At 68.6% G+C, this 55414-nt stretch carries 54 protein-coding genes and 1 pseudogene (1 of these 55 cut by a window edge); 21 read left to right on the top strand and 34 right to left on the bottom strand.

Annotated features, from left to right (window positions below; genetic code table 11):
• From OZ671_RS05250 to OZ671_RS05230, 5 genes are all read right to left on the bottom strand, one after another.
• Positions 1 to 76: the 5' portion of a 5-carboxymethyl-2-hydroxymuconate Delta-isomerase gene (locus tag OZ671_RS05250; RefSeq protein WP_268859751.1), read on the bottom strand. 314 nt of this gene lie to the left of the window's left edge; the window shows 76 of its 390 coding nt (coding positions 1-76); its start codon is at positions 74 to 76; its stop codon lies beyond the left edge, outside the window.
• 125 nt (positions 77 to 201) lie between these two features.
• On the bottom strand, positions 202 to 1131 hold the full coding sequence (gene hemF / locus OZ671_RS05245) for an oxygen-dependent coproporphyrinogen oxidase (protein ID WP_268859750.1): 930 nt from the start codon (positions 1129 to 1131) through the stop codon (positions 202 to 204).
• A 70-nt stretch (positions 1132 to 1201) separates the two neighbouring features.
• Positions 1202 to 2206, bottom strand: coding sequence for a DUF1775 domain-containing protein (locus tag OZ671_RS05240; protein WP_268859749.1), 1005 nt, complete (start codon positions 2204 to 2206; stop codon positions 1202 to 1204).
• A gap of 43 nt (positions 2207 to 2249) precedes the next feature.
• On the bottom strand, positions 2250 to 4334 hold the full coding sequence (locus OZ671_RS05235; protein ID WP_268859748.1) for a TonB-dependent receptor family protein: 2085 nt from the start codon (positions 4332 to 4334) through the stop codon (positions 2250 to 2252).
• 80 nt (positions 4335 to 4414) lie between these two features.
• Positions 4415 to 4822, bottom strand: coding sequence for a DUF2946 family protein (locus tag OZ671_RS05230; protein ID WP_268859747.1), 408 nt, complete (start codon positions 4820 to 4822; stop codon positions 4415 to 4417).
• 129 nt (positions 4823 to 4951) lie between these two features.
• On the opposite strand from OZ671_RS05230, the gene OZ671_RS05225 reads away from it, so the two are divergent.
• Positions 4952 to 5362, top strand: coding sequence for a winged helix-turn-helix domain-containing protein (locus OZ671_RS05225; protein WP_268859746.1), 411 nt, complete (start codon positions 4952 to 4954; stop codon positions 5360 to 5362).
• Here the strand turns inward: OZ671_RS05225 and OZ671_RS05220 are convergent, their stop codons facing one another.
• The 3 genes from OZ671_RS05220 to modA all read right to left on the bottom strand — a co-directional run bounded on the left by OZ671_RS05220 (position 5363) and on the right by modA (position 8335).
• Positions 5363 to 6250 (bottom strand): hypothetical protein, encoded by an 888-nt coding sequence (locus tag OZ671_RS05220; RefSeq protein ID WP_268859745.1) that lies wholly within the window; start codon positions 6248 to 6250, stop codon positions 5363 to 5365.
• Between the two features lie 138 nt (positions 6251 to 6388).
• Complete coding sequence (gene modC, locus OZ671_RS05215) at positions 6389 to 7504, bottom strand: molybdenum ABC transporter ATP-binding protein (protein WP_268859744.1); 1116 nt, start codon at positions 7502 to 7504, stop codon at positions 6389 to 6391.
• Between the two features lie 42 nt (positions 7505 to 7546).
• Positions 7547 to 8335 (bottom strand): molybdate ABC transporter substrate-binding protein, encoded by a 789-nt coding sequence (gene modA / locus OZ671_RS05210; protein ID WP_268859743.1) that lies wholly within the window; start codon positions 8333 to 8335, stop codon positions 7547 to 7549.
• A 271-nt stretch (positions 8336 to 8606) separates the two neighbouring features.
• Between modA and OZ671_RS05205 the strand changes: the two genes are divergently transcribed.
• Positions 8607 to 9440, top strand: coding sequence for an AraC family transcriptional regulator (locus tag OZ671_RS05205; RefSeq protein WP_268859742.1), 834 nt, complete (start codon positions 8607 to 8609; stop codon positions 9438 to 9440).
• Between the two features lie 26 nt (positions 9441 to 9466).
• Here OZ671_RS05205 and OZ671_RS05200 read toward each other — a convergent pair whose 3' ends face one another.
• Together OZ671_RS05200 and OZ671_RS05195 are read right to left on the bottom strand one after the other, a co-directional pair.
• Positions 9467 to 9871 (bottom strand): response regulator, encoded by a 405-nt coding sequence (locus OZ671_RS05200; RefSeq protein ID WP_268859741.1) that lies wholly within the window; start codon positions 9869 to 9871, stop codon positions 9467 to 9469.
• Positions 9872 to 9907: 36 nt separating this feature from the next.
• Positions 9908 to 12082 carry a sensor histidine kinase gene (locus tag OZ671_RS05195; protein ID WP_268859740.1) on the bottom strand — a complete coding sequence of 725 codons (2175 nt, stop codon included), beginning with the start codon at positions 12080 to 12082 and terminating at the stop codon, positions 9908 to 9910.
• Between the two features lie 216 nt (positions 12083 to 12298).
• On the opposite strand from OZ671_RS05195, the gene OZ671_RS05190 reads away from it, so the two are divergent.
• The gene (locus OZ671_RS05190; RefSeq protein ID WP_103167740.1) at positions 12299 to 12739 is read left to right on the top strand and encodes a response regulator; all 441 of its coding nucleotides are present in this window, start codon (positions 12299 to 12301) and stop codon (positions 12737 to 12739) included.
• Positions 12740 to 12838: 99 nt separating this feature from the next.
• Here the strand turns inward: OZ671_RS05190 and OZ671_RS05185 are convergent, their stop codons facing one another.
• The 4 genes from OZ671_RS05185 to OZ671_RS05170 all read right to left on the bottom strand — a co-directional run bounded on the left by OZ671_RS05185 (position 12839) and on the right by OZ671_RS05170 (position 16264).
• Positions 12839 to 14077 (bottom strand): aminotransferase class I/II-fold pyridoxal phosphate-dependent enzyme, encoded by a 1239-nt coding sequence (locus tag OZ671_RS05185; protein WP_268859739.1) that lies wholly within the window; start codon positions 14075 to 14077, stop codon positions 12839 to 12841.
• A gap of 117 nt (positions 14078 to 14194) precedes the next feature.
• Complete coding sequence (locus OZ671_RS05180; protein WP_268859738.1) at positions 14195 to 15013, bottom strand: SDR family oxidoreductase; 819 nt, start codon at positions 15011 to 15013, stop codon at positions 14195 to 14197.
• 89 nt (positions 15014 to 15102) lie between these two features.
• On the bottom strand, positions 15103 to 15546 hold the full coding sequence (locus OZ671_RS05175; RefSeq protein ID WP_103167742.1) for a cupin domain-containing protein: 444 nt from the start codon (positions 15544 to 15546) through the stop codon (positions 15103 to 15105).
• Positions 15547 to 15610: 64 nt separating this feature from the next.
• Positions 15611 to 16264 (bottom strand): helix-turn-helix domain-containing protein, encoded by a 654-nt coding sequence (locus tag OZ671_RS05170; protein ID WP_268859737.1) that lies wholly within the window; start codon positions 16262 to 16264, stop codon positions 15611 to 15613.
• Positions 16265 to 16449: 185 nt separating this feature from the next.
• On the opposite strand from OZ671_RS05170, the gene OZ671_RS05165 reads away from it, so the two are divergent.
• On the top strand, positions 16450 to 17382 hold the full coding sequence (locus tag OZ671_RS05165) for an amidohydrolase family protein (RefSeq protein ID WP_328286341.1): 933 nt from the start codon (positions 16450 to 16452) through the stop codon (positions 17380 to 17382).
• Between the two features lie 4 nt (positions 17383 to 17386).
• On the opposite strand, the gene OZ671_RS05160 is transcribed toward OZ671_RS05165, so the two are convergent.
• Both OZ671_RS05160 and OZ671_RS05155 read right to left on the bottom strand, forming a co-directional pair.
• On the bottom strand, positions 17387 to 18982 hold the full coding sequence (locus OZ671_RS05160) for an ABC transporter substrate-binding protein (RefSeq protein ID WP_268859736.1): 1596 nt from the start codon (positions 18980 to 18982) through the stop codon (positions 17387 to 17389).
• A gap of 9 nt (positions 18983 to 18991) precedes the next feature.
• Entirely contained in the window at positions 18992 to 20458 is a 1467-nt protein-coding gene (locus OZ671_RS05155; RefSeq protein ID WP_268859735.1) for a M81 family metallopeptidase, read from the bottom strand.
• A 175-nt stretch (positions 20459 to 20633) separates the two neighbouring features.
• Here OZ671_RS05155 and OZ671_RS05150 point away from each other — a divergent pair, with 175 nt between their 5' ends.
• On the top strand, positions 20634 to 21296 hold the full coding sequence (locus OZ671_RS05150; protein ID WP_268859734.1) for a helix-turn-helix domain-containing protein: 663 nt from the start codon (positions 20634 to 20636) through the stop codon (positions 21294 to 21296).
• A 34-nt stretch (positions 21297 to 21330) separates the two neighbouring features.
• Here the strand turns inward: OZ671_RS05150 and aliA are convergent, their stop codons facing one another.
• From aliA to OZ671_RS05130, 4 genes are all read right to left on the bottom strand, one after another.
• Positions 21331 to 22989: a cyclohexanecarboxylate-CoA ligase gene (gene aliA / locus OZ671_RS05145; RefSeq protein WP_268859733.1), complete on the bottom strand. Its 1659-nt coding sequence runs from the start codon at positions 22987 to 22989 to the stop codon at positions 21331 to 21333.
• A gap of 41 nt (positions 22990 to 23030) precedes the next feature.
• The gene (gene aliB, locus OZ671_RS05140; RefSeq protein WP_268859732.1) at positions 23031 to 24191 is read right to left on the bottom strand and encodes a cyclohexanecarboxyl-CoA dehydrogenase; all 1161 of its coding nucleotides are present in this window, start codon (positions 24189 to 24191) and stop codon (positions 23031 to 23033) included.
• A gap of 86 nt (positions 24192 to 24277) precedes the next feature.
• Complete coding sequence (badI, locus tag OZ671_RS05135) at positions 24278 to 25060, bottom strand: 2-ketocyclohexanecarboxyl-CoA hydrolase (RefSeq protein WP_268859731.1); 783 nt, start codon at positions 25058 to 25060, stop codon at positions 24278 to 24280.
• Positions 25061 to 25071: 11 nt separating this feature from the next.
• Entirely contained in the window at positions 25072 to 25842 is a 771-nt protein-coding gene (locus OZ671_RS05130; RefSeq protein ID WP_268859730.1) for an SDR family NAD(P)-dependent oxidoreductase, read from the bottom strand.
• Positions 25843 to 26047: 205 nt separating this feature from the next.
• Here OZ671_RS05130 and OZ671_RS05125 point away from each other — a divergent pair, with 205 nt between their 5' ends.
• Both OZ671_RS05125 and OZ671_RS32040 read left to right on the top strand, forming a co-directional pair.
• Complete coding sequence (locus OZ671_RS05125; protein WP_328286340.1) at positions 26048 to 26563, top strand: MarR family winged helix-turn-helix transcriptional regulator; 516 nt, start codon at positions 26048 to 26050, stop codon at positions 26561 to 26563.
• Positions 26564 to 26704: 141 nt separating this feature from the next.
• Positions 26705 to 26962 (top strand): annotated as a pseudogene (locus tag OZ671_RS32040) (IS5/IS1182 family transposase); the annotation flags it as partial.
• Positions 26963 to 26981: 19 nt separating this feature from the next.
• Here the strand turns inward: OZ671_RS32040 and OZ671_RS05120 are convergent.
• Entirely contained in the window at positions 26982 to 27866 is an 885-nt protein-coding gene (locus OZ671_RS05120) for a dihydrodipicolinate synthase family protein (RefSeq protein ID WP_268859728.1), read from the bottom strand.
• Positions 27856 to 28764 (bottom strand): IclR family transcriptional regulator, encoded by a 909-nt coding sequence (locus tag OZ671_RS05115; RefSeq protein ID WP_268859727.1) that lies wholly within the window; start codon positions 28762 to 28764, stop codon positions 27856 to 27858. Before OZ671_RS05115 ends, OZ671_RS05120 begins: the two co-directional genes overlap by 11 nt.
• Positions 28765 to 29009: 245 nt before the next feature.
• On the opposite strand from OZ671_RS05115, the gene OZ671_RS05110 reads away from it, so the two are divergent.
• From OZ671_RS05110 to OZ671_RS05080, 7 genes are all read left to right on the top strand, one after another.
• Positions 29010 to 29942: a PfkB family carbohydrate kinase gene (locus OZ671_RS05110; RefSeq protein WP_268859726.1), complete on the top strand. Its 933-nt coding sequence runs from the start codon at positions 29010 to 29012 to the stop codon at positions 29940 to 29942.
• Entirely contained in the window at positions 29939 to 30994 is a 1056-nt protein-coding gene (locus OZ671_RS05105; protein WP_268859725.1) for a tagatose 1,6-diphosphate aldolase, read from the top strand. Before OZ671_RS05110 ends, OZ671_RS05105 begins: the two co-directional genes overlap by 4 nt.
• Before the next feature lie 22 nt (positions 30995 to 31016).
• Entirely contained in the window at positions 31017 to 31781 is a 765-nt protein-coding gene (locus tag OZ671_RS05100) for an SDR family NAD(P)-dependent oxidoreductase (protein WP_268859724.1), read from the top strand.
• Between the two features lie 50 nt (positions 31782 to 31831).
• Complete coding sequence (locus OZ671_RS05095; RefSeq protein WP_038309299.1) at positions 31832 to 32515, top strand: amino acid ABC transporter permease; 684 nt, start codon at positions 31832 to 31834, stop codon at positions 32513 to 32515.
• Positions 32515 to 33174, top strand: coding sequence for an amino acid ABC transporter permease (locus OZ671_RS05090; RefSeq protein ID WP_038309296.1), 660 nt, complete (start codon positions 32515 to 32517; stop codon positions 33172 to 33174). The genes OZ671_RS05095 and OZ671_RS05090 overlap by 1 nt, the downstream gene beginning before the upstream one ends.
• Positions 33158 to 33886: an amino acid ABC transporter ATP-binding protein gene (locus OZ671_RS05085; protein ID WP_038309293.1), complete on the top strand. Its 729-nt coding sequence runs from the start codon at positions 33158 to 33160 to the stop codon at positions 33884 to 33886. Before OZ671_RS05090 ends, OZ671_RS05085 begins: the two co-directional genes overlap by 17 nt.
• Before the next feature lie 79 nt (positions 33887 to 33965).
• Complete coding sequence (locus OZ671_RS05080; RefSeq protein ID WP_268859723.1) at positions 33966 to 34784, top strand: transporter substrate-binding domain-containing protein; 819 nt, start codon at positions 33966 to 33968, stop codon at positions 34782 to 34784.
• 114 nt (positions 34785 to 34898) lie between these two features.
• Here OZ671_RS05080 and dapA read toward each other — a convergent pair whose 3' ends face one another.
• From dapA to OZ671_RS05065, 3 genes are all read right to left on the bottom strand, one after another.
• Complete coding sequence (dapA, locus tag OZ671_RS05075) at positions 34899 to 35819, bottom strand: 4-hydroxy-tetrahydrodipicolinate synthase (RefSeq protein WP_268859722.1); 921 nt, start codon at positions 35817 to 35819, stop codon at positions 34899 to 34901.
• Between the two features lie 195 nt (positions 35820 to 36014).
• Positions 36015 to 37004 carry a TRAP transporter substrate-binding protein gene (locus tag OZ671_RS05070; RefSeq protein WP_268859721.1) on the bottom strand — a complete coding sequence of 330 codons (990 nt, stop codon included), beginning with the start codon at positions 37002 to 37004 and terminating at the stop codon, positions 36015 to 36017.
• Between the two features lie 45 nt (positions 37005 to 37049).
• On the bottom strand, positions 37050 to 38408 hold the full coding sequence (locus OZ671_RS05065) for an NAD(P)H-dependent oxidoreductase (protein WP_268859720.1): 1359 nt from the start codon (positions 38406 to 38408) through the stop codon (positions 37050 to 37052).
• 97 nt (positions 38409 to 38505) lie between these two features.
• On the opposite strand from OZ671_RS05065, the gene OZ671_RS05060 reads away from it, so the two are divergent.
• Positions 38506 to 39420 (top strand): LysR substrate-binding domain-containing protein, encoded by a 915-nt coding sequence (locus OZ671_RS05060; RefSeq protein ID WP_268859719.1) that lies wholly within the window; start codon positions 38506 to 38508, stop codon positions 39418 to 39420.
• Here OZ671_RS05060 and OZ671_RS05055 read toward each other — a convergent pair.
• Positions 39368 to 39937 (bottom strand): MarR family winged helix-turn-helix transcriptional regulator, encoded by a 570-nt coding sequence (locus tag OZ671_RS05055; protein ID WP_268859718.1) that lies wholly within the window; start codon positions 39935 to 39937, stop codon positions 39368 to 39370. The genes OZ671_RS05060 and OZ671_RS05055 overlap by 53 nt on opposite strands.
• A 132-nt stretch (positions 39938 to 40069) precedes the next feature.
• Here OZ671_RS05055 and OZ671_RS05050 point away from each other — a divergent pair, with 132 nt between their 5' ends.
• The 5 genes from OZ671_RS05050 to OZ671_RS05030 all read left to right on the top strand — a co-directional run bounded on the left by OZ671_RS05050 (position 40070) and on the right by OZ671_RS05030 (position 44787).
• Complete coding sequence (locus OZ671_RS05050; RefSeq protein ID WP_268859717.1) at positions 40070 to 40444, top strand: cupin domain-containing protein; 375 nt, start codon at positions 40070 to 40072, stop codon at positions 40442 to 40444.
• 114 nt (positions 40445 to 40558) lie between these two features.
• Positions 40559 to 41719, top strand: a complete 1161-nt coding sequence (locus tag OZ671_RS05045) for an acyl-CoA dehydrogenase family protein (RefSeq protein ID WP_268859716.1) — start codon at positions 40559 to 40561, stop codon at positions 41717 to 41719.
• A gap of 5 nt (positions 41720 to 41724) precedes the next feature.
• Entirely contained in the window at positions 41725 to 42780 is a 1056-nt protein-coding gene (locus OZ671_RS05040) for an acyl-CoA dehydrogenase family protein (protein ID WP_268859715.1), read from the top strand.
• Positions 42777 to 43580 carry a crotonase/enoyl-CoA hydratase family protein gene (locus OZ671_RS05035; RefSeq protein ID WP_268859714.1) on the top strand — a complete coding sequence of 268 codons (804 nt, stop codon included), beginning with the start codon at positions 42777 to 42779 and terminating at the stop codon, positions 43578 to 43580. The genes OZ671_RS05040 and OZ671_RS05035 overlap by 4 nt, the downstream gene beginning before the upstream one ends.
• A gap of 124 nt (positions 43581 to 43704) precedes the next feature.
• Positions 43705 to 44787: a pyridoxal phosphate-dependent aminotransferase gene (locus OZ671_RS05030; protein WP_268859713.1), complete on the top strand. Its 1083-nt coding sequence runs from the start codon at positions 43705 to 43707 to the stop codon at positions 44785 to 44787.
• Here OZ671_RS05030 and OZ671_RS05025 read toward each other — a convergent pair.
• From OZ671_RS05025 to OZ671_RS05000, 6 genes are all read right to left on the bottom strand, one after another.
• A complete protein-coding gene (locus OZ671_RS05025) occupies positions 44771 to 45139 on the bottom strand; it encodes an antibiotic biosynthesis monooxygenase family protein (RefSeq protein ID WP_268859712.1) in 369 nt (122 codons plus the stop codon). The two genes, OZ671_RS05030 and OZ671_RS05025, sit on opposite strands and share 17 nt — an antisense overlap.
• Positions 45140 to 45541: 402 nt before the next feature.
• Positions 45542 to 47113: an ABC transporter substrate-binding protein gene (locus OZ671_RS05020; RefSeq protein ID WP_268859711.1), complete on the bottom strand. Its 1572-nt coding sequence runs from the start codon at positions 47111 to 47113 to the stop codon at positions 45542 to 45544.
• A 103-nt stretch (positions 47114 to 47216) separates the two neighbouring features.
• Positions 47217 to 48104, bottom strand: a complete 888-nt coding sequence (gene bla, locus OZ671_RS05015) for a class A beta-lactamase (protein ID WP_268859710.1) — start codon at positions 48102 to 48104, stop codon at positions 47217 to 47219.
• Between the two features lie 40 nt (positions 48105 to 48144).
• A complete protein-coding gene (gene bla / locus OZ671_RS05010) occupies positions 48145 to 49023 on the bottom strand; it encodes a class A beta-lactamase (protein WP_268859709.1) in 879 nt (292 codons plus the stop codon).
• Positions 49024 to 49229: 206 nt separating this feature from the next.
• Entirely contained in the window at positions 49230 to 50108 is an 879-nt protein-coding gene (gene bla / locus OZ671_RS05005; RefSeq protein ID WP_268859708.1) for a class A beta-lactamase, read from the bottom strand.
• 169 nt (positions 50109 to 50277) lie between these two features.
• A complete protein-coding gene (locus OZ671_RS05000) occupies positions 50278 to 51777 on the bottom strand; it encodes an amidase (protein WP_268859881.1) in 1500 nt (499 codons plus the stop codon).
• 188 nt (positions 51778 to 51965) lie between these two features.
• Between OZ671_RS05000 and OZ671_RS04995 the strand changes: the two genes are divergently transcribed.
• On the top strand, positions 51966 to 52739 hold the full coding sequence (locus OZ671_RS04995) for an SDR family NAD(P)-dependent oxidoreductase (RefSeq protein WP_268859707.1): 774 nt from the start codon (positions 51966 to 51968) through the stop codon (positions 52737 to 52739).
• Here the strand turns inward: OZ671_RS04995 and OZ671_RS04990 are convergent.
• Together OZ671_RS04990 and OZ671_RS04985 are read right to left on the bottom strand one after the other, a co-directional pair.
• A complete protein-coding gene (locus OZ671_RS04990; protein WP_268859706.1) occupies positions 52668 to 53819 on the bottom strand; it encodes an HlyD family secretion protein in 1152 nt (383 codons plus the stop codon). The genes OZ671_RS04995 and OZ671_RS04990 overlap by 72 nt on opposite strands.
• A gap of 27 nt (positions 53820 to 53846) precedes the next feature.
• Positions 53847 to 55414, bottom strand: a 1568-nt coding sequence (locus OZ671_RS04985; RefSeq protein ID WP_268859705.1) for an MFS transporter, incomplete at its 5' end; no start/stop codon positions are given.

Raw genomic sequence — 55414 nt, 5'->3', positions numbered from 1 at the left:
GCACCGCCTCGACGAGCGCGTCGAAATCGACCACAGTCTCGAGATTGGCCGAATATTCGATCACGACATGCGGCATGGCCCGGCTCCGTTGGCTGACCTCGCTGCAGTGATTAACATGTTAAATTGTTGCTCGCAAGAGCTGGGCCGAGGCCGACCGTCGGCCCGCTGGCCGGCCCCGTGACGGCGGGGCCGGTCATCCGGTCATGGCCAGCGAACGAGCGGCGGCATCGAGGAGAGGATGCTCTCGACATTGCCGCCGGTCTTCAGGCCGAAAATGGTGCCGCGGTCGTAGAGCAGGTTGAATTCGACATAGCGGCCGCGCCGCACGAGCTGCTCGTCGCGGTCGGCTTCCGTCCAGGGCGTCGCGACATTGGCCCGGACCAGCTTCGGATAGATGTCGAGGAAGGCGCGGCCGACATCCTGCGTGAAGGCGAAATCGGCGTCGCGGTCGCCGGAATCGAGATAGTCGAAGAAGATGCCGCCGATGCCGCGCGGCTCGTTGCGGTGCTTCAGGAAGAAATAGTCGTCGCACCAGTCCTTGTAGCGCTGATAGTCGGCCACCGGATGGGCGGCGCAGGCGGCAGCCATGGCGCCATGGAAGGCGAGGCTGTCGGGATCGTCCTGGCGGCGCCGGCGATCGAGCACCGGCGTGAGGTCGGCGCCGCCGCCGAACCAGGCGCGCGTGGTCACCACCATGCGCGTGTTCATGTGCACGGCCGGCACATGCGGATTGCGCAGATGGGCGATGAGCGAAATGCCCGACGCCCAGAAGCGCGGATCCTCGGACGCGCCCGGGATCTGGCCGCGGAATTCCGGCGCGAACGCGCCATGGACGGTCGAGACGTGCACGCCGACCTTCTCGAAGACGCGGCCCGCCATCATGGCCATGATGCCGCCGCCGCCCGAAGCGCCCGAGTGATCGGTGCGCTGCCAGGGCTTGCGGACGAACCGGCCGGGCGCCGCGCCGGCTTCATGCAGGCCGGCCGGCGCCTCGTCCTCGATGCGCTCGAAGGCCGCGATCAGATCGTCGCGCAGCGCCTCGAACCAGGCGCGCGCACGGCTCTTGCGGTCTTCGAGATCGGCGGGCAGCGGCGAGGGCGATGCAGCGGGGTGTTGGCGAGCCTGGGTCATGGCCGGGATCTAGCCCGAATTTCTCCCGGTGGCTACGACCCCTCGCCCGCACCGCCTCCCGCGCGCCACCTCAGTGATGGTGATGCTCGCCAGCGGCTCCGCCGCCGGCGCTCGATGCGCCGAGCCCGCCGACGCGGAACTCGACCTCGATCGTGCCGGCCCGCTCGAAGGTCAGCGTTGCCTTGAAGGTTTCGCCTTCCGCGAGCGCCCGGCGCAGGCCGATGAACATCATGTGATAGCCGCCGGGCCGAAGCTCCACCGTCTTGCCCGGCTCGATCGCAAGGCCGTCGGGCAGCTTGCGCATCGTCATCACGCCATTGGCCGTGCTCATCTCGTGCACCTCCAGGCGCTCGGCGATGCTGGTGCTGCCGCCGATCAGCCGGTCCGGCGTCGAGCCGGTATTGGTGAGCCGGAGATAGCCCGCCCCGACGCGCACCGCGCCGGGCGTCGCCCGTGACCACGGCGCCTCGATGCGCAGCCCGGCCTGCTCGAAGACCGGCGCCGCAGCCGCAGCGTGGGCGTGACCACCGGCCGGTCGCTCGCCCGAGGCCGCGAGGATGCGCAGGGCCGGCGCGGGCGCGCGCAGGCCGGCCGCGGACTGACCTGCCGCCGGCGTCTCGACCCAGCGCTCCTCGCCGCTGGCGCAGGTCTGGACGACCGGGAAATAGAGCGTCGCACCGGCCTCGGCCGCGGGATCGATCTGGCTGACGAAGGTGAATTCGTCGAAGAAGTCGTTCGGCAGATTGCCGCCGGACCAGACGATCTCGGCGACGCCCTCGCGCAGCTCGCGGCCGTGCGACTGATAGGGCTTGGCATAGGGCCTGACGGTCGTCGCCACCGTCCAGCCGGGCTTCGGCATCGGCTTGACACCGTAGACCCCCTCGGGGATCTGGACGCGGATGGCGGTCGTCGCCTCGCGGCCGCAGCCGTGCGGCACGGAGAGCGTGCCGCGGTAGGCGGCGCCGGCGGTCGCTTCGCGGCGCTGCAGGGTGACATGGGCCTCGGCGACACCGGCGAGGCCGATGAGGCCGAGCCCGGCCAGAGCGAGGGTCCTGAAAGGCACTGATTTCGTCATGGGGTGATCCTTCCGATCGAAACGCATGTGAAGGGGCGAGGTTCTAGAACTGGTAGCGCAGGCCGCCGTAGATGCTGCGGCCGGTGCCCGGATAGAAGGTTGCGGTGCTGGCGGCATTGTACTGCACGACCGGGCCGAAATCGCTGATGTAGCGCCTGTCGGTCAGGTTGCGCAGGTCGAGGAACAGGTTCGCGCCATTGGGCAGCCGGGCGGTCGCCTGCAGGCCGAGCAGCGCATAGCCGCCAACACGGAACGTGTTGCGGTAGTCGACGAAGGCACCTTCCGGCACGATGTCCAGGGTCGGCGTCACGCTGAAGCCGGCCGGATGGCTGTAGGTCAGCGAGGTGCGCAGAACATGCTGCGGCACGCCGGGGATGACATTGTTGCCGTAGACCGCGTCGTTGACGAACCGGAAGTCCGAATAGTTCCACACCTGGCGGAGCGTCAGGCTGTCGTCATGGCCGGTGAGGTTGCGGGCAAGGTCGATGCTGGCACCGAGCTCGATGCCCTGCAGCCGCGTCTGCGCCGCGTTGAAGGTGGAGGCGGGAATGCCCGGTCCGGTATTGTATTGCAGCATCTGGTTGCGCAGTTCCGAGCGGAACAGCGTGACGTCCCAGGCGAACCGGTCGTAGCGGCCCCGGGTTCCGGCCTCGTAGGTCCAGGCATTCTGCGCCTTCAGCGGCACGAAGGCGCCGGGCCGGCTCGTCTGCTGCGTCAGGTCGGTGAAGTCGGGCACATCGGCGCTGCGGGTGACATTGGCGAAGACCTGGATGTCGCGGAGCGGCTCGTAGATCAGGCCGACACGCGGATTGAAACCGGAATAGGTCACGGCCGCGTCGTAGCGCACCGGCGCCGGCGTATTGAGGTTGGTCATCGCCTCGTAGCGCCGCTCGGCCGTGAAGGCCTTGGCGCCAAAGGTCAGCGCCACCTCGGGCAGCACGAAGAAGCGGTTCTCGAACCAGGCCTCGTAGTTCGACGCGACCTGCCGGCCGTTGACCGTCATCGCGCCGCGCGCGCCGCCGAGATTGAGGAACTGCTGCACCGCATTGTTGCCCGCGAAGATGCGCGCGCCGACGATCAAGTCGTTGCGGAAGCCGCCGAGATTGAACGAGCCGGTGAAGCGCGGCGAGAAGCCGTAGGTCCAGCCGTCCTGGTCCAGCACCTGGAAGATCGGGTGATGCAGTTGCTTGTGGATGGCCCAGCTGGTGAGGTCGAGCTGGCCGACGTCGAGCCTGATCGTGGTGACGTTGGCAAGGCGCTGGACATAGGTGTTGCGCGCCTGGTCGCCGCTCACCGCGCCGGCATTGGCGAGGCGCGGATTGTTCATCGCCTGGCCATAGGTGACCGAGCCCGGCAGCTTCACGTCGGTATAGTAGGCGCCGAAATAGAAGCGCGTCTCCAGCCGGTCGGAGAAGCGGTAGCCGACATTGCCGTTGATCTGGCCGAGATCCTGCCGCTCGTGCTGGCGCCAGCCGTCCGAATGGGTATAGGTGCCGCTGATGGCGAAGTCCCAGGGGCCGAGCACGCGCGACACCGCGCCCTGCGCGCGCACCGTGCCGAAGCTGCCGCCGTCGATCCGGACCATGTTCGGAGCGGTCGCGGTATGCGCCGTCGGCGTCACCGCATTGATCGCGCCGCCGAGTGTCGAGCCGCCGAACGGCAGAGCGTTGCCGCCACGGAAGACCTCGATCGCCCTGAGACTGAGCGGATCGATCTGGTAGAAGTCGCCCGAGCCGTCGGCGAGATTGGTCGGCACGCCGTCCTGCAGGATCTCGATGCCGCGCGTGTGGAACGAGCGCGCGATGCCGGAGCCGCGGATGGAGAGGCGGATCTCCTGGCTGTAGCGGTTCTGGACGAAGACGCCGGGCGTTTCGGCGAGCGTGTCCCTCAGGGTCGCGGCATAGGTGTTCTGATAGGTCTCGGCATCGACGAAGCTGACGGAGCCGGGCGTCTGGTCGAGCTGCCGGCGCTGGTCGGCAATGCCGGGCGCGGTCAGCGAGCCGGCCGCTCGGGCCGCTTCGACATTGATCACAGGCAGTTCGATATTGGCGCCCGCGCTCTGGGCGAAGACTTCGGACGAATGGAGAAGGGCCACGGCCGCGATGGCCGCCCTCGAGGTGCTGGACATGGGATTTCAGCTGTTCGACGCGTCGGGATGATCACGAAACGCCCACGCGGACGAGCCGGCAGGCGCGACGAAGGCAGTGATCAGACGGCGACAGGCGGAGCGCGCGGCGGGCGTGTGCCGTCCCAGCCGATGAAGGCATAGGCGGGCAGGACCGGCGCATAAAAGACCACGGGCGCGCGCGGCGCCACGGGCTCGGCGACATCGGAGGCGATGACGTCGGCAAGCGCGACCGTCGCCGGCATGGCGACGCCGCAGAGCGCGCAGTGCTGGTGCAGATGGAGCGTCTTGGCGCCATCGGGATCGCCACCCGGCGCAATCGTCAGGCCATCGAGGCTGCAGATGATGACGGGGCCGGCCTGTGCCGCATCCAGCGCGGAGGCGCTGCGGTTGATGGCACCGATGAGGCCGGTCGCGGCGACGACATAGGCCAGCAGCGCAACGACGAGGCTGCGCCAGGTCCGACAGCGATCGCCCCGAAAGATGGCCATGAAGCGAGGACTAACGCCGCTCCGCGCGCGAAGTCAATCGCACATGTGGGCCTGCCGGGTCGATCTGGGCCGGCGCAATGTCGCAGTTGTGCTATCCTGGCCGCGAAGTCGCCGCGAGAAAGGCCAGCCATGCGCGCGAAAGAGGGAATGGTCGTGCCGATCAAGCCGAAACCAGATGCCAGGGCATCGGGTCTCGCCCGGCTGTCGCCGCGCCTGCGCATCGTCTTCGGCAACGCCGCCCGCCTCGGCCCCGGCAAGATCGACCTGCTGGAAGCGATCGGCCGCACCGGCTCGATTTCGGCGGCGGGCCGCGAGCTCGGCATGTCCTATCGGCGCGCCTGGGTGCTGGTCGACGCCGTCAACAAGATGTTCACCCGGCCTCTGGTGACCGCGACCACCGGCGGCGTGCAGGGCGGCGGCGCCCAGCTCACCGACTTCGGCCGGGGCGTGGTCGCCGCCTACCGGCGCGTCGAGGCCCGCACCCTCGATGCGATCCGCGAGGAACTGGCGCCGTTCGGCGCCGACATTGCTGGGGAGTGATCAGGCGAGAATGTTCAGTGCCGGGACCGGCGCCACCGGGCCGGCCGAGCCGCCGGCCTGGAGCGCGATCGCCATCTGGCCCATCGTATCGCCGAGCCGATCGATCTGCGCGACCATGGCTCTGGCCGTCGCTTCCGCCTCGCGGGCATCGCCGTCGGCGGGCTTGCGTGCCTTGAGCCTGCGCGCAGCCTCTTCGATCAGCCGCTTCACCTCGTCGGCGGCCTGCCTGAACGTATCGAGCGCCTTCCGGTCGGCCTCGTTCGCCGCCGCCTTGGCGTCGCGCTTCGCGACGGCGTCCTGATAGGCCCGTGCGGCCTCTTCGCGTGCCGAGGGCTTGCCGGCTTCGGTCCTGCCGGCCGCATCCGGCGCGCCCGCCGGCGGTCCTGCCGTAGAGGGAGCAGCTTCCGTCCCGCCGTGCTCGGCGCCGACTTCACCGGCCTTGTCGACCGGCGGTGCGGCCGTATCGGCCGTGCCCTGCCCGGCAGCGGCGCCGGTGTCCGGCGCTCCGGAGGCGAGACTGCCGGATCCCGCGGCCGCGCCATATTCCCGTGCCGCCTCGCGGATGTCCTGGGCGATCTGCTTGGCTTGACGCGCCGTCGTCTTCGGGTCGCCGCTGAGCATGCGGAGCATCTGCAGCTTCTTGCGCGCCAACTCCAGTTTCTGCAGAGCCGCGGCCTTGCGCTGCTCGGTAGCGGCGGAGCGGACCTCGTCGAGCCGGGCGAGAACCGTGCGCGAGGCCTTCTGCGCTTCGCTCGTCGCCTTCGACAGGACCGTCTCGCCGGCCTTGCCGTCGCGCTCGCCGGACACGAGCAGCAGGAGCTGCGACGGGCGGCCTGCCGTCCCCTGCGCCGCGGCGCCCTGGCCGGAGGAAAGGGTGTTGATCCGCATTGCGCGCTCCATGCAGCCGGCCTGCCGCGGCGCGATTCCGCGCGGGCCTCGCCACCATCAAGGGTTGCATCGATAAACGAACCGTTAACCACGTCCGGCACCGGCGAGAGGCCGTCATGCACCGCAACGGCCGCGGCGTCAGCCGGCCGAGCCGCCGGCGGCCTTGAGGCCGGGCAGGCTGCGCTCGTCGATACCGACGGCCTTGACCAGCGCGGTGACGTCGTCGCCGACGTCGAGACCGAGATCCTCCATGGCGAGCCGGGTCGCGAAGGCGACGAGCCGTTCGCCGCCGGTCAGGGCGATGGTGGCCAGGGCGAAAGGGCCGTCGTCGACATCGATCGCGACGATGCGCCCGGCCAGCATGGTGCGCACGCTCATCTGGCCGGGCCGGCCGACGGCGAGCGTCACATTGGTCGCCCTGACGGCGACGCGGACCGGCGAGGCGGCCGGATCGATCAGCCCCGGCACGGTGATCTCGCCGGCGGGATGGCCGAGCACGGTCACGCCGAAATCGCTGATCTGGCGGATCACCGTGCCTGTGACGAAGGACACCGCGTCGAAGCGGGCGGTGGCCTCGGCGAGCGATGCCGGCGCCAGCACGGCGGCAGGCGGCCCGTCCGCGGCGACCCGCCCGCGGTCCAGCTTCACCACCTTGGCAGCCAGGCGAGCCACTTCCTCCACCGCGTGGCTGACATAGACGATGGGCATGGCGAACTCGTCGCGCAGCCGCTCGATGAAGGGCAGGATCTCGAGCTTGCGGGCGGAATCGAGCGCGGCCAGTGGCTCGTCCATCAGCAGCAGCCGGGGCGAGGTCAGCAGGGCACGGCCGATCGCGACCCGCTGGCGCTCGCCGCCCGAGAGCGTGCCCGGCCTGCGGTCGAGCAGATGGCCGATGCCGAGCACTTCGACGACCGGATCGAGAGCGATCCGGCGTGCCGCCCTGGGTGTGAACCAGCGGCCATAGGTCAGGTTGGAGCGCACCGAAAGATGCGGAAAGAGCAGCGCGTCCTGGAACACCAGGCCGATGCGGCGCGCATGGGGTGGCACGAAGATGCCCTCCGCCGTGTCGACCAGGACATGGCCGTCGACGGCGATGCGCCCCGATGTTGGCCGTTCCAGCCCGGCAATCAGGCGGATCGCCGTTGACTTGCCCGAACCCGACGGGCCGAACAGCGCGGTCACCCCGCCGTCGGCCTGGAAAGCCGCGGCGAAGTGGAAATCGGTCCGGTCGAGCCGGCAATCGAAAGCGATCATGCGCTGCTCCGCGCCCGATGGCCGCGCTTCAGGACCCAAGCCTCATCTGGCGACCATCGAGAAACCCTCTGCCTCGAAGATCCTGACTGCGGCGGGCGAGCGCAAGTAGGCGAGGAAGGCCGCCGCATCGGGATGGGTCGAGCCGGCCGTCAGCGCGAAGGGATAGAGCACCGGCGGATGGCTGTCGGCCGGGAAGGTGTCGACCACCTTCACGCGCGGCTCGGTCTTGGCATCCGTCGCATAGACGATGCCGTAGCGGGCCTCGCCGCGCGCCACCAGGGCCAGCGCGGCGCGCACATTGTCGGCGCCGGCGATGCGCGGCCGCACCTGGTCCCAGACGCCGAGATGGGTCAGCGCCGCCTGGGCATAGCGTCCGACCGGCACGGCGCGCGGATCACCCGTGGCAAGCCGGGACTCGCCGATCGCCTCGGCCAGCGCGAAGCCCGGCACGATCCTGAGGCTGGTCGCAAGCTCGGTCGGCGCGATCAGAACCAGGCGGTTGGCGAGCAGCGTTTCGCGAGTCGCCGGGCGGATCAGGTTGCGTTCGGCCACCCAGTTCATCCATTCGAGATCGGCGGAGGCGAACATGTCGGCGGGCGCGCCCTGCTCCATCTGCCGGGCCAGTGCCGAGGAGGCGGCATAAGAAAAGGCGACCCGCTTGCCGGTCTCCTTCTGCCACTCGGCCGCGATCGCGTTTAGCGCCGTCTGCAGGCTGGCCGCGGCAAAAACGAGGACCGGCCGGCCCTCCTGGGCGGCCGCGGGCCGGATGGCCGCGAAGGCGAGAACCGCGGCAAGGCCGAGCACGGCGCGGCGGACGAAGAGGCGGGACATGAAGGGCTCCATCGATGATGCGCTATAGCTAGCGGAATATAGCGCGGGGGTCGAGCCGGCATCGACCAGGCCCGGGATCACCTGGCATGCAATGGTGCCGACCACGCCCAGCGCCTTGGTCCGGGCGGCCGGATCAATCCTGCACGGCGGGACGGGCTTGCTTTGGCATGGTCCAGGCGGCAGCCTCCGATCGATATCAGTGCAAGAACGATCAAACGGTCCCCTGCCCGGCCCGCTACATCAGCCGCCATGCCTCAATGCGAGACCGACCATGACCCCTGTCGAGAAAGCCCTCTGGTTCATCGAAGGTCATTTCGCCGACAGCATCGAGCTCGACGACATCGCGGCGGCCGGCGGGGTCTCGCGCTTCTACCTGACCCGGGCCTTCGTCGCCGCCACCGGCCAGTCGGCCGTGCGCTACCTGCGTGGCCGGCGCCTCAGCGAGGCCGCCCGGGCGCTGGCTGCGGGCGCGCCCGACATTCTCGCCGTCGCGCTCGATGCCGGCTACGGCTCGCATGAAGCCTTCACGCGCGCCTTTCGCGATCTTTTCGGCACGACGCCGGAACAGGTACGCGCCCAGGGCCATCTCGACAACGTCACGCTGGTGGAGCCGATCATCATGAACCAGACCCTCCTGCCGCATCTCGAAGAGCCTCGTCTCGTCGACGGGCCGCCGATGGTGATCGTCGGGCTCGACATGCGCTACAGCTGCGAGAGCAGCAAGGCCGTGCCCAGCCAGTGGCAGCGTTTCGCGCCGCATATTGGCAACATTGCCGGCCAGCGCGACGCCGTCGCCTACGGCGTGTGCCACGACGCCGATGACGACGGCAATTTCAACTATCTCACCGGCGTCGAGGTCGACGATGCCGCGCGGGTGCCGAGCGATCTTGCAAAGGTCCAGCTCAAGCCTCAGCGCTACGCCGTCTTCGCTCATCGCGAGCACGTCTCGACCATCCGCCGCACAGTGCACACGATCTGGAGCCGATGGCTGCCGCAATCCGGGCACGAGGTCGCCGATGCGCCGAATTTCGAGCGCTACGGCCCCGAATTCGATGCGCGCACCGGCCTCGGCGGCCTCGAGATCTGGCTTCCGCTGAAGACCTGACGCCGACCCATCGCGACGCCGCCGACCTATAGCCGGGCGGTCTCGAACCAGAAGCGCGTGATGTTTTCGGCCAGTACGCGATAGCCCTCGGACGAGCGCGGCTTGACCACATAGGCATTGGCATTGTCGCGGTAGCAGGCGTCGATGTCGGCCCGCTGCTCGGAGGACGAGAAGATGACCGTGGCATAGCCGCAGGTCTCGTCATTGCTCTTGATGGCCCTCAGCACGTCGCGGCCGTCCATGCCGGGCATGTTGAGATCGAGCAGGATCAAGCCGGGATTGAACGACCTGATGGCGGCGAGCGCTGCCTCGCCGCTGTCGGCATGGCGGATTTCGATGGGAGTGGATGCTCCCTTGAACGCGTTCTCGACGAACAGCACTTCGTCGGCATCGTCATCCACGACGAGCAGACGCCTCGGGGAAGAATTCATCACTGCTCCCAGCCGCCGGACCGGCGGCCTTCGATGTCATCGGCGCGGCAATGTAAGCGTGAATCGGGCGCCGTGAGAATAGCCGGTATCGAGCCCGATCTCGCCATCGTGGCTTTCGACAATGCGCCGGCAAAGGGCCAGGCCAAGCCCCATGCCGGCATAGCGGCTTTCATCGCGGTGCAGCCGACGGAAAATCTCGAAGATCCGCTCGGCATATTGCGGGTCGATGCCGATTCCGTTGTCGGCAATCTGGATCCGCCAGAAGGCTCCCGCGCGCTCGGCGCTGACCTCGACGACCGGTGGATCGCCGCTGCGATATTTCAGCGCATTGGCGAGAAGGTTCTGGAACAGGGTGACCAGCAGTTCCGGATCGCCGGCAATGACCGGCGGATCCTCCGCATCGATCCCGCTGAGCGTGATGCGTGCGCCAGTGTCCTGAACCTCGGCATCGATCAGCGTCATCGCTTCGGCAATGACCCGCGCGAGCGGCACGGGCTCGGCGCGCACCTTCGCATAGGCGACCTGGCTGTAGACCAGCAACGCCCGGATCTGGCGCTGCATGCGCTCGGCGCTCGCCATGATGCGCCGGGCATAGCTGGCCGCCTCCCCGTCGCCTGCCCCGATCCGTGCCTGCAGCATGTCGGCGAACATGTTGACGTGGCGCAGCGGCGCCTGCAGGTCGTGGGACACGATGGCCGAGAACTGCTGCAGCGCCTCGTTGGAATGGCGCAGCTTCAGCTCGTGCGACTGCCGCTCGGTATCGTCGCGCACCATGGCCATGACGTTGGGGCGGTCCGGCCCGACCTTCGCCATGAAGCTGTAGGTGACCTGCACCCAGATCCAGTGGCCATCCTTGTGACGCTGGCGCAGGATGCGCGAGGCGGACGGACGATCCGGCCCGAGCGCTCGGCTGACCGCCTCGACCGCGCCCCGGTCCTCCGGATGGACCGTCTGCGCCGGCGTCATGGTCTGAAGCTCTTGCGCCGTGAACCCGGTCAGCCTGAAGCAGGAGGGCGACGCGAAGGCGATAGGCTCGGACCAGCGGTAGAGCAGGATGACGTCGGTCGAGTTCTCGGCGAGCAGGCGATAGCGCTCCTCGCTGGCCGCCAGCTCCGCGGTGCGCTCCACGACGCGCAGCTCCAGGTCCTGATTGGCCCGCTCCAGCGCTCCGGCCTGCTCGTGGAGCTGGACAGAAGCCCTGGCGAACGCCTCGCCGATCCGGTTGATCTCGGTGATCGGCGTGCGCGGCGCGGCGACCAGCCGGCCGGCGCCGACCGCCGCCGCCGTGTCGGCGAGCGCCGCGCCGGCCAGCGAGACGCGATGGGCCAGCAGCGCCGCCGTTCCGACCGACAGGGTGAGAAGACCGGCGGCGATCAGGAACAGCCGCCAGAGCAGCGCGCCCATCGGCGCCTCCAGCTCGCGCCGGTCGAGGCCGGTCGTGACCATCCAGCCGGCCAGTTCCGAGCGGGAATAATAGGCCAACACCGCAATGCCATCGGGATTGATGCCGCTCCAGGTCCCCTTGCTCTCCGTGGCGCTGGCATAGCCCGGCAGCAGCCGGCCGACCCACTCCGCATGGCCGCGCGACCGGCTGATGATCCGGCCCGTCCGGTCGACGATGGACACCGCATAGGGCGGAGCGACGCCGCGCTCGACCAGGAACTGCGCCAGCGCACCGGGCGTGAAGGTCGAGGACAGGACATAGGCCACCTCGCCATCGCGCAGGGCGGGCACGCTGACGCTCACCACGCTGCGGCCATCGGAAGCGCGCGTGAAGAGATCGGAGACATAGGGCCGCCGGGTGTCGAGCACGCGCTGGTGCCAGAGCGTCGGCAGGTCCTGCGGCAAGGGCGTGCCCAAGGCGAGGCCGGTATCGATGACCACGCGCCCGGAGCGGTCGCGCAGGCGCATCGTCAGGTCCTGTTCGACGAATCGGCGGGCCTGCTGGTCGAAGCGCAGGAAGTCGCCGCCGTCGATCGCCGGCGACGTCGCCAGCGCCTGCAGCACCGCGATGCGCGCGGTCAGCAGGCGGTCGAGATCGCCGATCAGGTCGTCGTTGCGTTCGTTGGCCGCGGCCTCCAGCCGCCGCCATTCGGCGCCGGCATAGCGATAGGTGAGATAGGCGGCGAGGATCAGCGGTGGCAGAGCCAGCGCCGCCGCGAAGGCCGCCAGATAACGTGTTAAGGATCTTGCCCCGACCGCCCCCTGCATGCGCTCCCCCAACGCCCGCCGCTTCCCCGGCATGGCCGCTTGACACGCAGGGTCAAGCATCCTCCTCTATCGTCGCGCGAGTCGGATTCGGCAACCTGCACGTTTGAAGTGTGACAGGATCGTCCCCTGCGGACCGGACCCAGCCGATCAGCGGAGAATGAACGGCGGCATCGTGATGCCGCACCGGGATCACGCATAGCCTTGCCGGAGACGGACATGCGGCAGCTCACCCGCCTGATGATCATCGATGACGAGGTCGACGATGTCGATTTCATGATCCGGTTCTTCGAGGAAGCGCTTGACGGCTGCAGTTTCGAAACCTTCGCCTCGGCCGAGCAGGCGCTGGCGAGGCTTCGTTTCGACGACGCGCGCGGCGACAATCCACCCCTTTCCGACGATCCGGACATCATCATCCTGGACCTCGAGCTCGGCGCCATGAACGGCTTCGATTTCCTCAAGGTCCTGCGCCGCGACGAGACGCTGCGGCAGATCCCGGTCGTGGTGATTTCCGGCAGCGACAGCCGCCAGGCCGTCGACAAGGCCTATGAGGCCGGCGCCAATGCCATGTTCCGCAAGCCCGGCTCGCTCGACGACTATCGCGCCATGATCAGCTCGATCGTCGACTATTGGTCGAAAACGGCCCGCCACGCCGCCTGAGCCGGGCTCAGGCGCCGATGATGGCAGGCTGCGCGTCGTGACGCCCGCGCGGCGCTCGGGCGCCCGTTGTGGCGTGGGGCGGCGCGCTGCCTTCAGGGTTCAGGCCGAGATCGCCCGGGGCGCCATGTCGCGCAGCACGTCCAGGAACCGGTCGATATCGGCGTCGTCGTGCGCGGCCGACACCGAGAAGCGCAGCAGCACCTCGCCGCCCGGCGTCGCCGGCGGGATCAGCAGATTGACATAGATGCCGCGCGCCAGGAGGTCGCGCCAGAAATCGAGGCCCTGGACGAGGCCGCGCATGCGGATCGAGCCGACGGGTCCCGGCGCGGCGCTGAGGCTGTAGCCGAGCGCCTCGACCCCCTCGCAGAAGCGCCTGGCCTTGCGCCACATCGAGGCGCGCAGATCCGGCTCGCTGCCGATGATGCCGATGGCCGTGCTCGCCGAGGCGACGACGGCCGGCGGCAGCGAGGCAGTATAGAGATAGGCGCGCGCCAGGAAGCGCAGTGCCTTCAGCGCCGGATGGTTGGTGACGCAATAGCCGCCGATGACGCCCACGCTCTTGGAGAAGGTGCCGACAATGGCATCGACGAGATGTTCGGCATCCTGCGCCTCGGTGACGCCGCGGCCGTTCTCGCCGTAGATGCCGAGGCCATGCGCCTCGTCGACGAAGACGAGGGCGCCATGCTCCTTGGCGACGGTGCCGAGCTTGCGGACTTCGCCGACATCGCCCCAGACCGAATAGAGGCCTTCCAGCACCACCAGGATGCGCGAAGCCGGCACTGTCGCTTCCTTGAGCAGCCGATCGAGATCGGCCGGATCATTGTGCTTGAACGGCTTGAAGGTGGCGCCGCTCGCCCGGCAGGCATCGATGATGCTGGCATGGCAGTGGCTGTCGTAGAGGATGAGGTCGCCATCGCTCGCCAGGCCGCAGATCGTGCCCATATTGGCCATGAAGCCGGTCGAGAAGACGATCGCGTCCGGCCGGTCGTAGAAGCGGGCGATGACCCGCTCCAATTGGACGTGGCCATCCTGGTTGCCGGAGGCGACCCGCGAGGCGGTGGAGCCGGTGCCCCATTGGCGCAGCGCCTGTTCGGCGGCGGCAATGCAGCGCGGATCGAAATTGAGCCCGAGATAGCTGTTCGTGCCGAACAGTGTCGTGTGCCGGCCGTCGATGACGGCATGGACCGGCCCCTCGAACCGCTCGATCTGGACCCGCAGGGGATGGTCGGCATTGCCGACCGACCGATCGAGCATGTCGCCGATCATGCCGACCCGGCGCAGGATTCCCTGGAGTTGCTGGGTACCGGCCGCGTGTTCGGACCGCGAGGTGGGCTGCACTGGGCTATCCGACATGGGCGCTGAGGCTACCTTCAACCGGCTGGGTGACCGCTGACTTTATGTCACGACAGTGACGCTATAGTCACCCTGGCGGAAGCCGGCAAGCGCCGGCTCGGCTCAGCCGCCGAGCCGGTAGTAGCGGGCAAGCCCCCACTGGAACAGGCGCACGGGGATGAAGGCCCGCGCGGCGACCAGGATCCGCTGGGCGATCGGCCCGACGACATAACGCGGCCCGGTCGCCCGGCCCTCGACAATGGCGACGATGCGCCCGGCCACACCGTCGGCCGGCGCCCCCGCTCGCTCCTCGGCCTCGAATGTGGCAAGCGCCCGCCCGAACGGCCCGGCATAGGCCGAATCCGGGCTTTCGGCCGCCCGTGCCTTGCGCCGGTTGTCGACGACGCTGGTCGCGGTGTCGCCGGGCGCGACCAGCGTGACCTGGATGCCGAAGGACTTCAGCTCCAGCGCCAGGCTCTCGCTGAGGCCCTCGAGCGCATATTTGCTGGCGCTGTAGAGACCCTGGAACGGCAGGCCGACCCGCCCGGCCAGCGAGCCGACATTGACGATGACGCCGCTTTTCTCCGCGCGCATGGCCGGCAGCACCGCCTGCGTCAGGCGCAAGGCCCCGAAAAGATTGGTCTCGAGCACCGCCCTCGCTTCGTCCGGTGCGGTGTCCTCCACCGCGCCCGCCAGCACCAGGCCGGCATTGTTGACCAGCGCGTCGATGCGCCCCTGCTCGGCCAGCACGGTCGCGACCGCCGCGGCGCAGGAGGCCTCCCCGGTGACGTCGAGGCACAGCATGCGCCAGGGCGCCTGATGGCGCTCGGGATCGCGGCTGGTGCCATAGACGATATGGCCTTTGGCATGCAGCAGCGTGGCCGTCGCGCGGCCGATGCCGGAAGACGCCCCGCTGACCAGAACGACCTTGGCTCGCTTCATGCCGCCTCCCAATCCCCGGCCCCACCCCTCTTGTCGAGGGTTGCGGCCGATTGGGCAAGAGCATGGGCGATCCGCCGTTCGGCCGCGGCTCACATGTCCGTGCGCTCCTCGGCGACTTCGCGCCGCTCGGCCATGTTGAAGCGGCCGGCATAGATCGGCCGGCCGCCGGTCGTCGGTCCGGGATATTGGACGATCAGGATGTCGCCGCCGGTCGCCGTCTCGAACTTGCCTTCGAAATGCGGATCCGGATGGAAGATCATCGTTCCCGGCTTGCAGAGCGTGTCGTCGATGCGGAATTCGCCGCTGAGAATGTACCAGACCTGCGCGAAATCGTGGTTGTGCACCGGGTGATGCGCGCCGGGCTCCAGCCTGAGGATGCCGGCATTGGGCTCGGTCGGCCGCTCCGGCCGCGGATGGAACAGCATCTTGCCGGTCTCGCCCGGCCAGCGGATGGTCTCCCAGTCGATATCGTCGATATGTTTGATCTCGTAGGGCAGATGCTGGCCGGCGGGTGTCAGGGCAACCGTCTGCATGATGTTTCTCCCTCGCTCGTCTTCGTTACTCCCCGCGCATCGCGGGCGATGCGGTGGGTCGCGCCTAGCTCGTCCTGGTTCTGCCCGGCCGCATCGCGGGCGATGCGGTGGGCACTCTCCACCAGTCGAAATGTTCGGCCTTCAGCGGAGACTTCGCGACCACCATCAGGATGCGTGCATCCTCCTCGCCGACATTGTCGGCGCGGTGCGGCAGTTCGGAATTGAGGAAGATTCCCTCGCCCGGCCCGAGGTCGAAGCTTTCGGCGCCGACATGGAAACGGATGCGGCCGCCGATCACGTAACAGTATTCCTGGCCCGGATGGGACACCATCAGATCCATCCGGTTGCGGCGTGGAAAGATGAGGTGGAAGACTTCGAGATCGTCATGCGGCCGGCCGCCAGCGAAAAGCTGCCAGCGATAGCCGGTGCTCGCGACGGTCTCCGCCGCCGCGTCGTCGCCGGCGCGATGCACCGTCACATGACTGCGCGACTGGTCCGGCGCACTGTCGAACAGCTCGCCGACACCGACCTCCAACACCTCGGCGATCTGGATCAGATTGGCGACGGAGCTCGACACCTGGCCGCGTTCGAGACGCGACAGGAAAGCGTCCGACAGCCTCGTTCCGTCAGCGAGATCCTTCAGCCTCATGCCGCGCGCCTCGCGCAAGGCCCGGATGCGGGCGCCGAGACTGGTCAGGGCTTCATCGTGTGCGCTCATGAACGGAAGCGTCAGCCAGAATTACGCACAAGTCAATAAAAATTGCTTATCGAGCAAATTCAAACTGGCAATTCGGTTCATTTCTATGGCCGCAAGAGGCCCTCAAAGGCGCCTGCCTTGCTTGTCATGCAATTGACGGGATGCGGAAGTCCTGGAATCGACCTGGGGACGGCGCCGGCCCGGCCTTGATCGCGACAGCGCCGCCGCCGATCCTGCCGGGCCTGCCGCTTGCGGCCGGGCGAACCGTCTCGCAGACATCCGGCCGCGCCATGCTGATCGATGCTCACCACCATTTCTGGCAGATCGCCCGCGGCGACTACGGCTGGCTGACACCGGCTCTCGGTGCGATTCACCGCGATTTCGGGCCGGCGGATCTGCGCCCCCTCACCGCCCGCCACGGCATCGGCGCGACCATCCTGGTTCAGGCGGCTCCGACCGTCGCCGAAACCCGCTTTCTCCTGTCGATCGCCGCGGCGGAGCCGTCGGTGGCCGGCGTCGTCGGCTGGGCCGACTTCGACGCGCCCGACGCGCCGGCAGCGATCGCGGAGCTCGCCGGCAACCCGCTGCTCGTCGGCCTCAGGCCGATGGTCCAGGACATGGCCGACGACGACTGGCTCGCCCGGCCGGATCACGCCCCCGCCTTCGAAGCGCTGGAGCGGCACGGGCTCGTCTTCGACGCCCTGGTGCTGCCGCGCCACCTTCCCCGGCTTGCCGCGGTCGCCCGGCGCCACCCTGGGCTCAGCATCGTCATCGACCATCTGGCAAAGCCGCCGATCGCCGAAGGCCGGCTCGACCCGTGGCGCGCCGACATGGCGGCCCTAGCGGCGCTGCCCAATGTCGCCTGCAAGCTGTCGGGCATGGTCACGGAGGCGGCTGCCGGCTGGACGGTCGACCATCTCAGGCCCTATGCCGACCATGTCCTGGCGGCGTTCGGCCCGGGGCGCGTGCTGTGGGGCTCCGACTGGCCGGTGGCGACCCTCGCCGCAAGCTATGACGACTGGGTCGGCGCCACCGAGGCGCTGCTGGCGGCAATGCCGCCGGCAGAGCGCGCGGCCATACGCGGCGGCAATGCCGCACGCCTCTATCTCGGGCGCCGTGGCCGGCCGTTGCGGCCGTGACGCGTCAGGCCTTGCGCAGGTTCCAGAACACCGGCCCGCTTGCCTGCAGCACGTCGGTGACGACGTTGCGATAGAGCGTCGGCTGGCGGATCTGGCCGAGCGGCACATAGGGTGCCGTCTCGAAGGCCCGCTGCTCCATGGCGGCCGCGGCCTGTTTCTGCGCCGCTTCGCCCGTGGCGGCGAACCAGGCCGTCCGCAGTTCCTCCAGCCGCGCGTCGGTCGGCCAGCCGGACCAGCCGGCCCGGCCGGTGCCGCGCAACGCGACGTGGGAGGCCGGGCTCATGAACTCCGCCGCGGCGCCGGTCGTATGGAAGATGTTCCAGCCGCCCTCCTCGGCGGGCTTCTGCGAGGCGCGCCGCGCGAGCAGACTGCCCCAGTCCGTCGTCACGAGGTCGACCTGCATGCCGAGCCGCTTGAGGAGGTCGGCGGTCACCTCGCCGAGCGGGGAGAGCAGCGGCTGGTCGGCGGAGGCCAGGATCACCACCTTGCGGCCGTCATAGCTGCTCGCCTTGAGCATGGCGCGCGCCTCATCGAGGCGCCCATCCATGATCGACGAGCCGGTGCCGGTCGAGAACGGCGTGCCACAAGGGAAGAAGGCCTTGCATTCGCTGTAGAGCTTGGCGTCGCCCGCCATGGCCTGCAGGTAGTCGGCCTGATTGACCGCGCGCAGCACCGCCCGACGCACGGCGACGTCGTCGAAAGGCGGAACCAGGCTGTTGAAGCGCATCAGGCTGTAGATGCCGACGGGGTCGAGCGACGTGATGGTGTAGCCGCGCTGGCGCGCGACCAGCGGCAGCAGGTCGGGCGCCGGGATTTCCAGCCAGTCCATCTCGCCGGTGCGCATGGCCGACATGGCGGTGGAATTGTCGGCCATGGTGTGCCACTGCACGCGCTGGACATTGACCACCTTGCCGCCGGCCAGGCCATCGGGCTTCTCGTTGCGCGGAACATAGCCGTCGAAACGGGCATAGGCCGCACCCGCCCCCTGGCGCCATTCACCGGCGAGGAAGCGGAACGGGCCGGACCCCACCGCCTCCTTGATCTGCTGGTTCGGGTCGGTCAGAGCGAGCCGCTCCGGCATCATGAAGGGCACCGGCCCCGACATCTTGCCGAGCGCGTCCGGCAGCAGCGGGAACGGCGCCTTCAAGCGGAACCGCAGCGTGCGGTCGTCGACCACCGCAAGTTCGTCGGTCGCGGCCATCAGCGTCTGGCCGAAGCCGTCGCGCGCCGCCCAGCGGCGGATGCTGGCCACGCAATCGCGCGCCAGCACCGGCGCGCCGTCATGGAATTTCAGGCCCTCGCGCAGCCGGATCGTGCAGGTCTTGCCGTCATCGGTCACATCATGGCCTTCGGCCATTTGCGGCCGGACCTTGAAGCTCGAATCCAGCGAGAACAGCGTGTCGAAGACCATGTAGCCGTGGTTGCGCACGACGTAACCGGTGGTCCAGATCGGATCCAGCGCGGCAAGATCGGTCGAGGGAATGAACTTGAGCGTGCTGACCGGCTGCGCCACGGCAGGCCGGGCGAGCGCCGCCGCGGCGCCGGCAAGCGCGGCGAGCGCCGTGCGCCGTGACAGGGAGGAATGCGACGTCCTGGCCATGGTCGCCCCTCAGGCTTTGGCGAAGGGATCGGCGACGCGCGGCCAGAACGGCGTTGCGAGCTTCGTATAGGGAATTTCGGCATAGTCGAACTGCAGGGCGCCGGGGCTCGACACGTAGCGGATCTCGCGTGCGAGCGGTGCGAAGCCGGCCTGGAAATGCTGCGAGGACTTGACCGCGACGAGACGCTTGTCGTCGAGCCTGAGGCCGAGGCCGGTAAAGGCGTCGGGCGAGAAGGTCTGGGCCCTGACGGAGACGAGAACGAGATCGATGCCGTCGGCGGAGACCCAGACGCTCTGGCCGAGCCGCGAGCGGCCGCCGCTGAGCCCCGACTGCGAATGGTCGGCGACGACACGCATGACCGTCACCATCAGGTCGACCGGATCGCCGGAGACCGGCCCGCATTTGCCGCCGACGCGCAGGAGGAAGCGTGCGCCCTCGCCGGCCTCGGCGCAGAACTGGACCGCCTGCGGATCCCAGAAGCAGCCGAGCGCCGCGCCGGTGACGCCGCGCTCGATCAGACGCTTCAGGATGAAGGTGCTGTCGGCGGGCGCGCCGCCGCCGGGGTTGTCGGCGGCATCGGCCACGACGAGCGGCCCAGCGCCGCCGGCAAGGGCGGCGTCGATGGCATCGTCGATCGTGTCGAGCCGCGCGGCGACCGCATCGCGCAGATCCCAGAGCTCGCGGCCGAGCCGGGCGGCGGTGGCGGCGGCCTTGGCCTCGTCGCCATCGGCAATCACCACGACCTTGGCGCCGACGTCGGGCACGTCGGCCCAGGGAAAGCCATGGCCGAACGACACCGAGAGGATGCCGTCCTTGCCCTCCATCGCCATCATCCGGTCGACATAGCCCCGCATGGGCTGGAGCGTCGGCCGATAGGTCGAGATCATCCGGCAATCGTAATAGGCCATCACCGGCTGCGTCCGGCCGGTCGCGGCATCGAGGCACAGGCGATAGAGCTCCGGCGCCCGGTCGCCGATATCGGTGTGCGGATATTCCTTGAAGGTCACGATGGCGGTCGCCGACCGGCGCATCAGCTCGGTGAGATGGCAGTGGAGGTCGAGCTCGATGCCGACCTTGGCCCTGGGCCCGACCACCGCGCGCACCTTGGCGAGCGTGTCGCCCTCGCAGTCGTCATAGCCTTCGGCAACCATCGCCCCGTGCATGAACAGGAGCACGACGTCGACAGGCATGGCCGCCTTCAGGTCGGCGATCAGCGTGTCGCGCAGGTCCTCGTAGACCTGGCGCAGCGTTGTGCCGGCGGGCTGGGCGAAGGTGCAGATGCTTTCCACCACCTCGTGGCCTTCGGCCTCGCCGAGCTGGCGCCAGGCGATCAGGGGGATATTGGCAACCGTCGCGGGATGCCGGCTGCCATCGTTGCGGAACCAGTCGCGGCCACCCGAGAAGGCCTCCCTGCCGGTCGGAATGGGCGAGAAAGTGTTGGTTTCCGTGGCGAGCGTCGCCATGAAAATCTTCATGCCCTCAACTCCAGAGCACCGGGCGGCGTCCCACACGCGCTTCTATCCGGGCGCGCCATTGTCACCAGCCTTCGTGGCGAATGACAAGCGCATTTTTCAATTTCGTTGAATCATTTAGTGTATCAACTAAATCGATAGCCAATCTCGCGAGACCGTTTTGCCTCTGCTAGAACGGATGGCGACCATGACGATCAACGCCCCTGCTTCCCCCCGCCCCCTGCTCGGTGACTGCCTCAAGGCCGCGCGGCGGGCCCGCAACCTGACCCTGAAGGATGTGTCGGAACGGACCGGCATGGCGCTCTCGACCCTGTCCAAGGTCGAGAACCATCAGATGTCGCTGACCTATGACAAGCTGCTGCAGCTCAGCGCCGGTCTCGGCATGGAGGTCGCCGAGCTGTTCCACCCGGTCGGCGCGGCGGCCCCCGCGAGCGCGGTGCCGACCGCCCGGCGCAGCGTCAGCCGCGGCGGCGAAGGCCAGTTCATCCGCACCCACGCCTATGGCTATCACTATCAGTGCACGGAGCTGCTCGGAAAGCGCATGGTGCCGATCATCGCCGAGCTGCAGGCGCGCACACTGGAGGAGTTCGGCCCGCTGATGCGCCATGCCGGCGAGGAATATCTCCTGGTGCTGGAAGGCCGGGTCGCCGTGCACACCGAGTTCTACGCGCCCGAGATCCTCGAGGCCGGGGACGGCATCTATATCGACAGCACCATGGCGCATGCCTATCTCAATGCCGGCGCCGGCCGGGCACGGGCGATCTGCGTGTGCAGCGCCGACAATCCCGATCTCTACGAGCAGTTGCAGGAGCTGGCCCGCGGCGCGATGCCGCCGGGCTAGCGGCGCGACGCGCGGCAGAACCGCGCCACTCCGATCAAGCCCTGGCCTGCTCGTACTCCTCGCGCAACTGCTGTCGCAGCACAAATTTCTGGATCTTGCCCGAAGCCGTCGACGGCAAGGCGTCGCGAATTTCCAGGCGTTCGGGATAGAACTGCCGCGCCAGCTTCTGCGCGTCGAGGAAGCGCACCATTTCCGCGAAATCGAAGGCCGCGCCCTGCCGCGGCACGACGAATGCACAGGCCCGTTCGCCCAGGCGATCGTCGGGATAGGCGACGATCGCGATCTGCTGCACGGCGGGGTGGCCGTAGAGCAGCGCCTCGACCTCGACGACCGGGATATTCTCCGCGCCGCGAATGATCACGTCCTTCGAACGGCCGCAGATCCGGATGTAGCCCCTGTCGTCCATGCGGGCGAGATCGCCGGTGTGAAACCAGCCGTCCGCATCGGTGGCATTCCATTGCGGACGCTTGAGATAGCCGACAAAGTTGGAACAGCCGCGCACATGGAGTTCGCCCTCGATGCCCGGCTCCTGCGGCGTGCCGTCGCCGCCACGGACCTGCAGCTCCATGCCCTCCAATGCGAAGCCGTCGGTATTGACCGAACGCTCCGGCGGATCGTCCGGCGAGACGAGGCTGACCGCGCCGTTCTCGGTCATGCCCCAGGCCGAGATCACCTTGGCACCGAGCGCCTTCTCGGCGCGCTCGACCACCGGGCCGGGAATGGCGGTTCCGGCGCAGAGGAAGATGCGCAGGCTCGAGCAGTCGGTCCGCTCGGCCTCGACGACCGCCGCCAGATCGATCAGGAACGGCGTCGAGGCCATGGTGAAGGTGATCCTCTCGCGGGCGACCAGCCGGGCGGCCAGCGCCTTGTCCCACATATCGGTCACGACCAGCGGGGCATGCAGCATGAAGGGCAGCAGAACGCCGTACATGAAGCCGGTCTGGTGAGCCATGGGCGAGGCCATCAGCACGATGTCGCTGGCACCGAGCCGGAGCCTTTCGGCATAGGCGGCGAGGTTGGCGAACATGGTGTTGGCCGTATGCATCACCCCCTTCGGCTCGCCCGTCGTGCCCGACGTGTAGATGAGCTGGCAGACATCGTTGGCGCCGCTGCGGTCGCGCGCGCTCCTCGCGCGCGCACCGGCAACCTCGGCCTCGAGTGCCGGATCGAGCAGCGCGCGCTCGAAACTGTTCGATCCTTCGCCACCGGCGACGACGACATGCCTGAGATCGGGCAGGTCGGGTCGCATCGCCTCGGCCATGGCTTCGTGGTCGAAGTTGCGCAGAGTCTTGGGCACGACGAAGACCGGCACCTCGCCATGCCGCAACATGAAGCGCAGCTCGCGCTCCCGGAAGATGGGCATGACCGGATTGAAGACGATGCCGAGCTTGCAGCAGGCCAGATAGAGAACCAGGAACTCCCAGGAATTCGGCAACTGGCAGGCCAGGATGTCGTCGCGTTTCAGGCCAAGCCTCACCAAGCCGGCGGCGGCGCGCCACGACAGGCGATCGAGCTCGGCATAGGTGAATGCAGCCCGCGCCTCGGTGCCGACGCGGATACCGACGAGAGCCGTCGCGTCCGGCTTTTCGGCGAGGCAGGCCTCGAAGTGATCGAGCGGGGTCTTGCCTTGCCAGAGGCCGGCGGCCTCCATCCGGGCGCGGCGCGGCGCGACCAGCACGGCGTCGAATTTCATGATCGTTCCTCCCTTGACGCGGGCGGCAGGCCGCCTCTTGTTCACGCCGCGACCGCAGCCCTCCCGGCACGCTCGCGGGCGATGATGTTTTTCATGACGTGCGCGGTGCCATCGCCGATCTGCAGGCCCAGAACGTCGCGCAGCCGCTGCTCGAATGGCAGCTCGGTCGAATAGGCCGCATGGCCGTGGATCAGCAGGCACGCATGGATCGTCTCGTAGGCGATGAGCGGCGGCCACCATTTCGCCATCGCGGCCTCCGCGACATGGGGCAGGCCGTTGTCCTTCAGCCACAGGGCGTTGAAGCTGAGCAGGCGCGCGGCTTCCACCCTGGTGTCGAAATCGGCGAGCTGATGGGTGATGCCCTGGAACGCGCCGAGCGGCTTGCCGAAGGCCTTGCGCTCGCCGATATAGGCCCATGTTTCGTCCAGCGACTGGCGCGCCGTGCCGAGACATTGCAGGCCGATGAGCGAGCGCGAGAAATCGAAGCCCTGCATTACCTGCACGAAGCCCCTGCCCTCCTCGCCGAGCAGGTGATCGGCCGGCACTTTGACATTGTCGAAGAAGATCGAGCCGCGGCCGATCGCATGCTGGCCGAGATCGGTGAAGCGGGTCGTCGAGATGCCGGGCAGGTCCATTGGAACGAAAATGGCAGAGACGCCCCGCGCGCCATCCTCCGGCCTGCCGGTGCGGGCAAAAACCACGGTTCCGGCCGCCTGGTCGGCCACCGATATCGAGGTCTTCTCGCCGTTGATCACATAGTGCCCGCCGGAGCGCTCCATCCTCAGGCCGAGATTGGCCGCGTCCGAGCCGCCGCGCGGCTCCGTCAGCGCGATCGCGATCATGACCTCGCCGGCGATCAGTCGCGGCAGCCAGTGGCCCTTGATGTCGGCATTCGCGAAATTGGCGAGGATCTGGCCGTTGAGCGAAGCCAGGACATTGACATAGCCGACATTGAAGTCGGCCCGCGCGATCTCCTCGATGATGGCGCCGGAATAGATGCTGCCGGCGCCGAGGCCGCCGAACTGCTCCGGCAGTTCCGGGGCGATCAGGCCGAGGCTGCCCATGCGGCGCACCAGATCCTTGTCGAAGGCGCCGGCCGCCTCGCGACTCCGGCAGCCGGGCGCGAGGTGATCGGCGGCGAACCTGCGGGCCAGTGCGCGCAAGGCGTCGAGATCGTCGCTGTCGAATATCGTCGGACGCATGACATTCTCCGGTAGGGATCCGCGGGCAGGCCTGCGCGGCGGGGCCGGCGGCGGCGCTCGCCGCCAACCCCCGCCCCGAGCGCGCGTCACTTCGCGAATTTGCGGAAATCCGGCTTGCGCTTTTCGCGGAAGGCGGCGCCGCCTTCCTTGCTCTCGTCGGTGTCGTAGTACAGCGACAGGGCATACATGCCGAGGCCGGCTATGCCGCGCTGGTGCTCGGTATCGGCATTGAAGGAGCGCTTGGCGATGGCAATCGCCGAGGGCGATCTCTCCAAGATCTCGGCACACCATCTGTCGACTTCTTCGTCGAGCCTGTCGTTCGGGACGACCGTATTGACGAGACCCATGGCGAGCGCCTCGGCGGCCGAATAGCGCCGGCACAGGTACCAGATCTCGCGCGCTTTCTTCTCGCCGACGACGCGGGCGAGGAAGGCGGTGCCGAAGCCCGGATCGACCGACCCGACCTTGGGGCCGACCTGGCCGAAGACCGCCTTCTCGCCGGCGATGGTGAAGTCGCAGATCGTGCACAGCACATTGCCGCCGCCGATGGCGAAGCCCTGCACCTTGGCGATGACCGGCTTCGGGACGTCCCTGATGATGGAGTGCAGCTCCTCCATCGGCAGGCCGATCGTGCCGCGGCCGTCATATTGGCCGTCATGGGCCGACTGGTCGCCGCCGGTGCAGAACGCCTTGTCGCCAGCGCCGGCGAGGACGATCACGCCGATCTTCCTGTCCCAGCCGGCCGTGTTGAAGGCGTGGATCAGTTCCTCGCAGGTCTTGCCGCGAAAGGCGTTGTATGTGTCGGGCCGGTTGATGGTGATGGTCGCGACGCCGTTGTTCACGTCGTAGAGAATGTCTTCGTAGGTCATGGCCTTGCTCCTCAGCCGTGCATGGTCAGGCCGCCCGAAACCGAGATCACCTGACCGGTGATGAAGGCGGCCTCGTCGCTGGCCAGGAAAAGGATGGCGCCCGGCAAGTCGTCCGGGCGGCCGAGGCGCCCGAGGGGCACCGCCCTGGTGAAGGCCGCGCGCAGCTTCTCCTTGTCGCCGGCCGCCGCCATGAAGCTTTCCAGCATCGCCGTTTCGGTGACGCCGGGGCAGACCGTGTTGAAGGTCACGCCGTGGCGGGCATGTTCACGGGCAAGCGTCTTGGACAGGGCGATGATGCCAGCCTTGCAGGCCGAATAAACGGACTCGCCCGAGGAGCCGCCGCGACCGGCATCCGAACCGAGCGACACCACCCGCCCGCCCTTGCCGCGCGCCACCATCGAGGCCAGCACCGGCTTGGTGATGTTGAGCACCGAGCGCAGGTTGATGTCGATGATCTTCGTCCAGTAGCCCGGCTCGGACTTCAGGAAGGGAATGAACAGGTCCCAGCCGGCATTGTTGACCAGGATTTCGATCGGACCGAACTCGGCTTCGACCCTCGCAACACCCGAACCGGTCGCCGCGTAGTCCGTGAGATCGACGACCATCGCGATCGCCTCCCCGCCTCGGCTTTTGATGCCGTCGACGACGCGCTCCGCCGCCTCCCCGTCGATATCGGCGACGACGACGCGGGCGCCTTCCTCGGCAAAGCGCCGGCAGGTCGCCGAGCCTATGCCTCCACCGCCGCCAGTTATGACAACAACTTTCCCATTCAAGCCACGCATGACGTTTCTCCGGGCGGCCAGATCCTCGGCCGGATCGCTTGGCGGGCAGGCGCTCCGCGACACCCCGCCCTCGATCGCTCCATGGTCCGCATGCTCGCGACAATTAGTTCGTCAAGATCGATATGTCAATATATTGTTATACTGTCGTTCGCAGCGCGCCACCCGGCCTTGACTGCGCTGGACCAGCCCGGCAAAGTGGCCGACAATGTCGAAACATATTGACGGATTTCGCGACCTGACGGCGGGCCTGAGCAACCGGCTCTTCTTCCGGCTGTACCAATGCGCGAACATGCTCCACAAAACCGGAACACGCGCGCTCGACGCCTATGGGATCACCACCCAGCAATGGGCGGTGCTGGGTGCCCTGACGCGGCCGGCCTTCGAAGACGGCGTGCCGGTCGGCGACCTCGCCGCGTTTCTCCTGGTGACCCGCCAGAACCTCGCCGGCGTCCTGTCGCGGCTGGAGGCGCTGGACTATCTGGAACGGGCCGTCGACCCCAAGGACAACCGTGCGCGGCTGGTGCGCCTGACCGCCAAGGGCCGCAGTCTGTGGGACGAGAACATGCGGCCCGTCATCGCCGATTATTATGACGAGGCGCTTGCCGGCTTTTCGACCGAGGACCGGATCCACATGATCCACTACCTCGACAAGCTGCTCGGCAATTTCAAGGCCATCGATCCGGAGGCCGATGCCGGCCGCAGGCCGGAAGCGGCGCGGTAGGCTCCCCCGCCCCCAGCGACGCGCCGGCCAGACCCCGCAAGACCCCGCCTCGTCACTCCCACACCATCATCGCCCGATCGATGCGCGCGGCCAGCGCGGCGGCGATGGGCGCCACGGACAGGCGCATTTCCGGGCTGCCGCTCAGGCCCTCGCGCCAGACCCGCCGCGGCCAGCGCCGAACACGGCATCTGCGCGACGTGATCAAGCCTCCAGGCGAAACGTCGCTTCGTCCTGCTGCCCGGGCGGTGAGGCGTCGAACGATCGTTCGCCTGGCAACCCGCTTCCGACGCCTCGTCAAGGACGAGGAGCGCTCAGCCCATAACCCTCGCCGACCTCCACCTCGTCGCCTGCGCATGCATCATGCTCAAGAATGCCGCTCAACTTGCGGCCGGTTCCTGACAGCCTCTAGCTCGCCAGGTCACAAGGCCCGGATCCTGCCGATCACCGCGGCGATCCGCGCGGCCAGATCGGGGGAGACCGGCTCCATCGGCGCGCGCGGCAGTCCCGCTGCCATGCCCTGAGCCGCCTGGGCGGCCTTGACCCGGGCCGGCAGGTTCTGGGCCGCAAGATGCTCCCACACCTCGCCGAGGCCGGAATTCAGCTCCAGGGCCCGGCCGCGATCGCCGCGCCCGACAGCCCGCCAGAGCGCGACGTTGACCGAGGGAATGGCGCTGGCAATGGCGGCGATGGAGCCGGCGGCCTTCAGATCGTAGCAGCTCATCAGCGAGCCATCGATGGCGCCGAATACGCGCTCGGGACCGATCGCGCGCACGAGATCGGCGAAGGTGCCGAGGTCCTTGTCACTCTGCTTCACTGCGACCACCGAAGGCACCCGGTCCAGGATCCGCGCCGCGACGGCCGGCCGGACATTGGCCCAGGAGATGACGTTGTAGATCACGATGGGGAGGCGTGTGGTCGCGGCGACGTCGCGATAGAACGACAGAAGGCCATCGTCGCTCGGCGCGAAGATATAGTGGGGCGGCGCGACCTGCAGCGCCGTCAGCCCGAGAGCGGCGAGCTGGCCGGCGCGCCGCACGGCCGTGCGGGTGCAGTCGGCCAGAATGCTCGCCATGACCGGCACGCGCCCCGCGGCGGCCTCGAGCGCGATATGGGCGAGTTCCACCACTTCGCCTTCATCGAGCGCGAAGCCTTCGCCGGTGCTGCCACCGACGACGATCCCGTCGACGCCCTCGGCCAGCATCCACTCGATCTGCGCGCGATAGGCCCGGCGGTCGATCTCGCCGCTCGCGTCGAAGGGCGTGGTCAAGGGCACGATGACGCCCTTGAGGCTCTCAGGATCCATGACGTCTTCCCACGCTGCGGGCGCCAGTCGGAGCTTCATAGCCCAATTGCCGGGACAATTGGGCGGCTGTCGCCATGACCAGTTCGGCCAGGGCCGGTACGCGCTCGTGGGTCACCCGGTCCATCGGCCCGGTGACGCTGACCGCCGCGAAGACCCGGCCCGAGGCGTTGCGGATCGGCGCGGCCACGCAACGCACGGTGGGCTGGTGTTCGCCCTCGTCGATCGAATAGCCACGCGCCCGGGTCGCGGCGAGGTCGCGACGCAGAGCCTCCGGATCGGTGAGTGTATTCGGCGTATAGGGCAGCAGGCCCTGGCGGATGACCTTGTCGATCGTCGCGGCCTCCTGAAAGGCCAGAGCCGCCTTGCCGACTCCCGTGCAATAGGACGGCGAGATCGACAGGGTCGTGGTCCAGTTGGCGGTGTTGCCGCCCGGCTCGCGGTGCTCGATGATCACCATATTGGTGCCGTCGAAGACGCAGAGATGGGCCGCTTCGCCACTGATCGCACCGAGCCGGTCGATCAGCGCCCGCGCCTCCCGGTGCAGGTCGAGATTGGCCAGGACGATGCTGCCGAGCTCGAACAGCCGGATGCCCATGCGGTAGCGGTCGCGTCCCTTGTCCTGCTCGAGCAGCTTGGCTTCCCGCAGACTCGTCACCAGCCGGTGGACCGTCGTCTTGGGCATTTTGCAGCGCTCTGAGATCTCCGCGAGGCTGAGCGAGCGATCATAGCGCGAGAAGCAGTCGAGCACGGCCATCAGTTTCTGCATCGACTTGAGCGAGCCGCGCTGGTCCGGAGAATCGGCAGCCCCCGCCGCACGCCGCGCCGTCGCCTCGCCGCTCATCCGCGCTTCACCACCGCCCTGTGCCGTGCCTTTGCGCACGGATTTCCGCTCATGCATTCCGCCTCTCTCCCGGCCCGTACGCGGCCCGTCAGACGATCATATAGAGCACCCGGTGAAAATGAGAATCGGAATTGACATCCGCAATCCGGAACAACTAGAACGTCGCAAATTCCGGAATACGGAATACGAATCCGATATGGGAAACGTTCTGAGCGATGAAGGATGATCAACGGGATCGACCGGTCGGCGCGCCGAAGCGGCCCGGAGCCAGCAATGGCGGGGACGAAGGGCAAGGACCGCGCATGACCTCTGTGCTGTGCGTCGGTGTTGCGGTCTATGACGAGATCTTCGCCCTGCCGGCCTTTCCGACGCGGCCGACGAAGATCTTCGCCTCCGATTTCGCCTCCGCCGCAGGCGGCCCGGCCGCCAACGCCGCCATCACCATCGCCCGCCAGGGCGGCGCCGCGACGCTCTGGGCGCGCATCGGCAACGACATGCAGGGCGATCGCATCGTCGCCGACCTCAGCCGCAGCGATGTCGACGTCTCGCGCATCCGCCGCGTCGACCATGCCAGGTCCGGCATTTCCGCCGTGGGCGTCACCCAGGATGGCGAGCGCATGCTGCTCGTCTTCGCCGACCCCAATCTCGACACGGATGCCTCATGGCTGCCGCTCGACGACGTCGACGGCTTCGATGCGATCCTTGCCGACGTGCGCTGGCCGGCGGCTTCCAGGGCGGTCATCGAGCGGGCCACGAGGCTCGGCAAGCCGACCGTGCTCGATGCCGACCTGACCTCCGATCCGACCGCGCTCGCCGGGCTCGTCCCGCTTGCCTCCCACGTGGTCTTTTCCGAGCCGGCGCTGGCCCAGATGGCCGGGGCGGGCCGGACGACCGAAGCGGCCCTGCGCAGCATCTACGATCAGGGCGGCCACCTCCTGGTCGGCGTCACGCTGGGCGAGGACGGTGCGTGCTGGGTCGATGCCGCCGGCTTCCATCGCGAGCCGGGCATCCGCATCGACGCGGTCGACACGCTCGCCGCCGGCGACGTCTTTCACGGCGCCTTCGCGCTCGCTGTCGCGCGCGGCCTCGCGCCACGGGAGGCCATGCGGTTCGCCAACCTGGTCGCCGCGGTGAAATGCACCCGCTGGGGCGGCGGCGCCACCATTCCGACCGCCGCAGAGGTCGCCGCCTTCGTCGCGCGCCAAGCATCCACCGTCACCGAGGATTTCGCATGACCAGTTCCCTGTCGGCCGGCAAGTTCCGTACGATGCGCCGTCTCGCCGACGCGCAAGGCCGTTTCAAGATGATGGCTGCCGACCAGCGGCCGCCGATCATCAAGGCGATCGACCAGAAGCTCGGCGCCGGCTCCGCCTCCTATGAGAATGTCGGCGGCGTCAAGCGCGCCCTGGTGAAGGCGCTGGCGCCCGCGAGCACCGCCGTGCTGATCGATCCCGACTATGGCTACAGCCACGCCTTCGAGGTGCTGCCGGCCCAGCCTGGACTGCTTCTGACGCTCGAGAACTTCGCCTTCGAGGAGAGCGCCGGCGGGCGCAAGACCCACATCATGAAGGATTGGGGCGTCGACAAGATCAAGCGCGCCGGCGCCGACGGCGTGAAACTGCTGCTCTGGTACCGCCCGGACTGCTCGGCCGACGTGCGCGAGCATCAGCATCGGCTGGTGCGCGAGGTCGGCGCGGCCTGCAAGGCCTATGATCTCGCCTTCCTGCTCGAACTGCTGGTCTTCCCCTTCGCCGGGGCAGCGGGTCACACCACCGACTATATCGAGCACAAGGACAAGCGGCCGGAGCTCGTGCTGCAGAGCGTGCGCGACTTCGCCTCACCCGAATATGGCGTCGACATCTACAAGCTGGAGAGCCCGCTCGCGGCGAACCACCTGCCCGATCCGGCCTCGGGATCGAGCGCCGTCGCCGACGCGCAAGGCTGGTTCGACGACCTGGGCAAGCTGATCGACAAGCCCTGGGTCATGTTGTCGGCCGGGGCCGGCATGGAGGAGTTCCGCCGCGTTCTTCACTACGCCTTCACCGCCGGGGCCAACGGTTTCCTCGCCGGCCGCGCCATCTGGTGGCAGGCCTTCCAGCAGCACTATCCGGACCTGGCCGCGATGGAGCGGGCGCTTTCGACCGAAAGCACCGGCTATCTCGCCGAGATCAACCGGATGACCGATGCCATGGCGCGGCCATGGACCGAGTGCCCGGCCTTCGCCGGCGCGCCTGAACTCGCCGAAGCCGGCCAGACCTTCCCCAGCCGCTATCCCGCCTTCGCCTGACGCGACGGGACAAGGAGCCAACATGTTCAACGACCTCGAAGGCAAGCGTATCCTGGTCACCGGATCGAGCACCGGGATCGGCGCCGCCGTGGCCAAGGCCTATGCCGATTGCGGCGCCGCCGTCGCCGTCCACTACAACCAGAGCAAGGCCGAGGCCGAAGCCGTGGCCGCCGCGATCAAGGCCGCGGGCGGCACCTGCGTCCTCGTCGGCGGCGACGTGTCGAAGGGCAAGGAAGCGACCCGCATCGTCGATGAGGCCGCTGCCGGTCTCGGCGGGCTCGACGTGCTGGTCAACAATGCCGGCGCGCTGGTCAAGCGCGTCCCGCTCGACGACATCGACGACGCGATCTACGACCGCGTGCTCGATCTCAATGTGCGCTCGGTCGTGGTCGCCTCGCAGGCCGCCGCGCGCCACATGCGCAAGGCCGGCCGAGGCAGCATCATCAACACGAGCTCGGTCGCCGCGCGCAATGGCGGTGGTCCCGGCGCGCTGCTCTACGCCGGCGCCAAGGCCTTCGTGCTGAACGCCACACGCAACCTCGCCAAGGAGCTCGCAAGCGCCAATATCCGTGTCAACGGCGTGTCGCCCGGCGTGATCTCGACGCCGTTCCACGAGCGCTATTCGACGCCGGAAATCCTCGAGGGCATGCGCAAGACGATCCCGATGGGCATCATCGGGACACCGGACGACTGCATCGGCAGCTATCTGTTCTTCGCCTCCGACCGGATGAGCGGCTACGTGACCGGTCAGGTCCTGGAGGTCAACGGCGGACAGTTCATGGCCTGACGCGCCTGCCTGCGAGGAAACCCAAGGAAAGAAGGGCAAAGCCCTGGACCATGAGCTACAGCTTCGATTTCTCGTTCCTGCGCGACTATTGGCCGATGCTGGCGGATGGGCTTCTGCTCACCGTCCAGCTTGCCCTGATGGCGACGGTGCTCGGCTTCCTGCTCGGCACCCTCTGCGCCGTCGGCAGCACGAGCCGCTCGCGCGTGCTGCGCATGTTGATCGGTCTCTATGTCGAGATCATCCGCAACACGCCGCTCCTGGTGCAGCTCTTCGTCGTGTTCTTCGGGCTCGCGTCGCTCGGGCTGAAGCTCTCCGCCACGGTCTCGGCAGTGGTCGGGCTGTCGATCAATATCGGCGCCTATTCGAGCGAGATCATCCGGGCGGGCATCCAGGCCATTCCGCGCGGCCAGGTCGAGGCGGGTGACTGCCTTGCCCTGTCGCGCTGGCAGGTCCTGGCGACCATCGTGCTGCCGGCCGCCATCGAAAAGGTCTATCCGGCGCTCGCCAGCCAGTACGTCCTGCTCATGCTCGGCACCAGCATCGTCTCGCAGATCTCGGCGGAGGAGCTGACCGCGGCAGCCAACCGCATCCAGTCCGACACGTTCCGCCCCTTCGAGGTGTTCCTGGTGGTCGCGGCGCTCTATCTGGCGCTCTCCTTCCTCATGCGGGGCCTGTTCTGGGCCGTGGGGCAACTCGCCTTCGCGCGCCGCCGCCGTCTGGGGACGCCGCTGTGATGGCCGCGCTTCTTGGACTATCCCCGGCCCACTGGGCCGCGTTGATGAACGGGCTGAGCTGGACCGTCCTCCTGTCTCTGGTCGGCTTCCTCGCCGGCGGCCTGGTCGGCTTCGGCGTGGCGCTGGCGCGCATTTCCGACAATCCCGTCGTGCGCAACCTGGCGCTCGGCTACGTCAATCTGATCCAGGGCACGCCGCTCCTGATCGTCATGTTCGTCCTCTATTTCGGCCTGCCCGTGCTGGGCTTCGACATGCCGCCGCTGGTCGCCGCCTGCATCGCCATGACGCTGTTCGCCGCGGCCTATCTCGGCGAGATCTGGCGCGGCTGTCTGGAAGCGGTGCCGCGGACCCAATGGGAAGCCGCGGACTGCCTGGCGCTGACGCGCTGGGAACGCATAGTGCTCGTCATCCTGCCCCAGGCGGTACGCATCGCCATTCCGCCGACCGTCGGCTTCATGGTGCAGATCGTCAAGAACACGTCGATCGCTTCGGTCATCGGCATGGCCGAGATGACCTATATCGGCAAGCTCATCAACAACGCCACGTTTCAGCCGTTCCGGATCTACCTGGTGATCGCGGGTCTCTATTTCCTGCTCTGCTATCCGCTGTCCTGGCTGAGCCGGCGCCTCGAGAGAAAACTCAATGTCGCCCATCGTTAGTTTTCGCGACGTCCACAAGCGCTTCGGCCAGATCGCGGTCCTGAAAGGCCTTTCCTTCGACGTCGCCAAGGGCGAGGTCGTGGCCCTGATCGGCCGTTCGGGCTCGGGCAAGTCCACGGCCCTGCGCTGCATCGACCGCCTCGAGACCATCGACCAGGGCTCGATCACGGTCTGTGGCCATGTGGTCTCGGATCCCGGCATCGTTCTGCGCAAGCTGCGCCAGGATGTCGGCATCGTCTTCCAGAGCTACAACCTGTTTCCGCATCTCACCGTCGAGCAGAACATCACCCTCGCACCGCGCTGGGTGAAGAAGGTCGAGCGCAGCAAGGCCCGCGAACTCGCCCGCGAGGTGCTCGCCCAGGTCGGCCTGCTCGACAAGATCGAGGCCTATCCGGAGCAACTGTCCGGCGGTCAGCAGCAGCGCGTCGCCATCGCCCGCTCCCTCGCCATGCGCCCACAGGTCATGCTGTTCGATGAGGTCACCTCGGCGCTCGATCCGGAGCTTACCGGCGAGGTGCTCAAAGTGATCGAGGAACTCGCCGGGCAGGGCATGACCATGCTGCTGGTGACCCATGAAATGGCCTTCGCCGAACGGGTCGCCGACCGCATCATCTTCATGCACGAGGGCCAGATCCGCGAGACCGGATCAGCCGAAATCCTGCGCAATCCCGCCACTCCGGAACTCAAGAGCTTCGTCGGCATCGGCCTCTGACGCGTCAATGCCCTTCCGACCAAGGCCGCGCCACGACGGCTCGTGCAAGACCCAAAGAGATCAACCGAGGAACGCAACCATGGATCGCCGTTCAGCCACCCTCTTCCTGTCGGGCCTCGCGGGCCTGCCTCTTCTCGGCCTCTCGGCCGTGCCCGCCGCGGCCGACGGGCTCGACACCATCATGCAGCGCAAGAAGCTCCTGGTCGCGATCGACCTCGGCAATCCGCCGCACGGCATGATGAACGCCGAGTTCAAGCCGACCGGCTCCGATGTCGAAACCGCGCGCCTGCTCGCCCAGGATTTCGGCGTCGAGCTGGAGATCGTTCAGGTTTCCACGGCCAACCGCGTGCAATACCTGATGACCAACAAGGCGGACCTCGTCATTTCCGCGCTGTCGATCACCGAGGAGCGCAAGCGGGTCATCGACTTCTCGACCGCCTATGCCGAGCTGCAGTGCGTGGTCGCGGCGCCGAAGGCGATGAACATCGCCTCCTATGCCGACCTCGCCGGCAAGGGCGGCATCGCGGTCACCCGTGGCACGGTCAACGATCAGGAGCTCACCCGTGGCACCGCCGGGGTGAGCGGCGTGCAGATCGTCCGTTTCGAGGACGACCCGACCTCCACCGTCGCCATCACCTCCGGCCAGTTGAAAATCTACGCGACCTCGCTGCCGCTGCTGAACCAGTTGCGCAAGGACAATCCCCAGCTCGACCTCGACACCAAATTCGTCATGAAGGGCTTCCCGCTCGGCATTGCCCTGCGCAAGAACGAGACCAAGCTGCGCGACAAGCTCAACGCCTGGGTCAGGGCCAATCTGGAGAACGGCAAGCTCGTCGAAATCTACGAGCGCTATCACGGCGTGCGGCTGGTGCCGGCGGAACTCGCCGCCAAGTCCTGACAAGACGGTCCGGATCGGAACCGCCGCTCCTCTGCCCGCGCCGATGATCCACGGCTTCTGCCGAACCGGCGCGCCCAGCGGGGCGGCTCCTCGGACCGCCCCGCCTGGGTTGGGTCACAGGGAGCGAAGAGAAGCGCAGGCCCGCTCCGTCATCGCCCGGTCGATGCAGGCGGCCAGCGCGTCGGTGATGGGCACCATGGGCAGGCGCATTTCCGGGCTGTCGATCAGGCCTTCGCGCCAGAGCCAATGCTTGATCGGGCCGGGGCTCGGCTCGGCGAAGAGCAGGCGCGGCAAGCCGGCGAGGCGCTTCCAGTCGGCGAGCGCGCCGGCCTGATCGCCCGCAAGCAGCTTGCCGCGGATATCGGCGAAGGCATGGGCCCCAACGTGCGCGGACGCCGTGATGCCGCCGTCGGCGCCCTGGGCCAGCGCCGTGTAGAACAATTGGTCCTCGCCGGTGAGGATCGCGAAATCCCGGGGCCTGCGGCAGAGCAGATCGAACGACTGGGCGGCATCGGCGCAGCAATCCTTGACGCCGACGATATTGGCGCGCTCGGCCAGGCGCAGCATGGTCTCGTTGCCGAGATTGACGCCCGTGCGATAGGGAATGTTGTAGATGAGGATCGGCCTTTCGGTGCTGTCGGCCAGCGCCGAGAAATGGCTCGACAGCCCCTGCTGCGATGGCCGGGTATAATAGGGCGAGGCGATCAGATAGCCGTCGACGGCCCACGATGCCGTCCGCGCGAGAGCATTCACCACCTTGCGCGTATCGCTGCCGCACAGGCCGAGATAGAGCGGCACCCGTCGATTCGACGCATCGAGCGCTTCGCCGGCGATTGCGACCAGGCGCTCGGTCTCCTCGTCGTCGAGCGCCATGCCTTCGCCCGTCGTCGCTGCCAGAATGAAGCCGTCGACGGGCTCCGCGGCAAAATGCGCGACGAGCCGGCGGAGTGAGGGCTCGTCGAGCCGGCCGTCGCGAAACGGTGTGACGAGCGGCAGCCAGAGGCCGCGCGGCGTCGAATGATGCGATTGCGACATTGTCCATCTCCTTGACGCCGGAGACGGAGCGCGCGCAGGAACCCCGTCCAAACCGGCGGGGTCAATCTGATCCGAGTGCTTGCTTTTCGACTGCGCGCGCTGACCATCTGCCCCTAGAGGGGGGCTTTTTTCGACTGGGCGAAGGGCGTGCTGCGACAGGTCATGGCAGATGACTGCGGCAGGCGCGCCGCCTTGTCAAGCCAGGCGGATGATGCGCTCGCGCCAGCCGGCCCCGGCCTCGAACTCCTGCCTGAGACCGGCGACCGTCGCGGCGAAGGCTCCGACATCGACTTCGGTGACCATCACCTTGCGGCTCTTCAGCTGGCTCATCACCACCGCGTCGTCGGCCTTCACGCGCGGGCGCAGCTCCGCCTCCATGTCGCGGGCCGCCCGGTCGAGGGCGGCCTTCAGCTCGGGCGAGAGGCGCTGATAGCCGGCCTCGGCGACAAGAATGCAGTTGTCCTGCATCATGTGGCCGGTGAGCGAGAGATGCGAATTGATCTCGAAGAAGCCGGCGCTGAAGGCGAGCGCGACCGGATTCTCCTGGCCGTCGACATCGCCGGCCTTCAGGGCGTCGTAGACCCTGGCGAAGGACAGCGGCCGCGGCTCGGCCCCGAACATCTCGAAGGTCCGGCGCCAGACCGCCCCTTCCGGCACGCGGATCTTCAGGCCCTTCATGTCCGCGGGCGAGCGCACCGGCCGGTTGCAGCCGAGTTGGCGCGGCATGCGCGGAATGGCGCCGAGCGGCCGGAGGCCGGCGCTTTCGGCAATCGCCGCCTGATAGTCGGGGCGCAGATGGTCCCAGGCGCGGTTCTTGTGGCCGACATCCCGGAACAGATAGGGCTCGCCCCAGACCTGGGCGGGCGCATACCAGCCGGCGAGCACCGCCTGGCCGGGCGCGGCCACATGCACCGCGCCGCGTCTCAGCGCCTCGACATGATCGCGCTCGCCGCCGAGCGAGCCGCCGTGATGCGAGGAAATGACGATCTGGTCGCGGGTCAGCTCGGCGACACGCTTGGCGAAAAAATCGAGGCCCATGCCGATGAAGTCGGCGGCCGGCGTTGCCGTGACGCCGACCCATTGCAGGCGCTCTGCCTTCAGGACCGCCGGCGCGCTGACCAGGAGCGGGCCCGCTGCCAGCCAGCCGAGAACGCGCCGGCGCTCCGGTTTCGACACTGCATGCACGCCCAGGGCGGGCCTCCCCTTGCCGCCCTCGACTACCTGCCGGTCTCAGGCCCCGCGGGCGTTGGGACGAGAGAAGGCCGCCTCCATCTCGCGCCGCACGCGGACCGCGAGATTGTTCGGATCATAGTCGACATCGCTCCACTTCAGGCGCTGACCTTCGGCAATGTCGACCTTCAGCTTGATGCCATGGGCAAGGCCGAGCGGTAAATAGCCTTGTTCCAGGGATTGTCCGGCCGGCGTCTGCTTGCCCCAGACGCAGAAGCCGCCCTCACCGTCCAGCATCTCGCCGGCCTTCAGGGGGCGCTTGGCAGTGGCGACCACGTCGGAATTGAACACGACCGGCGCGCCCGTGGGCTCGCGGCGAAGCGCGGCGGACGCCACCGACACGCCGAGCTCGAGCCCGATCATGTGGATCGGCCGGTAGAGCGCGGCATAGCGCCCGCTCGCATCGGGCAGCATGCTGTATTCGCGGAAGCATTCCTGCGAATAGGCGCTGTCGGTCTCGAAGACCACATATGTGCCCATGACGAGGCTGTGCGGCACATCCGTGCCGTCGCGATAGACCGAGGAGGTCACCTCGGTGACGCCGGCGCGTTCGAGCACGCCGCCGGCCGAGCGCGGCTTGCAGATCTCGGCATGTTCGAAACGCATGGCCGGCGGGAAGGACAGCCCCTCGCTCTGGGCTTCCAGGCCTGTGGCATTGCAGACCGCGGTCATCTCGATGCCCGACTTCGTGCCGTCGACGAAGGAGTTGAACATCTTGGGATTGATCGAGCTGCGGTCCTGGATCTTCATGTACTTGTCCAGGATGTCCCAGACGGTATCCGGCGTCGAGCGATGATAGGTCGGGTGGTAGCGCGTGCCCTTGCCGGCCGCCACCACCTTGAAGCCGCAGGTGCGAGCCCAGTCGACATGCTCGGCGATCAGGGCCGGCTGGTCGCCCCAGGCGAGCGAATAGACGACGCCGGCCTCGCGCGCGCGGCGGGCGAGGAGCGGCCCGGCCACCGCGTCGGCCTCGACATTGACCATGACGATATGCTTGCCGTTGTCGATCGCCTTCAGCGCGAAGCGGATGCCGGCGCCGGGATCGCCCGTCGCCTCGATGATCACCTCGATGGCGCCATGGCCGATCATCAGGTCGGCATTGTCGATGACGGCCGTGCCTCCGCTCTTCAGCGCGTCGTCGATCGACCGGTCGGCATATTGCGCCTGCGGCCAGGCCGCGGATGCGAGCTGCGACCGGGCGCGCGCGGTGTCGAGGTCGGCAACCGCGACGAGGTGCATGCCGGCGGTCTGGCGCACCTGGCTGGCGAACATGGTGCCGAACTTGCCCGCGCCGATCAGGCCGACCGTGACCGGCCGACCGGCGGCCTGGCGTTCCAGGAGCATACGATTGAGGTTCATGACTTCCGGTCCCCGAAAAACTCCGGCAGAGGCTATCAACAAGCCTGAATCCATGAAATTGAAATAAACTGACGAAATCGGTGATCTGAGCTCATCCATGATCAAGGGAATGCCGCCGCTGCGGTGCCTCCTCACCTTTTCCGCCGTGATGGAGGCCGGCAGTTTCGCGCGGGCCGCCCGGCAGCTGAACGTCACGCCTTCGGCGGTCAGCCATCAGATCCGTCTGCTCGAGGACATTCTCGGCCGTCCGCTGTTCCTGCGCGCGCGGCGTGCCGTGCTGCCGACCGAGGACGCGCTCGCCTATGCCGCCGCGCTCGGCGAGAGCTTCACCCGCATCGCGGTCGCCACCAGCCGCTTCACCGCCTCCGGCAAGGTGCTGCGGCTGATGCTGCATTCCGCGCCGAGCTTTGCGACGCTCTGGCTGATGCCGCGGCTCGGTGCCTTCCGCCGGCGCCATCCGGATATCGATCTCACCCTGTTCGCCGGCCATGAACCGGCGAGCCTTGGCGACGACGGCTTCATGCTCGACATCCAATATGCCCGGCCCGTCCCCGAAGCCTGCGACAGCATCGTGCTCGCCGAAGAGCGCATCGTGCCGCTGGCGAGCCCTGCCTTCGTCGCCGAGCACGGCATCGCCGATGTCGAGGCCATTGCCCGCGTGCCGCTCATCCATTCGGTGCGCTGCGTGGTGCAGTGGGACGAATGGATCGCGCGGCATGCACCCGACGTCATGCTCAGTCCGCGCAGCCTGCAGTTCGACCGCGCCTTCCTGGCGCTGATCGCGGCGGCCGACGGCCATGGCCTGGTGCTCGAATCCGACCTGCAGGCCGCCGACATGCTGGCCGACGCGCGTCTCGTCATGCCGTTCGGCCCGGCCGGCGAGCGTTCTGTGGCGCACCGTCTCGTCTATCGCCGCGAGGACCGCACGCGCCCGCAGGTGAAGGCCTTCGTCGACTGGATCACCGAGACGATGGCCGCCGAGCGGCTCGCGGCGGCGGGGGATCCGCAATAGCCGGCGTCCCGCTTCCGGCCTCGGCGGCCGCCTCGACCTGGGTCAACAGCTCGCGCAGGAGATCGGCCAGGGCGGCCCGTTTCGCCGGGCTCAGCCCCTCCAGGAAGCGCTGCTCGTTGGCCATGTCGGCCCGGACCGCCTGTTCGACACGCTCCCGCCCCTTCTCGGTCAGCGTGACCAGCAGGCTGCGGCCGTCCTCCGCCGACTTCTCGCGCCGCACCAGGCCCGCGCGTTCGAGCCGCACGAGCCGGTGGCTGAGGCCGCCCGACGTGATCATCAGCGACCGGTAGAGCTCGGTCGGCGTGAGCTTGAACGGCGCGCCGGCGCGGCGCAGCGTGCTCAGGACGTCGAACTCGCCCCGGTCGATGTCGAAGCCGGCAAAGACCGCCTCGATGCTCGGCCGGACCAGATTGGACAGCCGGTAGGCGCGGCCGAGAACGGTCATCGGTTCGGTGTCGAGGTCGGGCAGTTCGCGCCGCCACTGGCCGCGCAAGCGTTCGACGTGATCGGCCGCCATCAGCCCCGTCCTCCTGCCGCGTCTTCCGTTTCTGTATAGCCGCGAGATATCTTGACGAGAAGATATTTTTCATCCATATATCTTCTCGCTAAGATATATTGCGGGCCCAGAGCCATAGGGAGGATTTGAGCCGTGACTGCCGTCATCCATCGTTCCGACCTGCCCGCCGGCACCAGCCGCACCGCCCGTTTCGACGGCGGCGCGCACGGCTCCCAGGTCTCGTTCTTCCTCGTCGACAACGAGCCCGGCCAGGGGCCGCGCCTGCATGTCCATCCCTATACCGAGACCTGGGTGGTCGAGGCGGGCGAGGCCGAATTCACCGTCGGCACCGAGTGCCTGCGCGCCGGGCCCGGCGACATCCTGGTCGGGCCGGCCGGCGTGCCGCACAAATTCGTCAATGTCGGCGCCGGCCGGCTCAGGCTCGTCTGCGTCCACGCCTGCGACCGCATCATCCAGGAGTTCCTGGACGAGGGACGGACCGGCCCGCACCAGCCGGCAAGCGCCTGAGGACGCGAGCCCGGCCATCCGGGCGCAGCCTCGTCCGTAATGCCTCCCCCGAAAGGGGCGCATGACCCGCCCGCGCGTTCCGATCTAACCTCGGAACGACCGAAGGATCATGCCATGCCCGCCGGATTCCGTTTCGACCCCTGCGACCTCCCGGAGGACGCGACCCGCGAGCTGCGGCGCGAGCTGCGCAGCTTTCTCGCCGAGATTTCCGCCGATTGGACGACGGCCGACCGCGCGAGGTCCTGGATCGCCTTCGATCGCGATTTCAGCCGCGCTGTCGGCAAGCGCGGCTGGATCGGCATGACCTGGCCGAAGGCCTATGGCGGCAGCGCGCGCTCGGCCTTCGAGCGGTATGTCATGCTGGAGGAGATGCTGGCCGCCGGCGCGCCCGTCGGCGCGCACTGGATCGCCGACCGGCAGAGCGGCCCCCTGATCCTGAGGGTCGGCACCGAAAGCCAGAAGCGTGAGATCCTGCCGCGCATCGCTCGCGGCGAGCTCGCCTTCTGCATCGGCCTCAGCGAGCCGGATTCCGGCTCGGACCTCGCCTCGCTCCGCTCGCGAGCCACCCGCGTCACCGGCGGCTGGCGGCTCGATGGTGCCAAGATCTGGACCACCAACGCCCATCACTGCGACTTCATGATCGGGCTGTTCCGCACCGCGCCGGCGACGGAGACGAGCCGCCATGCCGGCCTGTCGCAGTTCATGATCGACCTCTCCGCGTCCGGCATCGAGATCCGGCCGATCGCCGACCTCACCGGCGAGCGCCATTTCAACGAGGTGCGCTTCGACGGCGTCTTCGTGCCGGAGGACATGATCATCGGACGGGAGGGCGACGGCTGGGCCCAGGTCAATGCCGAACTGGCCTTCGAGCGCAGCGGGCCCGACCGCTACCTCAGCGCCTTCCCATTGCTTCCGCCAGCCATCGATGCCGTCGGCAAGACAGGCTTCTCGGCCGAGACGGCGCGCGATCTCGGCCGGATGGTGGCGCGGCTCGCGACCCTGCGGGCCATGTCGCTTTCGGTCGCCGGCATGCTGGAGGCCGGTGCGACGCCGCTCAACGAAGCCGCCCTCGTCAAGGATCTCGGCGTCGATCTCGAACAGGCGACGCCCCAGTTCATCGAGGACCTGATCGGCCTGCCGCCCGGCTTTTCCGACCCCGGAGGGCTCGCCGCCGCGACCGCCTTCGTCACCCAGGTGGCGCCGACCTTCTCGCTGCGCGGCGGCACCCGCGAAATCATGCGCGGCCTCACGGCCCGCGGCCTGGGCCTGAGGTGACCGCGATGGACCTGGCCAGCATCATCGGCGACCAGCTCGCCCGCCTTCTCACCGAGCATGTCGACCGCAAGACGCTCGCAGCGGCCGAGGCCGGCGCCTGGTCCGCGCCGCTCTGGGACGCGGTCGCGGCCTTCGAGCTGCCGCGCGCCCTCGTCGCGGAGGAGCAGGGCGGCCACGGGCTCGCCTGGTCCGATGCCGGTGCCGTGCTGCATCTGGCCGGCCGCTTCGCCGCCCCGATCCCGCTCGGCGAGACCATGATCGCGGCGGCCCTGCTCGCCGAGGCCGGCATCGCCGTCCCCGACGGCGCCATGACCATTGCCGACGGCCGGCCGCTCGCCCTGACCGAGGGCCGGCTCGACGGCCGCCTGCCGGCGGTGGCCTTCGGCCGGTCGGCCGGTCATCTCGTCACGGTGACGGGACCGAAGGATGCCGCGCGGCTCTGCCTCGTCGATCTCGGCATGGCCGAGACCGAGCCCCTGGCCAGCACCGGGCGCGACAGCCGGGACGATGTGGTGCTGCGCGGCATCCCGCCGGTTGCGACCGCCCCCGCCGGCCCCGGCGGCGCGCAGCGGATCCTTGTTCTCGGTGCATTGATGCGGGCGAGCCAGATCGCCGGCGCGCTCCGCAAGCTGCTCGAACTCTCCGTCGACTACGCCAATACGCGCCAGCAGTTCGGCCGGCCGATCGGCCGCTTCCAGGCCATCCAGCAATCGCTGGCCCAGCTCGCCGCCGAGGTCGCGGCGGCGGAAGTCGCCGCGATCACCGGCTGGCGCGCGCTCGACCGGGACGCGGCGCGGCCGGATGCCGCCGGCTTCGAAGCGGCGGTCGCGCGCATCCGCTCAAGCGAAGCGGCAAGGATCGGCGCGGCCATCGCCCACCAGGTCCATGGCGCGATCGGCGTCACCGACGAGCATATGCTGCACTACTTCACCCGCCGCCTCTGGCTCTGGCGCCTGGAATTCGGTGCCGAATCCTGGTGGGCCGAGGAGCTCGGCGCACGCGTGCTGGCCGCCGGCGGCGACCGGCTCTGGCCCCTTCTGACGCGAGACGACATGCCATGACCTCTTTCCTCGACATTTCCCGCGACGGCGCGATCGTCACCCTGACGATGAACCGGCCGGAGGAGCGCAACGCCATTTCCGACGTGGAAAGCTGCGACGAATTCGTCGAAGCCTGTCGCGCGATCACCGCGGACACCTCGATCGCGGCGGTGATCCTCACCGGCGCCGGCGCCTCCTTCAGCGCCGGCGGCAACCTGAAGAAGATGCGCGACCGGTCCGGCTTCGCGCCGCGCGAGAACCCGATTGCGACGCGCAACAGCTACCGGCGCAGCGTCCAGCGCATCCCGCTTGCCCTCTATGACCTGGAAGTACCGGTCATCGCCGCCGTCAACGGCCATGCCATCGGCGTCGGCCTCGATCTCGCCTGCATGTGCGACATCCGCATCGCGTCCGACAAGGCGGTCTTCGCCGAGAGCTTCGTCAAGCTCGGCATCATCCCGGGCGACGGCGGCGCCTGGCTGCTGCCGCGCGTCGTCGGCATGTCCAAGGCGGCCGAGATGACCTTCACCGGCGACAGCCTGTCGGCGGAGGAGGCCAAGGCCTGCGGCCTCGTGTCCAAGGTGGTGCCGCATGACGAGTTGATGCCGGAGGCGCGTGCGCTTGCCGGGCGGATCGCCGCCAATCCGGCAACCGCCCTGCGCTTCTCCAAGCGGCTGCTGCGCGAGGGCCAGCATGTCAGGCTCGACACGCTGCTCGAACTCTCCGCCGCCTTCCAGGCCATGGCGCATGAAACCGAGGACCACCGCGAGGCGGTGGACGCCTGGCTCGAGAAGCGCAAGCCGGTGTTCCGCGGCCGTTAGGAAATGGCGAATAATGAGTGGCGAGTGGCGGGTCGGGGCACGGAGGACGTGGTTCCCTCGCGGCCGGACCCTGCTCCGCTATTCGCCACTCGCCATTCGCTATTCGCCAACTCCGGGGGCCGAAGTGTTCGAACGTCAGAACGTCGCCGACATGGCGGGCTATGTGCCCGGAGCGCAGCCCGATGGCCTGGTCGTCGCCAAACTCAACACCAACGAGAACCCCTATCCGCCGGCGCCCGCCGTGATGGCCGCGCTCGGCACGATCGACCCGGATGCGCTGCGTCGCTATCCGGACCCGATGGCACGCAGCTTCCGTGCGGCCGCCGCCCGCCTCCATGGCGTCACGCCCGACCATGTCATCGCCACCAATGGCGGCGACGAGCTCCTGCGCCTTGCCTTCACCACCTTCCTCGACCCCGGCGGCGTGGTCGGCCTCGCGGAACCCAGCTATTCCCTCTATCCGGTCCTCGCCGCCATTCAGGGCAGCCGGCTCTGTCGCGTACCGCTCGAGGCCGACTGGTCGACGGCGCCCGACATGGCCGCCGTGTGGAACCGGGCGGGAGCGCGGCTCGCCGTCCTCGTCAATCCGCATGCCCCGTCCGGCCGGCTCGCCACGGTGGACGAGATCGCCGCCGTCGCCCGGACCTTCGCAGGCGTGCTGCTGGTCGACGAGGCCTATGTCGACTTCGTCGATCCAGCCCTCGGTCACGACGTGCTGCCGGTCGTCCGCAGCCTGCCGAACGTCATGCTGCTGCGCACGATGAGCAAGGGCTATTCGCTCGCCGGCCTGCGCTTCGCCTATGGGCTCGGCGCCCCCGCGCTGATCGCGCCGATGCTGACCAAGACCAAGGATTCCTACAATGTCGACGCCATCTCGCAGACACTGGCCGAGACGGCTCTCGCCCACCGCGCCCATGCCGCGGCGGGCTGGGCGCTGATCCGGGCCGAACGCGCGCGGCTCGCCGCCGCGCTCGCGACGCGCGGTTTCGCGCCCGCCGCCTCACAGACCAACTTCCTGCTCGTCGACGTCCCCGCCACCGTGGCCGGCGGCGCGGCCGGGCTGCACCGCCGCCTGCAGGACGAAGGGATCTTCGTGCGCTGGTTCGATCAGGACGGACTGCGCCAGCGCCTGCGCATCACCATCGGCAGCGCTGACGAGAACACGGCGCTTCTCGCCGCGATCGACAGGCTCACGGCGCCGCGCTGAAACCCGCTTCGTGGGCGGCACGGCTGTCCTCCGGCGCTTCCCCGCGGCGGTCGTTCATGCCGTAGTCGCGCAGCACCGATGCGACCCTCAGGCGATAGTCGCGGAAGATGCCGCCGCGGCCGGCCGCCTGCGTCGCGCGATGGCGGATCTGGTTGCGCCAGGCCGCCACCGCCGCCTCGTCGCGCCAGAACGACAGCGACAGGAGCTTGTCCGGGTCGGTCAGGCTCTGGAAGCGCTCGACCGAAATGAAGCCGTCCATGGCCATGAGATCGTCGCGCAGCCTGGCTGCCAGCGCCATGTAGTCGCCCTTGCGGCCTTCGGCCGGCGAGACCTCGAAAATGACCGCGATCATGACATCCTCCGCGCCGCGTCGAGACCATTGATTGTAGCGCGATAACGATCGCCCAGGCCGTCCTCAGGATGCATGAGATATGTGCCTGTGGCGATCTTGATGTGGCGGATCCGCCGCCGCGGCCGGCGCATCCGCGAGCCAGGCGGCGTCGGCGTCCCTGGCGAGGCTGTCCCACTCGCTCCGGATGATGGCGACCGGTGCGCCGATCAGGTCCGCCTCATGTCCGTGCCGGCCAGGCCGCAACAATACCGGCGCGGGGACGATCGGGAGCGCACACCGCCGGCGGCGAGCGCCATGCGCGCCGGCAGCGGCCGGACCGCTGCCAGCCGGGCCTTGGCCCGGAGGTCCAAGGCAAACGGACTGCACGACGGTTCGCTTCCCGCCGAACCGTCGGCGACCGCGTCACACCCGCCGCAGCGACCAGGGATAGGGCGCCGATCCGGTCAGCATGCCGGTCAGGTTCTTGCGATAGGCGGTCTTGATGGTGAACTGGCCGAGCGGCACGGTGGCCACCTCTTCCAGCGCCAGGCGGGCAAGCTCGGTCGCCGCCTTCTTCTGCCCGGCCTCGTCGGGGGCGAAGAGCCATTCGTCGACGAGCTGTTCGGAACGTGGATTGGTCCACCAGCCGAACCAACCGCTCAGCCCCGGACCACGGACCAGGTTGGAGGTTGCCGGGCTGCCCCAGCCATCGGTCGGGCCCAGCGTGTGGAAGATGCTCCAGCCGCCCTTGTCGACCGTTTCGCGGTTGTTGCGCCGCTGGATCACGGTGCCCCAGTCGCTTTCGGCCAGGTCGATGTTCATGCCGATCTTGCGCAGCACGTCGGCGGTCACCTGGCCAAGCGGGCCGATGTCGGGGAAATCGGTCGGGTTGATGATCACCACCTTCTCGCCGGCATAGCCCGACGCCTTCAGCGCGGCGGTGGCTTTCTCGATGCTCTGCGGCATCAGGTCTTCCTGCTCGCCGGCATAATAGGGCGTGCCGAAACCCCAGAGGCTGCGGCAGACCTTCCAGGACGAGGTATCGTCGCCCTGGCTCGCGCGCATGTATTCTTCCTGGTTCACCGCCATCCGCACCGCCTGGCGCACGCGGATATTGTCGAAGGGCGGCTGCAGGTGGTTGAGCCGCATGACCGCGGTGCGCCCGGCCAGGTCGATGACCTCGCGGACGATGTCGCGGTTGCGCGCGAGCATGGGCTGCAGATCCGACAGCGGCCGTTCCCACCAGTCGATCTCGCCGCGCATCAGCGCGTTGGCGGCGGTCGCGGCATCCGGAATGATGAGCCATTCGACGCGCGGGAAATGGGCGACCTTGCCACCGGCATTGCGGCTCGGCGGCTCCTGGCGCGGCACATAGCCGTCGAACTTCTCGTAGACCGCGCGGCTGCCGGAATTGTATTCGGACGGCAGGAAGCGGTAGGGGCCGGAGCCGACCACTTCGGTGATCTGCTTGTTGCCGTCGGTGACGGCGAGCCTCTCCGGCATGACGAAGGGCGGATTGTCGGCCTTGCCGAGCGCGTCGAGCAGCAGCGGGAAGGCACGGGTCAGGCGGATCTCCAGCGTCCGGTCGTCGACGCCGACGAAGTCCTCGGTGACCTTGGCCAGCGTCTGGCCGAAAATGTCGCGCTGGCACCAGCGCTTCAGGCTGGCCGCGCAATCGACCGCGCGCACCGTGCTGCCGTCGTGGAACTTCAGGCCCTCGCGCAGGCGGATGCGCCATTTCCGGCCATCGGCGCTGACCTCGTAGCTCTCGGCCATCTGCGGTTGCGGCTTGAGCTTGGCATCCTGGCCGAACAGCGTGTCGTAGACGTAGTAGCCGTGATTGTTGGTCACCGTCGCCGTCGTCCAGATCGGATCGAGCGAGGTGAGATTGGCCTGCGGCACGAAGCGCAAGGTCGTGGCGCGCTGGTCCTGGGCAAGTGCCGGCGCAGCGAGCAGGGAAGCGGCAGCACCTTTGAGAAGCGTACGACGGTCCATGGGAGCACTCCGGTATGCGGGGTTGCTCAGTCGAGACGATCTGCAACCCGCGCGTCAACCCGTGGCACGACATGGCGCCCCGCCGACGGCGCAGGCCGGCACCTCAGACGCTGGCCGCGACCAGGCCCGCCGCCTCGGCGATGACGGCGCTGCGTGCCTCGCCCGGCGCGTCCTTCTTGACGTAGTAGATCGACAGGATCACCGGCGGGCGCCCGGGCGGCCAGATGATGCCGACGTCGCTGGTCTCGCCGGCCAGCCCCGCGCCGGTCTTGTCGCCGACGCGCCAGCCACGCGGCAGTCCCGCCCGGATGCGGGCCTCACCGGTCCGGCATGCCACGAGCCACTCGGTGAGCCGCGCGCGCGAGGCGGGCCTCAGCACGTCGCCCAGCAGCAGGCGGTGGATGTTCTGCCCCATGGCGGCCGGCGAAGTGGTGTCCCTCGGATCGTCGGGCGCGACCGCGATCAGCTCCGGGAGCTTGCGGTCGAGGCGCGTGACGGAATCGCCGAGCGTGCGGATGAACCGGGTGAGCCGGGCCGGCCCGCCGCAGATCTCGATCAGGAGATTGCCGGCGGTATTGTCGCTGACCACGATCGCCGCCTCGCAGATCTCGGCAACCGTCAGCCCCGGCGCGCCGGCGCTCGGCGCGGTGATCGGCGAGGACGGCACGACCTCGCCCGGCGTGTAGATGATCCGGCGGTCGAGCCGCTCCTCGCGATTGTCGATGCGAGCCAGGATATGGGCGACGGCAAGCAGCTTGAAGGTGCTGCACAGGGCAAAACGCTCATCCGCCCGATGGCCCGTGCGGGCGCGCGTCGCGGTATCGAGGACGGCGACGCCCAGCCGGCCGCCGCAACGGGCCTCGAGCGCGGCGAAACGGCAGGCCAGGGCCGCGGCCGGCGAGATGCGCGATGTCAGGACGACCGGAGCCGCAACGATGGCGCCGCACAGCACGCGGCGTCCGAGGCTCGGCGATATGCGCTGCGACGACATGGCACACACCCCCCTCGCGGCCTGCCTAGCCCCCGCCCGCTCAAAGATCCGCCACCACGAGCCGCGCCGCCTCGGCGATCACTGCACTGCGCACCGCGGCACTGGCGCCGGCCTTGACATAATAGAACGACAGGACGAGCGGCGCGCGCCCCGGCGGCCAGGCGATGGCAATGTCGTTGCATTCGCCGCCGCGGCCCGAGCCGGTCTTGTCGCCCACCCGCCAGCCGTGCGGCAGGCCGGCGCGGATGCGCTCGTCGCCGGTGCGGTTCGCCTCCAGCCAGGCGGTGAGTTGGGCGCGCGAGCCCGGCTGCAGCGCCGCGCCAAGGAGCAGTCGCCTGACATTCTCCGCCATGGCGCGCGGCGAAGTGGTGTCGTTGGCATCGTTCGGGCTCGAGGCCGCGTAAGGCGCGAGGTGGTCGACACGTGTCACCGTATCGCCGAGGGCGCGGCAATAGCCGGTGAGGCCGGCCGGGCCGCCCGCGGCGTCGACCAGCAGATTGCCGGCGGTGCTGTCGCTGACAGTGATCGCGGCCTCGCAGAGCTCCGCCAGCGTCATGCCCGCGCCGCCGAGGCGCCGCGCGGCGATCGGCGAGTGGGCCACGACGTCGTCGGGGCGGATGACGATGCGCCGGTCGAGCCGATCCTCGCCGCGATCGATCCGTGCCAGCGCATGCGCCGCCGCCAGGAACTTGACCGTACTGCACATGGCGAAGCGCTCGTCGGCGCGATGGCCGGCGCCGGCGCCGGTCGCGGTATCGATGATCGCGGCGCCGAGACGGCCGCCGCGGCGCGTTTCCAGCGCTCTCAGGCGGTCACCGAGTCCGGCTCCGACCGCCGCGAGGATCGGGCAGACAAGGACGAAAGGCGCAGCCAGCAGCGGGCCGGCGATCGCAAGGCGGCGCGTGACGGAACGGGACATGGAACGGGATCCGGGAAGAAGCGCGATGTGGAGAAGCCGCCTTTTGATCAGGCCGCCGGCGAGCGAAGCCGCGGCCCATTTGCGGCCGGACGAAGGCCTTGTCGCGCCGGACCGGCGACAAGGATTGCAGCAAGATTGCACGGGCGTCCGACGGGCCCGATGCGGCGCCCGGAGCGGCATCGGCCGCCCCGGTCGACCGTGGGAAATCAGAGGCTGGCGGCGACGATGCGCGCGGCTTCGGCAATGACGGCATTGCGTTCGTCGAAGCTGCCGTCGCTTTTCCTGTAGTAGACCGAGAGCACCACCGGCGCCCGGCCGGGTGGCCAGAAGATGCCGGCCTCATTGGCCTCGCCGCCATTGCCACTGCCCGTTTTGCTGGCGACGTGCCAGCCCGACGGAAGGCCCGCGCGGATCCGCGCGTCGCCAGTCTTCATGCCGACCATCCACGCGGTCAGTTGCTCCCGCGAGGCGGATTTCAGCGTGTCGCCGAGCAGGATCTGCCGCACCGTCTCCGACATGGCGCCGGGCGTCGTGGTATCGCGCGGATCGTCCGGCGCGACATTGTTCAGTTCGGGCTCGTTGCGGTCGAGCCGCGATATCGTATCGCCGGCGCTGCGGAAGAATCGGGTGAGTCCGGCCGGCCCGCCGAAGCTCGCCAGCAGGAGATTGCCGGCCGTGTTGTCGCTCAGCACCACCGCCGCCTCGCAGATTTCGGCCATGGTCATGCCCTGACCCCCGGTCCGTAGCTTGGTTGCAGGCGAATAGGGCACGAGGTCGCTCTCGGCGAAGATGACGCGCCGGTCGAGACGTTCCTCGCCGCGATCGACACGGGCGAGGACATGGGCGGCGGCGATCGACTTGAAGGTGCTGCACATGGCGAAGCGCTCGCCGACCCGATGGCCACCCCGGGTTTCCGTCGCGGTATCCAGAACACCAACACCGAGACGGCCGCCGCTGCGCGCCTCGAGCGCCGCGAGCCGGGCACCGAGTTCCTGGCTGGCGGCAAGGCCGGGCTGGACGGCGACGAGGGGAGCCGCGATCAGCGGAGCGGCGAGCGCCATGCGGCGGGAAAGCAGATGAGACATGCGATGTCACCCCAAAGCGACACGGCGCGGAATGCGCCGGCCGCGCTTCAATCGCGGGCGGCGCGAGCAAAGCCGCGGCTGCTTTGTGGCGGACCGGAGGTCATGTTGGGAGAAGCTGGCGGCCAGGATTGCACCGGCGTTGCATGGCCGCCAGCGTCGTCCGCCCGCCTCAGTCGAAGCCCATGAAGCCCGGGCTGTCGCTGATCCGGGGCGCCGCCTTCAGCTTCGCGATGTCAGGCACCGGCCGGGCGGTCGCGGGGTCGCCGGCGAGCAGCCGCTCCAGGGCCGCCGCCACCGCCAGCACCTTGGCATCGCCGCCGCGCGGGCCGACGATCTGCAGACCGAAGGGCAGGCCGTTGCGGTCGAGCCCGACCGGCAGCGAGATCGCGGGATGGCCGACAACGGTCACCGCATAGGCATTGGCGAGCCAGTGGAAATAGGTCCGCGTCGGCTTGCCGTCGATCTCGGCCGGGAAGAGCTCCGACCAGGGCCGGGGGCTGAGCGTCACCGCGGGGCTCAGGATGACGTCGTAGTCGGCGAAGAAGGTCTGCCAGCGGCGATAGAGCACCGTCTGGTGCTTCATCGCCTCGGTCGCGTCGAGCGCGCTGTAGCGCAGCCCCTCCTCGACATTGGCCCGCACGTTCGGTCCGACCTTGTCGGGCGTATCGCGCACCTTGTCGTACATGCCGGCCAGGAACGACAGCGAGCGGAGTACCTCGAAGGTCTCGTCCGTACCTGAACAATCCGGCGTCGCCTCATCGGCCTGCACGAAGACGTCGCGGAACCGGCCGGTCTTGTCGGCGAAGACCTCGCGAATATGCCGCTCGGTCGGCGCGAAGCCGAAATCGGGGGTCAGCGCAACCCGCAGCGCCGAGAGGTCGATCGCCTCCGGCACGGCAAAATCCTCCGGCCGGCGGACGCTGCGCCCATGGATCGTCGTCGCCAGGGGATCGGCGGCATCATCGCTCGCCATGGCGGAGAAGAGCAGGCACAGATCCGGCACCGTGCGCGCCATCGGCCCGGACACGCTGAGCGGGTTCCAGCCGAGCGGCCGGCGCTCGCTCGGAACCACGCCGGGCGAAGGCCGGAAGCCGACAATGCCGTTGAACGCGGCCGGGTTGCGCAGCGAGCCGCCGGTATCCGAGCCAGTCGCGATCGGCACCATGCTGGTCGCGAGCGCGACACCGGAGCCGCCCGACGATCCCGCGGCCGAACGGGAGGGATCGAACGGATTGCCGGTCGCGCCATAGACGGCGTTGCGCGTATTGGCGCCGGCGCCCCATTCCGGTGTGTTGGTCTTGCCGATGACGATGGCCCCGGCCTGCCGGACCGAGCGCACGATCAGCTGGTCTTGGCCCGGCACGTTGTCCCGGAACAGCACGCTGCCGAAGGTGGTGACGAGCCCCTCGGTGTTTTCCAGGTCCTTGACGCCGACCGGCAGGCCATGAAGGGCCCCGAGCCGGTCGCCGCGCATGGTCGCGGCGTCGGCGGCGCGGGCGGCCGCGCGGGCCCGGTCGAAATCGCGCGCCACCATGGCGTTGACGGCCGGATCGACCGCCTCGATGCGCGCGATGCAGCTCTCCATCAGCTCGCTGGCCGACAGCTTCTTCGCGCCGATCAGCGCGCGTGCCTCGACCGCTCCGAGATCGCAAGGTTCCATGCTGTCCATCCTCATGCCCGTGCGCGCCGACCTTAGCACTGGCCCCGGCCGAGACCAGCGGCAGCGACGCAGGGCGGTGCCGCGCCGGTCTGCTTGCCCGGTCTGGCGGCCTCGGCCATCCTCCCGTCAGGCTCCGCACGGTCGCGGACGCGCGGCAAAAGAGGGCGGCCACCGCCCCGTCCAGGGAGGACAAGAGCATGACGACCCCATCGACATCGCTGGCGCTGACCGGCCTCAATGCGCTGGTCATCGGCGGTTCCAGCGGCATCGGCGAAGCCATCGCCCATGGCTATGCGGCCGCCGGCGCGCGGGTCGCCATTGCCGGCCGGGTCGCGCCCAAGCTCGAAGCCGCCGCCGCACGGCTCGCCGAGCGCTTTCCCGGTACGCGGGGCTATGTCGCCGACGTCACCGATCCGCTGGCGCTCGCCAGCCTGGCCGAGACGGTGGAGCAGGATTTCGGCCAGGTCGACGTGCTGCTGCCCTGCCAGGGCACGACGATCATCAAGCCGACGCTGGATTTCACGCGCGAGGAGTTCAACCACATCGTCGCGACCAACCAGACCAGCGTGTTCTTCGCCTGCACGACGTTCGGGCGCGCCATGCTCGCCCGCGGCAGCGGCGCCATCGTCAACATCGCCTCGCTCTCGGCCCATCGCGGCTGGCCGCGCGCCTGCCCCTATGCGATGACCAAGCATGCCGTGCTGGCGCTTACCCACACGCTCGCCGCCGAATGGGGCCCGCAGGGCGTCAGGGTCAATGCGATCTCCCCGGGCTTCTTCCTGACCGATCTCAACCGGGACAAGATGCCGCCAGAGCGCAAGGAGAGCGCGCTCCGGCGCACGCCCATGGGCCGGTTCGGCGAACTCGACGAACTGGTCGGCGCGGCGGTCTATCTCGCCTCACCCGCCGCGGGCTTCGTCACGGGCACGGTGATCAATGTCGACGGCGGTTATCTCGCGTCCGGCATCTGACGGGGCGCGGTCGGCTTCTGCGATGGCGCTCACGACCGGCGCGCCGGTATCGACGGCCACCACCACCGACATGCCCGGCCGCAGCCGCTCGGCGAGATCCTGACCCGCCTCCAGCTCGATGCGCACGGGGATGCGCTGCGCGACCTTGGTGAAATTGCCGGTCGCATTGTCGGGCTTCAGCACGCTGAACTCCGAGCCTGCGGCCGGCGCGATGCGCACGACATGGCCGCGCAGCGGCGTGTTGTCGAGGGCGTCGACCGTGAAGGTCGCCGGCAGGCCGGCACGCATATGGGCGAGCTGTGCCTCCTTGAAATTGGCGATGACCCAGACGGTCGCGGGCGTGACCGAGGTCAGCTGGGTGCCGGCCGTCACATATTGGCCGAGGCGCACGCCGACCTCGCCGAGCCGGCCGTCGACCGGCGCCACGATGCGGGTATTGCCCAGATTGATCTCGGCGAGCGCAACCGCCGCTTCGGCGCTCTTCACGCCCGCCTCCAGCGAGGGCTTGCCCGCATCGACGAGCGCGAGGTTCTGGGCGGCGAGGTCGACATTGGCGCGGGCCTGGGCGACGCCGGCCTCAGCCTGCATCAGGGCCACGTGCACCTGGTCGCCGATCGCCGCCGAGGAAACGCCGCGGCTGACCAGCGAGCCGGTTCGCTCCTGGTCGTGCTCGGCCTTTTCCAGAACGGCTTCAGCGCTCTTGAGCTGAGCCCTGGCAAGATCGAGGCTCGCCTGGCGAGCCGCGCGGTTCTGGTCGAAGCTCGCCAGCGCGGCCTGCTGCTGCTGCAGCGCGGCGCGGGCCTGCGCAAGCTGCTCGCGATAGATGCGGTCGTCGATGCGCGCGATGAGCTCGCCCTTGCGCACCCGCACATAGTCCTGCACCGCAACCTCGGTGACATAGCCCGACACCTGCGGGCTGAGCAGTGTCACCTGTCCCTTCACATAGGCGTTGTTCGTGCTCTGCACGTCGGTACGGAACGGCGGCAGCTGCCAGGCCCAGAGCACCATGAGGATGCCGGCAAGGCCGATGGCGAGCGCGGGAAGCGTGATCTTGAGGCGGGAAAGCTGGGTGGCGGACATGATCTTGTTTCTCTTGTACGGACGGGTTCAAATCGGTTGCGGCGCCGGCCGGCGGCGCGCGGCGCGCACATCGGCGGCCATGTGCAGGACGAGAACGGCCATGCCTGCCAGCGCCAGGACCGCGACCAGGAGGAACATGTCGTTGTAGGCGAGGACGTTCGCCTCCTGGGTCGCGAGGCGGCCCAGCGCGGCGACGCCCTGGGCGTCGCGCAGCGCCCCGTCCTGCAGGGTCGGCGCCAGGCCGGCGCCATAGCTGCGCACGCGCTGGGCGACGAGCGGGTCGGTCAAGGTCAGCGCGCTCGCCAGGACGTTCGAATGGAACTTTTCGCGGATGATGACGAAGGTGCCGAGCACGGCCGAGCCGAGCATGCTGCCGACCGTCTGCGAGCCCAGGAAGACCGCGATGAAGCTGAGGATATAGCCGGTGCCGCGCTGCAGCACGCGGGCGAAACCCGAGACCATGGCCGGACCGAGGAAGATCGCGCCGGCAAAGGCCAGCATGGCCTGGCTGAGGTAGAACTGTTCGGGACGGGTGAGGTTGGTTGCGCGCGCGTCCATCAGGGCGGCGGTCGCGATCAGCGCCAGCGCGGCGAGGTGCAGATAGGGCGCACGCGCCGGCGTCACCACGACGCTGGAGAATATGTAGCCGGCGGCGGTGGCCGCCGCGACGATCCAGAACATCGGCGCCATCTGCTCGTTCTGCAGGCCGAGCACGTTGAACAGGCCGACGGCGCCGACCTGCTGTTCTGCGAGCAGCACGCGGAACAGCATCAGCGCGCCGGTGAAGGCCAGCATGTCGCGCGAGCAGAGCCAGCGCAGATCGATGATCGGCGTCGCGCGGTTGAGCTCCACGGCGGCCATCAGCGCGAGCGCGCCGATGCCGATCGCGGCGAGCGCGCCGAGCCAGGGGGCCTCGAACCACCAGTAGGCCCGGCCGAGCGCCAGGACCAGGATGAGCGAGCCCGAGCCGACCGCCAGCAGCGGGAAGCTGACGAGATCCGCGAGGCCGAACACCTTCATCCGCGGCGGATGCGTCAGCGGCAGGGTCAGGATGATGCAGAGGCTCATCAACGCGAGCCCGGCCTCGAGCAGATAGAGCCCGTGCCACTCGCCGATCTCCAGGAGCTCCGGCGAGATGACGCGGGCGAGCGGCACGGCGAGCTGCGCGCCCAACAGGCCGAAACAGACGCCGATCGACAGCCGCTTGGCCGGCGGCGCCTTTTCCAGCATGTAGAACAGGGCGAGCGTCGAGAGCGGCGCCGCCACGAAGCCGGTCACCGCCCTGACCACGACGGCGGACCGCAGATCGTTGGTGAAGAGGTGCGCGAAGGCGACCAGCACGTAGACGGCAAGACCGATCTCCGCGAAGCGCCTCAGGCCGAACTGGGTGCGCATCTTGTAGACGAGCAAGGTGCCGGTGATGTTGGTCGCCATGTAGGCCGCGACCAGCCAGTTGCTTTCGAGCTGGGTAATGCCGAGAGCGCCCTGGATGCCGGTCAGATTGGCGGAGACGAGATTGAGGCCGAGCCCCTGGGTGAGGCCGAGCAGCAGCGAGGCGGCGGCATAGAGGGCGAAGGCGAAGGGCGAGGCCGGCG

This window comes from Phreatobacter sp. AB_2022a (assembly GCF_026847585.1).
Taxonomy (GTDB): Bacteria; Pseudomonadota; Alphaproteobacteria; order Rhizobiales; family Phreatobacteraceae; genus Phreatobacter.
This window is presented reverse-complemented; position numbering and strand designations above follow the sequence as displayed.

Coding starts and splice junctions, on each gene's coding strand:
- hemF (WP_268859750.1), bottom strand. CDS start 1,131: ATGACCCAGGCTCGCCAACACCCCGCTGCATCGCCCTCGCCGCTGCCC.
- OZ671_RS05240 (WP_268859749.1), bottom strand. CDS start 2,206: ATGACGAAATCAGTGCCTTTCAGGACCCTCGCTCTGGCCGGGCTCGGC.
- OZ671_RS05235 (WP_268859748.1), bottom strand. CDS start 4,334: ATGTCCAGCACCTCGAGGGCGGCCATCGCGGCCGTGGCCCTTCTCCAT.
- OZ671_RS05230 (WP_268859747.1), bottom strand. CDS start 4,822: ATGGCCATCTTTCGGGGCGATCGCTGTCGGACCTGGCGCAGCCTCGTC.
- OZ671_RS05225 (WP_268859746.1), top strand. CDS start 4,952: ATGCGCGCGAAAGAGGGAATGGTCGTGCCGATCAAGCCGAAACCAGAT.
- OZ671_RS05220 (WP_268859745.1), bottom strand. CDS start 6,250: ATGCGGATCAACACCCTTTCCTCCGGCCAGGGCGCCGCGGCGCAGGGG.
- modC (WP_268859744.1), bottom strand. CDS start 7,504: ATGATCGCTTTCGATTGCCGGCTCGACCGGACCGATTTCCACTTCGCC.
- modA (WP_268859743.1), bottom strand. CDS start 8,335: ATGTCCCGCCTCTTCGTCCGCCGCGCCGTGCTCGGCCTTGCCGCGGTT.
- OZ671_RS05205 (WP_268859742.1), top strand. CDS start 8,607: ATGACCCCTGTCGAGAAAGCCCTCTGGTTCATCGAAGGTCATTTCGCC.
- OZ671_RS05200 (WP_268859741.1), bottom strand. CDS start 9,871: ATGAATTCTTCCCCGAGGCGTCTGCTCGTCGTGGATGACGATGCCGAC.
- OZ671_RS05195 (WP_268859740.1), bottom strand. CDS start 12,082: ATGCAGGGGGCGGTCGGGGCAAGATCCTTAACACGTTATCTGGCGGCC.
- OZ671_RS05190 (WP_103167740.1), top strand. CDS start 12,299: ATGCGGCAGCTCACCCGCCTGATGATCATCGATGACGAGGTCGACGAT.
- OZ671_RS05180 (WP_268859738.1), bottom strand. CDS start 15,013: ATGAAGCGAGCCAAGGTCGTTCTGGTCAGCGGGGCGTCTTCCGGCATC.
- OZ671_RS05175 (WP_103167742.1), bottom strand. CDS start 15,546: ATGCAGACGGTTGCCCTGACACCCGCCGGCCAGCATCTGCCCTACGAG.
- OZ671_RS05170 (WP_268859737.1), bottom strand. CDS start 16,264: ATGAGCGCACACGATGAAGCCCTGACCAGTCTCGGCGCCCGCATCCGG.
- OZ671_RS05160 (WP_268859736.1), bottom strand. CDS start 18,982: ATGGCCAGGACGTCGCATTCCTCCCTGTCACGGCGCACGGCGCTCGCC.
- OZ671_RS05155 (WP_268859735.1), bottom strand. CDS start 20,458: ATGAAGATTTTCATGGCGACGCTCGCCACGGAAACCAACACTTTCTCG.
- OZ671_RS05150 (WP_268859734.1), top strand. CDS start 20,634: ATGGCGACCATGACGATCAACGCCCCTGCTTCCCCCCGCCCCCTGCTC.
- aliA (WP_268859733.1), bottom strand. CDS start 22,989: ATGAAATTCGACGCCGTGCTGGTCGCGCCGCGCCGCGCCCGGATGGAG.
- aliB (WP_268859732.1), bottom strand. CDS start 24,191: ATGCGTCCGACGATATTCGACAGCGACGATCTCGACGCCTTGCGCGCA.
- badI (WP_268859731.1), bottom strand. CDS start 25,060: ATGACCTACGAAGACATTCTCTACGACGTGAACAACGGCGTCGCGACC.
- OZ671_RS05130 (WP_268859730.1), bottom strand. CDS start 25,842: ATGCGTGGCTTGAATGGGAAAGTTGTTGTCATAACTGGCGGCGGTGGA.
- OZ671_RS05125 (WP_328286340.1), top strand. CDS start 26,048: ATGTCGAAACATATTGACGGATTTCGCGACCTGACGGCGGGCCTGAGC.
- OZ671_RS05120 (WP_268859728.1), bottom strand. CDS start 27,866: ATGGATCCTGAGAGCCTCAAGGGCGTCATCGTGCCCTTGACCACGCCC.
- OZ671_RS05115 (WP_268859727.1), bottom strand. CDS start 28,764: ATGCATGAGCGGAAATCCGTGCGCAAAGGCACGGCACAGGGCGGTGGT.
- OZ671_RS05110 (WP_268859726.1), top strand. CDS start 29,010: ATGACCTCTGTGCTGTGCGTCGGTGTTGCGGTCTATGACGAGATCTTC.
- OZ671_RS05105 (WP_268859725.1), top strand. CDS start 29,939: ATGACCAGTTCCCTGTCGGCCGGCAAGTTCCGTACGATGCGCCGTCTC.
- OZ671_RS05100 (WP_268859724.1), top strand. CDS start 31,017: ATGTTCAACGACCTCGAAGGCAAGCGTATCCTGGTCACCGGATCGAGC.
- OZ671_RS05095 (WP_038309299.1), top strand. CDS start 31,832: ATGAGCTACAGCTTCGATTTCTCGTTCCTGCGCGACTATTGGCCGATG.
- OZ671_RS05090 (WP_038309296.1), top strand. CDS start 32,515: ATGGCCGCGCTTCTTGGACTATCCCCGGCCCACTGGGCCGCGTTGATG.
- OZ671_RS05085 (WP_038309293.1), top strand. CDS start 33,158: ATGTCGCCCATCGTTAGTTTTCGCGACGTCCACAAGCGCTTCGGCCAG.
- OZ671_RS05080 (WP_268859723.1), top strand. CDS start 33,966: ATGGATCGCCGTTCAGCCACCCTCTTCCTGTCGGGCCTCGCGGGCCTG.
- dapA (WP_268859722.1), bottom strand. CDS start 35,819: ATGTCGCAATCGCATCATTCGACGCCGCGCGGCCTCTGGCTGCCGCTC.
- OZ671_RS05065 (WP_268859720.1), bottom strand. CDS start 38,408: ATGAACCTCAATCGTATGCTCCTGGAACGCCAGGCCGCCGGTCGGCCG.
- OZ671_RS05060 (WP_268859719.1), top strand. CDS start 38,506: ATGATCAAGGGAATGCCGCCGCTGCGGTGCCTCCTCACCTTTTCCGCC.
- OZ671_RS05055 (WP_268859718.1), bottom strand. CDS start 39,937: ATGGCGGCCGATCACGTCGAACGCTTGCGCGGCCAGTGGCGGCGCGAA.
- OZ671_RS05045 (WP_268859716.1), top strand. CDS start 40,559: ATGCCCGCCGGATTCCGTTTCGACCCCTGCGACCTCCCGGAGGACGCG.
- OZ671_RS05040 (WP_268859715.1), top strand. CDS start 41,725: ATGGACCTGGCCAGCATCATCGGCGACCAGCTCGCCCGCCTTCTCACC.
- OZ671_RS05035 (WP_268859714.1), top strand. CDS start 42,777: ATGACCTCTTTCCTCGACATTTCCCGCGACGGCGCGATCGTCACCCTG.
- OZ671_RS05025 (WP_268859712.1), bottom strand. CDS start 45,139: ATGATCGCGGTCATTTTCGAGGTCTCGCCGGCCGAAGGCCGCAAGGGC.
- OZ671_RS05020 (WP_268859711.1), bottom strand. CDS start 47,113: ATGGACCGTCGTACGCTTCTCAAAGGTGCTGCCGCTTCCCTGCTCGCT.
- bla (WP_268859710.1), bottom strand. CDS start 48,104: ATGTCGTCGCAGCGCATATCGCCGAGCCTCGGACGCCGCGTGCTGTGC.
- bla (WP_268859709.1), bottom strand. CDS start 49,023: ATGTCCCGTTCCGTCACGCGCCGCCTTGCGATCGCCGGCCCGCTGCTG.
- bla (WP_268859708.1), bottom strand. CDS start 50,108: ATGTCTCATCTGCTTTCCCGCCGCATGGCGCTCGCCGCTCCGCTGATC.
- OZ671_RS05000 (WP_268859881.1), bottom strand. CDS start 51,777: ATGGACAGCATGGAACCTTGCGATCTCGGAGCGGTCGAGGCACGCGCG.
- OZ671_RS04995 (WP_268859707.1), top strand. CDS start 51,966: ATGACGACCCCATCGACATCGCTGGCGCTGACCGGCCTCAATGCGCTG.
- OZ671_RS04990 (WP_268859706.1), bottom strand. CDS start 53,819: ATGTCCGCCACCCAGCTTTCCCGCCTCAAGATCACGCTTCCCGCGCTC.